The organism is Bradyrhizobium sp. BR 1432 (assembly GCF_051547705.1).
Classification (GTDB): domain Bacteria; phylum Pseudomonadota; class Alphaproteobacteria; order Rhizobiales; family Xanthobacteraceae; genus Bradyrhizobium; species Bradyrhizobium zhanjiangense.
Genome location: NZ_JBPUGF010000003.1, coordinates 6,907,443 through 6,962,628 on the forward strand (window position 1 = coordinate 6,907,443; position 55,186 = coordinate 6,962,628).

Annotated in this window: 53 protein-coding genes and 8 pseudogenes (2 of these 61 only partly in view); 28 read left to right on the plus strand and 33 right to left on the minus strand. The window is 63.5% G+C overall.

Features of this window, described 5'->3' with window-relative positions; genetic code table 11:
• Positions 1-427, plus strand: the end of a protein-coding gene (locus tag ACSKB8_RS33575; protein ID WP_438108744.1) for an adenylate/guanylate cyclase domain-containing protein. Its footprint begins 1,472 nt before the window's first position; the window shows 427 of its 1,899 coding nt (coding positions 1,473-1,899); its start codon lies beyond the left edge, outside the window; it ends in the stop codon at positions 425-427.
• A gap of 116 nt (positions 428-543) precedes the next feature.
• Here the strand turns inward: ACSKB8_RS33575 and ACSKB8_RS33580 are convergent, their stop codons facing one another.
• From ACSKB8_RS33580 to ACSKB8_RS33590, 3 genes are all read right to left on the minus strand, one after another.
• Positions 544-1,329 carry a hypothetical protein gene (locus tag ACSKB8_RS33580; RefSeq protein ID WP_438108746.1) on the minus strand — a complete coding sequence of 262 codons (786 nt, stop codon included), beginning with the start codon at positions 1,327-1,329 and terminating at the stop codon, positions 544-546.
• A 376-nt stretch (positions 1,330-1,705) separates the two neighbouring features.
• Positions 1,706-3,445 carry a vanadium-dependent haloperoxidase gene (locus ACSKB8_RS33585; RefSeq protein WP_438108747.1) on the minus strand — a complete coding sequence of 580 codons (1,740 nt, stop codon included), beginning with the start codon at positions 3,443-3,445 and terminating at the stop codon, positions 1,706-1,708.
• Between the two features lie 331 nt (positions 3,446-3,776).
• Positions 3,777-4,313: a peroxiredoxin-like family protein gene (locus ACSKB8_RS33590; protein WP_128934198.1), complete on the minus strand. Its 537-nt coding sequence runs from the start codon at positions 4,311-4,313 to the stop codon at positions 3,777-3,779.
• A 109-nt stretch (positions 4,314-4,422) separates the two neighbouring features.
• On the opposite strand from ACSKB8_RS33590, the gene ACSKB8_RS33595 reads away from it, so the two are divergent.
• A complete protein-coding gene (locus ACSKB8_RS33595; RefSeq protein ID WP_438108749.1) occupies positions 4,423-5,277 on the plus strand; it encodes an AraC family transcriptional regulator in 855 nt (284 codons plus the stop codon).
• Between the two features lie 68 nt (positions 5,278-5,345).
• Here ACSKB8_RS33595 and ACSKB8_RS33600 read toward each other — a convergent pair.
• From ACSKB8_RS33600 to ACSKB8_RS33610, 3 genes and pseudogenes are all read right to left on the minus strand, one after another.
• Positions 5,346-5,537: pseudogene (locus ACSKB8_RS33600) on the minus strand (GDCCVxC domain-containing (seleno)protein); the annotation flags it as partial.
• Between the two features lie 27 nt (positions 5,538-5,564).
• Positions 5,565-6,404, minus strand: a complete 840-nt coding sequence (locus ACSKB8_RS33605; protein WP_438108751.1) for a nucleoside phosphorylase — start codon at positions 6,402-6,404, stop codon at positions 5,565-5,567.
• Positions 6,405-6,425: 21 nt separating this feature from the next.
• Complete coding sequence (locus tag ACSKB8_RS33610) at positions 6,426-7,094, minus strand: ArsR/SmtB family transcription factor (RefSeq protein WP_370985352.1); 669 nt, start codon at positions 7,092-7,094, stop codon at positions 6,426-6,428.
• Between the two features lie 73 nt (positions 7,095-7,167).
• On the opposite strand from ACSKB8_RS33610, the gene ACSKB8_RS33615 reads away from it, so the two are divergent.
• The 3 genes from ACSKB8_RS33615 to ACSKB8_RS33625 are packed head-to-tail and all read left to right on the plus strand — an operon-like array spanning position 7,168 to position 9,483.
• Complete coding sequence (locus tag ACSKB8_RS33615; RefSeq protein ID WP_438108753.1) at positions 7,168-7,908, plus strand: MBL fold metallo-hydrolase; 741 nt, start codon at positions 7,168-7,170, stop codon at positions 7,906-7,908.
• Between the two features lie 4 nt (positions 7,909-7,912).
• Positions 7,913-9,172: an MFS transporter gene (locus ACSKB8_RS33620; protein WP_438108755.1), complete on the plus strand. Its 1,260-nt coding sequence runs from the start codon at positions 7,913-7,915 to the stop codon at positions 9,170-9,172.
• The gene (locus tag ACSKB8_RS33625) at positions 9,169-9,483 is read left to right on the plus strand and encodes a GFA family protein (RefSeq protein WP_370985355.1); all 315 of its coding nucleotides are present in this window, start codon (positions 9,169-9,171) and stop codon (positions 9,481-9,483) included. Before ACSKB8_RS33620 ends, ACSKB8_RS33625 begins: the two co-directional genes overlap by 4 nt.
• A 152-nt stretch (positions 9,484-9,635) precedes the next feature.
• On the opposite strand, the gene ACSKB8_RS33630 is transcribed toward ACSKB8_RS33625, so the two are convergent.
• Positions 9,636-10,340 (minus strand): GrlR family regulatory protein, encoded by a 705-nt coding sequence (locus tag ACSKB8_RS33630; protein ID WP_438108757.1) that lies wholly within the window; start codon positions 10,338-10,340, stop codon positions 9,636-9,638.
• Between the two features lie 256 nt (positions 10,341-10,596).
• Positions 10,597-10,746 carry a hypothetical protein gene (locus tag ACSKB8_RS33635; RefSeq protein ID WP_007609497.1) on the minus strand — a complete coding sequence of 50 codons (150 nt, stop codon included), beginning with the start codon at positions 10,744-10,746 and terminating at the stop codon, positions 10,597-10,599.
• Positions 10,747-10,849: 103 nt separating this feature from the next.
• Between ACSKB8_RS33635 and ACSKB8_RS33640 the strand changes: the two genes are divergently transcribed.
• On the plus strand, positions 10,850-11,308 hold the full coding sequence (locus tag ACSKB8_RS33640) for a hypothetical protein (protein WP_438108761.1): 459 nt from the start codon (positions 10,850-10,852) through the stop codon (positions 11,306-11,308).
• Between the two features lie 50 nt (positions 11,309-11,358).
• Here ACSKB8_RS33640 and ACSKB8_RS33645 read toward each other — a convergent pair whose 3' ends face one another.
• From ACSKB8_RS33645 to ACSKB8_RS33660, 4 genes and pseudogenes are all read right to left on the minus strand, one after another.
• Complete coding sequence (locus tag ACSKB8_RS33645; RefSeq protein WP_438108763.1) at positions 11,359-12,180, minus strand: tetratricopeptide repeat protein; 822 nt, start codon at positions 12,178-12,180, stop codon at positions 11,359-11,361.
• Positions 12,181-12,212: 32 nt separating this feature from the next.
• Positions 12,213-12,897, minus strand: a pseudogene (locus ACSKB8_RS33650) (substrate-binding domain-containing protein).
• 18 nt (positions 12,898-12,915) lie between these two features.
• Positions 12,916-13,617, minus strand: a complete 702-nt coding sequence (locus ACSKB8_RS33655; RefSeq protein ID WP_128947761.1) for a GrlR family regulatory protein — start codon at positions 13,615-13,617, stop codon at positions 12,916-12,918.
• 195 nt (positions 13,618-13,812) lie between these two features.
• Entirely contained in the window at positions 13,813-14,847 is a 1,035-nt protein-coding gene (locus tag ACSKB8_RS33660) for a glutamine synthetase beta-grasp domain-containing protein (protein ID WP_091892958.1), read from the minus strand.
• 539 nt (positions 14,848-15,386) lie between these two features.
• Between ACSKB8_RS33660 and ACSKB8_RS33665 the strand changes: the two genes are divergently transcribed.
• Positions 15,387-15,590 carry a DUF2735 domain-containing protein gene (locus ACSKB8_RS33665; protein ID WP_438108765.1) on the plus strand — a complete coding sequence of 68 codons (204 nt, stop codon included), beginning with the start codon at positions 15,387-15,389 and terminating at the stop codon, positions 15,588-15,590.
• A gap of 112 nt (positions 15,591-15,702) precedes the next feature.
• On the opposite strand, the gene ACSKB8_RS33670 is transcribed toward ACSKB8_RS33665, so the two are convergent.
• Complete coding sequence (locus tag ACSKB8_RS33670) at positions 15,703-16,014, minus strand: MliC family protein (RefSeq protein ID WP_438108767.1); 312 nt, start codon at positions 16,012-16,014, stop codon at positions 15,703-15,705.
• Between the two features lie 70 nt (positions 16,015-16,084).
• Between ACSKB8_RS33670 and ACSKB8_RS33675 the strand changes: the two are divergent.
• Positions 16,085-16,828: pseudogene (locus ACSKB8_RS33675) on the plus strand (tyrosine-protein phosphatase).
• A gap of 15 nt (positions 16,829-16,843) precedes the next feature.
• Here ACSKB8_RS33675 and ACSKB8_RS33680 read toward each other — a convergent pair.
• Positions 16,844-17,563 carry an SGNH/GDSL hydrolase family protein gene (locus ACSKB8_RS33680; protein WP_438108769.1) on the minus strand — a complete coding sequence of 240 codons (720 nt, stop codon included), beginning with the start codon at positions 17,561-17,563 and terminating at the stop codon, positions 16,844-16,846.
• Positions 17,564-17,682: 119 nt separating this feature from the next.
• Between ACSKB8_RS33680 and ACSKB8_RS33685 the strand changes: the two genes are divergently transcribed.
• From ACSKB8_RS33685 to ACSKB8_RS33695, 3 genes are all read left to right on the plus strand, one after another.
• Complete coding sequence (locus tag ACSKB8_RS33685; RefSeq protein WP_438108771.1) at positions 17,683-18,363, plus strand: SDR family oxidoreductase; 681 nt, start codon at positions 17,683-17,685, stop codon at positions 18,361-18,363.
• Positions 18,364-18,467: 104 nt separating this feature from the next.
• Complete coding sequence (locus ACSKB8_RS33690; RefSeq protein WP_438110791.1) at positions 18,468-19,154, plus strand: DUF2161 domain-containing phosphodiesterase; 687 nt, start codon at positions 18,468-18,470, stop codon at positions 19,152-19,154.
• A 95-nt stretch (positions 19,155-19,249) separates the two neighbouring features.
• Positions 19,250-19,555, plus strand: a complete 306-nt coding sequence (locus ACSKB8_RS33695; RefSeq protein ID WP_015686575.1) for a hypothetical protein — start codon at positions 19,250-19,252, stop codon at positions 19,553-19,555.
• Between the two features lie 62 nt (positions 19,556-19,617).
• Here the strand turns inward: ACSKB8_RS33695 and ACSKB8_RS33700 are convergent.
• Positions 19,618-20,222, minus strand: a pseudogene (locus tag ACSKB8_RS33700) (N-acetyltransferase family protein).
• A gap of 150 nt (positions 20,223-20,372) precedes the next feature.
• A complete protein-coding gene (locus ACSKB8_RS33705) occupies positions 20,373-20,774 on the minus strand; it encodes a PaaI family thioesterase (RefSeq protein WP_438108773.1) in 402 nt (133 codons plus the stop codon).
• Between the two features lie 118 nt (positions 20,775-20,892).
• Between ACSKB8_RS33705 and ACSKB8_RS33710 the strand changes: the two genes are divergently transcribed.
• Positions 20,893-21,681, plus strand: a complete 789-nt coding sequence (locus ACSKB8_RS33710) for a cobalamin-binding protein (RefSeq protein ID WP_438108774.1) — start codon at positions 20,893-20,895, stop codon at positions 21,679-21,681.
• 151 nt (positions 21,682-21,832) lie between these two features.
• Here the strand turns inward: ACSKB8_RS33710 and kynU are convergent, their stop codons facing one another.
• The 5 genes from kynU to ACSKB8_RS33735 form a co-directional block, all read right to left on the minus strand.
• The gene (kynU, locus tag ACSKB8_RS33715) at positions 21,833-23,035 is read right to left on the minus strand and encodes a kynureninase (RefSeq protein ID WP_438108775.1); all 1,203 of its coding nucleotides are present in this window, start codon (positions 23,033-23,035) and stop codon (positions 21,833-21,835) included.
• An 8-nt stretch (positions 23,036-23,043) separates the two neighbouring features.
• Complete coding sequence (kynA, locus tag ACSKB8_RS33720; protein WP_370985370.1) at positions 23,044-23,883, minus strand: tryptophan 2,3-dioxygenase; 840 nt, start codon at positions 23,881-23,883, stop codon at positions 23,044-23,046.
• A 35-nt stretch (positions 23,884-23,918) separates the two neighbouring features.
• Complete coding sequence (locus ACSKB8_RS33725; protein ID WP_438108777.1) at positions 23,919-24,728, minus strand: alpha/beta hydrolase; 810 nt, start codon at positions 24,726-24,728, stop codon at positions 23,919-23,921.
• A 358-nt stretch (positions 24,729-25,086) separates the two neighbouring features.
• Positions 25,087-26,364 (minus strand): ArgE/DapE family deacylase, encoded by a 1,278-nt coding sequence (locus tag ACSKB8_RS33730; protein ID WP_438108779.1) that lies wholly within the window; start codon positions 26,362-26,364, stop codon positions 25,087-25,089.
• Between the two features lie 54 nt (positions 26,365-26,418).
• A complete protein-coding gene (locus tag ACSKB8_RS33735) occupies positions 26,419-27,144 on the minus strand; it encodes a pyridoxamine 5'-phosphate oxidase family protein (RefSeq protein WP_438108781.1) in 726 nt (241 codons plus the stop codon).
• A 73-nt stretch (positions 27,145-27,217) separates the two neighbouring features.
• On the opposite strand from ACSKB8_RS33735, the gene ACSKB8_RS33740 reads away from it, so the two are divergent.
• Complete coding sequence (locus ACSKB8_RS33740; RefSeq protein ID WP_438108783.1) at positions 27,218-28,687, plus strand: PLP-dependent aminotransferase family protein; 1,470 nt, start codon at positions 27,218-27,220, stop codon at positions 28,685-28,687.
• Between the two features lie 67 nt (positions 28,688-28,754).
• Positions 28,755-29,000: a DUF6719 family protein gene (locus tag ACSKB8_RS33745; protein WP_091892928.1), complete on the plus strand. Its 246-nt coding sequence runs from the start codon at positions 28,755-28,757 to the stop codon at positions 28,998-29,000.
• Between the two features lie 4 nt (positions 29,001-29,004).
• Here ACSKB8_RS33745 and ACSKB8_RS33750 read toward each other — a convergent pair whose 3' ends face one another.
• Both ACSKB8_RS33750 and ACSKB8_RS33755 read right to left on the minus strand, forming a co-directional pair.
• Positions 29,005-29,376 carry a hypothetical protein gene (locus ACSKB8_RS33750; RefSeq protein ID WP_438108784.1) on the minus strand — a complete coding sequence of 124 codons (372 nt, stop codon included), beginning with the start codon at positions 29,374-29,376 and terminating at the stop codon, positions 29,005-29,007.
• Between the two features lie 34 nt (positions 29,377-29,410).
• Positions 29,411-29,638 (minus strand): hypothetical protein, encoded by a 228-nt coding sequence (locus tag ACSKB8_RS33755; protein WP_438108786.1) that lies wholly within the window; start codon positions 29,636-29,638, stop codon positions 29,411-29,413.
• Positions 29,639-29,937: 299 nt separating this feature from the next.
• Here ACSKB8_RS33755 and ACSKB8_RS33760 point away from each other — a divergent pair, with 299 nt between their 5' ends.
• A complete protein-coding gene (locus tag ACSKB8_RS33760) occupies positions 29,938-30,147 on the plus strand; it encodes a hypothetical protein (protein ID WP_370985382.1) in 210 nt (69 codons plus the stop codon).
• Here the strand turns inward: ACSKB8_RS33760 and ACSKB8_RS33765 are convergent.
• Positions 30,141-30,689, minus strand: a complete 549-nt coding sequence (locus ACSKB8_RS33765) for a CreA family protein (protein ID WP_370985383.1) — start codon at positions 30,687-30,689, stop codon at positions 30,141-30,143. The genes ACSKB8_RS33760 and ACSKB8_RS33765 overlap by 7 nt on opposite strands.
• A 208-nt stretch (positions 30,690-30,897) precedes the next feature.
• On the opposite strand from ACSKB8_RS33765, the gene ACSKB8_RS33770 reads away from it, so the two are divergent.
• The 4 genes from ACSKB8_RS33770 to ACSKB8_RS33785 all read left to right on the plus strand — a co-directional run bounded on the left by ACSKB8_RS33770 (position 30,898) and on the right by ACSKB8_RS33785 (position 34,912).
• Positions 30,898-32,505 (plus strand): L,D-transpeptidase, encoded by a 1,608-nt coding sequence (locus ACSKB8_RS33770; protein ID WP_438108789.1) that lies wholly within the window; start codon positions 30,898-30,900, stop codon positions 32,503-32,505.
• Positions 32,506-32,595: 90 nt separating this feature from the next.
• Entirely contained in the window at positions 32,596-33,165 is a 570-nt protein-coding gene (locus tag ACSKB8_RS33775; protein WP_438108791.1) for a glutathione peroxidase, read from the plus strand.
• A 165-nt stretch (positions 33,166-33,330) separates the two neighbouring features.
• Positions 33,331-34,353: a polysaccharide deacetylase family protein gene (locus ACSKB8_RS33780; protein ID WP_370985386.1), complete on the plus strand. Its 1,023-nt coding sequence runs from the start codon at positions 33,331-33,333 to the stop codon at positions 34,351-34,353.
• 7 nt (positions 34,354-34,360) lie between these two features.
• Positions 34,361-34,912 (plus strand): dihydrofolate reductase, encoded by a 552-nt coding sequence (locus ACSKB8_RS33785; RefSeq protein ID WP_438108793.1) that lies wholly within the window; start codon positions 34,361-34,363, stop codon positions 34,910-34,912.
• Positions 34,913-34,915: 3 nt separating this feature from the next.
• On the opposite strand, the gene ACSKB8_RS33790 is transcribed toward ACSKB8_RS33785, so the two are convergent.
• Both ACSKB8_RS33790 and ACSKB8_RS33795 read right to left on the minus strand, forming a co-directional pair.
• Positions 34,916-35,368, minus strand: a complete 453-nt coding sequence (locus ACSKB8_RS33790) for a DoxX family protein (RefSeq protein ID WP_438108795.1) — start codon at positions 35,366-35,368, stop codon at positions 34,916-34,918.
• A gap of 301 nt (positions 35,369-35,669) precedes the next feature.
• The gene (locus ACSKB8_RS33795; RefSeq protein ID WP_438108797.1) at positions 35,670-37,982 is read right to left on the minus strand and encodes an NADP-dependent malic enzyme; all 2,313 of its coding nucleotides are present in this window, start codon (positions 37,980-37,982) and stop codon (positions 35,670-35,672) included.
• A gap of 247 nt (positions 37,983-38,229) precedes the next feature.
• On the opposite strand from ACSKB8_RS33795, the gene ACSKB8_RS33800 reads away from it, so the two are divergent.
• On the plus strand, positions 38,230-40,326 hold the full coding sequence (locus tag ACSKB8_RS33800) for a hypothetical protein (protein ID WP_438108799.1): 2,097 nt from the start codon (positions 38,230-38,232) through the stop codon (positions 40,324-40,326).
• 117 nt (positions 40,327-40,443) lie between these two features.
• Here ACSKB8_RS33800 and aspS read toward each other — a convergent pair whose 3' ends face one another.
• Positions 40,444-42,216: an aspartate--tRNA ligase gene (gene aspS, locus ACSKB8_RS33805; protein WP_128941888.1), complete on the minus strand. Its 1,773-nt coding sequence runs from the start codon at positions 42,214-42,216 to the stop codon at positions 40,444-40,446.
• Between the two features lie 188 nt (positions 42,217-42,404).
• On the opposite strand from aspS, the pseudogene ACSKB8_RS33810 reads away from it, so the two are divergent.
• The 7 genes and pseudogenes from ACSKB8_RS33810 (at position 42,405) to rnd (ending at position 49,748) form a co-directional block, all read left to right on the plus strand.
• Positions 42,405-43,883: pseudogene (locus ACSKB8_RS33810) on the plus strand (protein adenylyltransferase SelO).
• A gap of 287 nt (positions 43,884-44,170) precedes the next feature.
• Positions 44,171-44,611: a metallophosphoesterase gene (locus ACSKB8_RS33815; RefSeq protein WP_438108801.1), complete on the plus strand. Its 441-nt coding sequence runs from the start codon at positions 44,171-44,173 to the stop codon at positions 44,609-44,611.
• On the plus strand, positions 44,556-45,020 hold the full coding sequence (locus tag ACSKB8_RS33820; RefSeq protein WP_438108803.1) for a hypothetical protein: 465 nt from the start codon (positions 44,556-44,558) through the stop codon (positions 45,018-45,020). Before ACSKB8_RS33815 ends, ACSKB8_RS33820 begins: the two co-directional genes overlap by 56 nt.
• A gap of 1 nt (position 45,021) precedes the next feature.
• Positions 45,022-45,972: a carbohydrate ABC transporter permease gene (locus tag ACSKB8_RS33825; protein WP_438108804.1), complete on the plus strand. Its 951-nt coding sequence runs from the start codon at positions 45,022-45,024 to the stop codon at positions 45,970-45,972.
• Positions 45,969-46,838: a carbohydrate ABC transporter permease gene (locus ACSKB8_RS33830; RefSeq protein ID WP_438108806.1), complete on the plus strand. Its 870-nt coding sequence runs from the start codon at positions 45,969-45,971 to the stop codon at positions 46,836-46,838. Before ACSKB8_RS33825 ends, ACSKB8_RS33830 begins: the two co-directional genes overlap by 4 nt.
• 11 nt (positions 46,839-46,849) lie before the next feature.
• Positions 46,850-48,186, plus strand: a pseudogene (locus ACSKB8_RS33835) (ABC transporter substrate-binding protein).
• 413 nt (positions 48,187-48,599) lie between these two features.
• A complete protein-coding gene (rnd, locus tag ACSKB8_RS33840; RefSeq protein WP_091892896.1) occupies positions 48,600-49,748 on the plus strand; it encodes a ribonuclease D in 1,149 nt (382 codons plus the stop codon).
• 186 nt (positions 49,749-49,934) lie between these two features.
• On the opposite strand, the pseudogene ACSKB8_RS33845 reads toward rnd, so the two are convergent.
• The 5 genes and pseudogenes from ACSKB8_RS33845 to ACSKB8_RS33865 all read right to left on the minus strand — a co-directional run bounded on the left by ACSKB8_RS33845 (position 49,935) and on the right by ACSKB8_RS33865 (position 53,491).
• Positions 49,935-51,318 (minus strand): annotated as a pseudogene (locus ACSKB8_RS33845) (aspartate aminotransferase family protein).
• Between the two features lie 166 nt (positions 51,319-51,484).
• On the minus strand, positions 51,485-51,652 hold the full coding sequence (locus ACSKB8_RS33850; RefSeq protein ID WP_164940438.1) for a hypothetical protein: 168 nt from the start codon (positions 51,650-51,652) through the stop codon (positions 51,485-51,487).
• 32 nt (positions 51,653-51,684) lie between these two features.
• A complete protein-coding gene (locus tag ACSKB8_RS33855) occupies positions 51,685-52,248 on the minus strand; it encodes a cysteine hydrolase family protein (protein WP_370985399.1) in 564 nt (187 codons plus the stop codon).
• A gap of 25 nt (positions 52,249-52,273) precedes the next feature.
• A complete protein-coding gene (locus tag ACSKB8_RS33860; RefSeq protein WP_091892890.1) occupies positions 52,274-52,894 on the minus strand; it encodes a GNAT family N-acetyltransferase in 621 nt (206 codons plus the stop codon).
• Positions 52,881-53,491: pseudogene (locus tag ACSKB8_RS33865) on the minus strand (hypothetical protein). Before ACSKB8_RS33865 ends, ACSKB8_RS33860 begins: the two are co-directional and overlap by 14 nt.
• A 77-nt stretch (positions 53,492-53,568) precedes the next feature.
• On the opposite strand from ACSKB8_RS33865, the gene ACSKB8_RS33870 reads away from it, so the two are divergent.
• Positions 53,569-54,609, plus strand: a complete 1,041-nt coding sequence (locus tag ACSKB8_RS33870) for a LysR family transcriptional regulator (protein ID WP_091892886.1) — start codon at positions 53,569-53,571, stop codon at positions 54,607-54,609.
• 8 nt (positions 54,610-54,617) lie between these two features.
• Here ACSKB8_RS33870 and ACSKB8_RS33875 read toward each other — a convergent pair whose 3' ends face one another.
• A protein-coding gene (locus tag ACSKB8_RS33875) for an autotransporter outer membrane beta-barrel domain-containing protein (RefSeq protein ID WP_438108809.1) crosses the window boundary here: on the minus strand, positions 54,618-55,186 show its 3' portion. The gene runs 610 nt beyond the window's last position; the window shows 569 of its 1,179 coding nt (coding positions 611-1,179); the start codon falls outside the window, past its right edge; its stop codon occupies positions 54,618-54,620.

The following is a 55,186-nucleotide window of genomic DNA, read 5'->3' on the forward strand; positions in this document are numbered from 1 at the left end:
CGCCCCGGCTCATGGCGCGCTGGGCGCTGCCAAGATACGTGTTGGCCGATCTGCGGAGGCATTTGCCCCACTCCAAATGGCCATCCAGCTCAGCCCCCGCGATCCGCTCCTAAGCACGTGGTACTTCTATGCCTGTCATGCGCACAGCCATCTCGCTCAATATGATGAAGCGATAGACTGGTGCAGCCGCTCCATTACAGTAAATCCCTTTTGGATTGCCTATGCAGATCTCGCCGCCGCCAACGCATGGACGGGACATGAGCCTGAAGCTCTTGCCGCCGTCGGCGAGCTTCGTCGGCTCATGCCCAACTATACCGTTGCCCTTTGGTTGCAGGATGGGTCTGAGTGGTCCGATAACGTCGTTTTCCTTGCCGAATTTCAGCGCATCGCTGAGGGTCTGCGTAAGGCGGGCCTTCCTGAACGGTGAACGAACCAAGGACCGAGCCGATCCTCACGCTCGCGGCGTGCCGGATAAGAGCTCGCCGGACCTCGCTCAGGCATATTAGAAGTGGCCTGGAAGTCTGATCCGGGTCCAGAACCGGACTACCAATTACCCTGAAGTCCAGAATGCCGTTCCGTCCACGGGGGCGGAAGTGCGGCTGCCTTCTCAAGTTCGTTGTTGGGTGCAGGTTCGTTGGACCGCGCGAAAACAAAACGGGACGTGGCGGCACTTTCTGCTTCGTCTCTTCCGTCTTGGCCGATCAGGATCAATCCAGCTCCGCCATTCGCCACGTTCAGTATAGTCGGTTCGCCGCCCCACGTCTTGATTGGCTTCATTCCGATGGTGAGAAATTCGCCCATAGGCTGGTCCAGATACTGAATCCGCAATTGCGGACCGACCTCCGCGTCGGCGAGCTTAAGGCCGATCTGCATGGCGCGCGCGTAAATAGCAGCCAAAGTCACGGTATCCGTCTTGAACCCAAGCTCGGCTACTCGCACAACGACAAGCTTCACTTCGGTTGCCTTAGAAGCAACGGCGAAGGTCGGTCGAGCGAGGATTTCGGCAGCCGTGCCACCGACACCGCACCTCATGGTGTCCAGCACGTTACGCAGCGCAACAGAGTTGGCAAAGGTGCCGACCCTAACTGTCTTCCACGTCGGAACATCGCGCGCCGACTTGAACTGTTGGAGCGCATAGGATGGACGCGGCCTGTGCGCCTTCATCTCATTTTGCAGGACATCGCGAGCTGCACATTGAGCCCACGCATCCTCTGCCAATGAAACGATGCAAGCGGCGCACACTATCGAAGCGAGCAAGTGCCGGCGGTTGCGCTCTGCAGAACGCTGATTGACCGCGCCACAATCGGCTCGACTTTCCAGAATGGACATGTCGAAAATCGATTTGTTGGTACGCTTGACCTAAAATGCCCGCCTCCGAGTCAAGGGGAAGGTCGGAGGGTAACGTGTCTAGAAACATTGCCCGGCCGACTATGAAATGGGTCCGGAGGCGGGGCACCAGCTGAAGTATTCCAATTACAAATGGCAGGCGGCAGTCCGTAAGCCTGATCGCGCCCGCACCATCATACCAACGAGGAATGATGTAGTTGAACGATAGCACCGTCATTCCCTTGGTTCAATTCTGAATCAAGGGCACGCTGGCTAAGGCGAGCAACTTAGGGAGTAATGGATAGGGGCCAGCCCGCTGCGGCAGATGCTACTGCCGCAGCGATCGAGAGCAACATTCAATTAGGCCGGACTCTCGCGACTAAACTATTGCCGAAAGCTTTGCCGCCTCGAGAGCAGGATCAAGGTCGTCGTCACCATCGAGGACAAGGGCTCCGTCGTAGGTGACCCTGTCCTGCTCTATCTCAACGACCTTTTTGCCGAAGCTCAGGTAGCTGAACTTCCAGGGACGCTCATGGTAGTCCCGCCGGAGGTGATACAGGACGCTCGTCGCGATCCGCTGCCCTAGAAGCATGGACGCGCTGTAGTCGGTACGCCAGTGAACGCCCGCCATGTTGCGTCCGATTGCAATGTTGGACGCGACCTTGTCGAGTTCGCCTGCAATCGTTAGCTGGTCAGCATCTGGCACTCCGACAGTTGTCAGGTCTGTTCCTTGGGACGTCGGGATAACCGGCGTAATCCCAACATCCTTGAGCTTCTGTGTTCCTGCAAAATAGGCCTTCAGCGCGGTGACGCATGCGCCGGCGACAGTGGCATGGCCCGCACCGTAGGAGCCGTGCGCCGGTGAGCCGTCGGCGAAACACATCGGCAGCAAGTAGCTGTCGCTGTTGGCGCCGTGGGCGGCGTTCGCTTGCCTGATTCTTGCAACCGCGCCGCCCGAGGCGTTGGACGCCTGCAACACCGCAAGCCCGCTTGAGAGCGCCAATTGCGCCTCGGCGGCCTTCAAACCCGTGGGGTGCAGCGCACGATGGACCAAACCGCCATAGGCTTCCGGGCGCAGGCGCAGGTTTCCGATAAATTTCTGGTACCACACCGCCTTCAACGCACATGTCGCCACCTCGCAGACCAGCGAAAGTATGAACGGCGAGCCAAAGGTGCCGAAGCCCTCCTCATGCGGAAAGACCGGCGCATCCCGGTTGTAGGGATTTCCCGCATCCAGCTTAACGCCAGGGCTACCGAGCAAGATCAGGGCAGCGTTCAGGTAGGCTTCATACAGTGCGTCAAGATGGACGTATCGCGCGATGTCGCCCGCGTTCTGAATGTACCGCGGGGTGGCCGGGAGTTCGATCGATGACGGAAAGGCTTTTCCTCTCTGCACGTCGAGCCAATCGGCCCATGCGATCATGTGAGGGACGCCTCCAGACTGATAGTCGGTGTTTACAACCCGCCCTTCAGTTTGCTTGATCCGCAAAGACCCGTACGGCACGTCAAGCCAGAGAAATTGTGAAACGAGCGGCCCAAGGTGCTCCTGGTTCGTTTGTCCCGCTGGCGTCCATTCGCCGCCTCGAAAAAGCGTTGCCGGCGTGACGGGCCGGGCAGTGTAGTTGGGATGATTACTCGAGTCGGGATGGGCATATAGCTTGAGAGCGCTCAGTTCGCTGGCTGCGGCTTGTGCCAGGGCGTTGCTCGGATAATCCAGAAAATTGACGTCACGGAGCAATGCCATCCAGTAAAGCTCGATCATCTCCGCGGCTGCAGTCTCATGCTTCCCGTCCTGCTCCGGTGGTTTCGGAATGCGGAAATGCCAACCAGCCGAGGTGAGTCGATCGGCGGCCAGACCTGCTTGCGGATTTACGAGCGGACGGAGGCCGGCTGACTCGATGTTCTGAAAATCCGCCGGGCGATGTTCATTCAGAGCTGCTAAAAATGATTTGAATGAGCTCGGGATCACTCGCCCGTCGTCGTCGTGCTTTAGCGACTTGTGAAAGTGCAACTCCGCTGCCTGGACAAGATCATTGGGTGGAGTGTGGACCAGCTTATGTACAGCGGTATTAGCTGGAGCAGGTGATGGTGGATGTGGCTTTGGATAAGAAATTGCCATTTGAATTTCTCCTATAGCCATCCCGCCACAATTGACGAGACCGGGCATCGGTGCCCTTTCGGAGTCGTATCGTGAATACTACACAACCTTTGTGGGATGCCTCACAGGAGCGCTTTTTTCAATTGGGTCGAATACGGCAGCCGGACTCACCAAGTTCAGCTGAGCACTCAGAAAAGAGTAACGGCTAGGCAAAATGGCCGCAGATTGTTCTGCGGCCTAGATTGTCGCGCGCCGCCTCAGTTCTCAGCGATCACCGGCAGCGAGCCTGGAATCTTTCGGAAAGCGGTAGCGCTAACGTTTGAGCCTGCGGGATCGAGACGGGTTCAATGTCTTAAATCGCGCCGTTATATTCTCCTCTGGCTGGATAGTCGTTCTTGATGACGAAATCCAACGCCTGGACCATTTCAGAGAAGTTGGGCCTGACGAACGGCATGGATTGGACGGAGAGATAGTAGATCGTTTGATCCGGTCTGATCAGAAACACGCCGGGTTCAGAAAACAAAGAAGGTTCTTCGATTCCGATCGAGGTCTTTCCCCGAGATGTCGAAATATACAGACCCCAATTGCGAGCATCGCTCAGTCCTAGACCATATCCGACACGCAAATTCTTGGCTTGGATCTTGTCCGCCATCTGGCGAGCTCGCTCCTCCCCATCTGAACTAATAGCGACGGTGGTGACGCCGCGGATGGCAAATTCCGGCGTCAGGCGTTCTAATTCCTTCAGGTAGTTGGCACAGATCGGGCAATGCAAGCCGCGATAGAAGCAGACGAGCGACATGCGCTCTGGGCTCTCGGTTGCCAGGTCGAAGGGACCATGGTCGAGCGTGTTTACGACAAGGGGCGGCGCTTTCTGGCGAGGTATAAGCATTTGGATTCCTTTCACGGACCAAGGGGCAGCACAGGACCGGTTGCTCCCAGATCCAGCTCATGCCACACTGGAGAGCATGAATGGTCCCCGAAACATGATTGAGAGTCCTGTGACGGCCAAGCGCGACAGGCTTTCCGCCTTCTTCGATGCCTTCCAAATGTCGGTTACGGTCGCTGCGAAAGATGCCCGAGACGCGGTCGCAAACCTTGTTGTTGTTGGAGAGGGTGGCTGCGCAAGGAGCGTCGTCTTCTGCCCCCACCGTGATGCGATGCCCGATCGGGGCGGCGATATCCTGGCTGCGGCGACCATCGAGTTCGGGGGCATCACAAACCCGCTCATGAATGCAATGCCCGAGCGGATCGTGATCCCCCTCGGCGAGTCCCCTACCCTACAAGCTCTGACTGCAGCCTTTGTAACCGAGGCCTCGGACATGCGATGCGGCAGGCAAGTCGCTCTCGACCGCTTGTGCGAGGTGATCATCTTGCTTGTGCTTCGGAGAGCAATCGATATCGGCTCAACGCGACCAGGACTTCTTGCCGGCCTATCCCATCCAGCGATCCATAAGGCTCTGGTCGCTATGCACGATCAACCCTCTCGCCCGTGGCACACCGAGGAGCTTGCGAGTATCAGCGGACTCTCGCGGAGCCGCTTCATGACTCTGTTTCCCAAAGTGACCGGCACTACACCGGCTGCCTATCTTAAGGCGTGGCGGCTGACACTTGGCCAGCGTGAGCTCCAGCGCGGCGAGCGCGTCAAGTCGGTCGCGAGGCGCGTGGGTTTTGGCAGCGCAGCGGCGTTCTCGCGCGCATACGCATTGGCATTCGGCCATTCACCGATCTCTTTGCGTAAGCCAGGTCCTGCGTCGCGGGATGTCGCTGGCTGCCAATTAGCTGCTACCGCCGACAGATCGTCAAGCGTCAGGCGAAAAGGTCCGTCAAGCGGTCGTCTATGCGTGAAGGCGTAATCTCGAGAATCTCGGCAGTAACAACTTCCGCCGCGACAAATGAATCGAGAGCGACGCGCCCCTCGTGTCTACGAACAGCGCACCCCGCTCGTTTGAATCGGGGGGCATGGAACGGTCCCGTAGGAACAGAAGACGCAGCAGTCGCCCGACTTGGGCTTTAGCCGTAGGCCGCACCTCCTGCAGTTGTAAAAGAACTGGCAGGCATCCGTCGGCATGGTCTCGATCTCTTGATGGCCACACGCCGGACACGTGAGGGTCGAACTCTAGCTGCATTTGTTGCCTGCGGTTCAAGCGTCGTCCGAGATCCTCGCGTCATTCTGCCAGCCGCGCGCCGCAGCGGCAATGACGGCAAGCGTGGCCTTGGTGCCGTCGGCCTCGCCCTTCTCGAAGTCGCCCTCGGTCTGCGCCATCGAGTTCGTGACGTGGGCGAAGCAGACGATCGAGTTGCCGCTCGTCGTGCCGAAAGCGTAGAGCGCCGCAGCTTCCATCTCCACGGCGAGCGTCCCCAGCTCGCGCGCTCGCGAGATCGCCGCTTCGGTCTCGCGATAGGGGGCATCCGTTGTCCAGGTCGAACCGCGATGCAGTTTCTCCGGCAGCGATCGGCCCGCCCGCTCGACGCGATCCAGAAGCGACATGTCGGGTGCTGCCGCGAAAGTCGAGCCAGGCAGGTAGTGATAACTCGTCCCCTCGTCGCGCAGCGCGCGGTCGATCAGGACGAAATACGGAGTAGGTCCGATGGGATTGATCTGGCCCGCCGAGGTGACGCTGACGAGCAGCCGGCAGCTCGACGCGAAGAGCTGCTCGGCGACCAGGACGGCGAAGGGTGCCCCGACCGCGCAGCCGACGATCCCGACCTCGCCGATGTCGTCGAGATCGAAGGCAAGAAGCTCGGTGTGGTAGCAGGCCCAACCTTCATGGATGCGGCCGGCGCCGGTCCGCTTGAGGTGACGGACGACGTCACCATCCGGATCGAGCACGCAGATTTCGGGCACAGCTACGAGCGGCAACTGCCTCTGCCGGCGCGCCTCCCTCAACAGGGATTCAGGCCGGAATACCGAGGGCGCCTTGTGATCCTTTACGCCAACGATCGGCCACGCGCGTTCCGCGCGATGAGGCTTATCATCCATGATGCACCTGATCGACCTGTTTCAAGCAACGGATTCGACCGGCAGGCCGGCGGCCTTCCACTCCGGGTAACCGTCCTCAAGGCGGCGAATGCGATAGCCGCGCGCCCGCAGCGCCGCCACGGCTTCGAACGAAAGAACGCAATAGGGCCCGCGACAATACGCAATCACTTCACGGCCTTGCGGCAACTCGCCCAAACGTCTTTCCAGTTCGGCCAGAGGAATGTTGAGCGCCCCCGGCAGATGGCCCAGTGCGAACTCATCCTCGGGCCGCACATCGAGCAACGTAACCAGATCGTCCCGCAATCGCGCGACCAGGTCGTCACGCGAGACGGGCTCTAGCGCATCACGGGCCTGGAAGTAATCGGTCACAACACGACCGATCTCGGCGACATTCCGTTCACCGACCCGACCCAGCGCCTTGACCAGCGTCACTACTTCGGCGTCGCCGGCGAGGCGATAGAGAATGTGCTTGCCACGACGCTCCGTTTCGACGAGGCGCGCGCGCCTCAAAATCTGCAGGTGCCGCGACGTGTTGGCGAATGTCAGATGTGCCCGAGCCGACAGCTCCTCGACGGTGCGTATCCCCTGCGCAAGGTGCTCCAGCAGCTCAAGCCGGTGAGCATGGCCGAGCGCCTGCGCCACCTCGGCAAGGTTTTCATAGATCTCCTGTTTCGGTCCTGAGCTTGACACGGCGGTCCTTCAATATACCATTCAGCAGATTGATTGAATGTATCTAGCGTTTCTCTCGAGGGAGTGCAAGTCCATGATTCTCCGCCAGTTCTTGCATAGCGATCCAGTCGGTATCTCCTACCTTTTCGGCTGCGGCGGCAAAGCTGCCGGCGCGGTCGTTGATCCGGTCGGCGATATTCAGCCCTACCTGCAGGCGGCCGACAATACCGGCATGCGGATCCATTTCGTCATAGACACTCATGTCCATGCCGATCACCTGTCAGCGGGACGGGTGCTCGCCGCCGCAGCGGGAGCTGAGTACGTGCTCTCGACGGAGGCTGGTGTATCATTTCCCTACAAGGGTGTGCACGACGGCGACGTTCTTCCCCTCGGCAATGTGTCGGCGACGGTGATGCACACGCCGGGTCACACGCCCGAGCACATCTGCATCCTTGTTACGGACCAAACACGCGCCAACGAACCCTGGTTCGTCTTCACCGGTCACACGCTCATGGTCGGCGATCTCGGCCGCACCGAACTTGCCGTGAGCGCAGAGGAAGGCGCCAGGCAACTGTTCCGAAGCGTGAGCAGACTGAAGGAGCTTCCTGACTACGTCGAGGTGCTGCCGGGCGCCTATGCCGGCTCGGTTTGCGGTCGGCGCCTGAGCGGCAAACCATCCTCCGCGATCGGCTTCGAGAAGCGGCACAATCAGGCGTTCAAAATCGAGGATGAAGCCGAGTTTGTTCGGTTCATGGTCACCGAGATTCCGCCGGCGCCGCCAGAGGCCGCGCGGATCAGGGCAGCAAACTCAGGCATGGCGGCGGCCGCGGCCTGATCTAATGACCGAAGCTGTAACTGGTCCACAGATTGCCTCGTCTGTCCAACTGGGGCTGAAAGAGAACTGGCCGCAGTTCGCCTTGCTCGTCCTGATCAACGCCTTCGTCGGCGGGATGGTCGGGATCGAGCGGACAGTCGTGCCGTTGATCGGCTCCGAGGAATTCAGGATCAGTTCGACGACGTTCGTCGTTTCCTTCATCGTCAGCTTCGGCGTCGTGAAGGCTTGCGCCAATCTGATCTCCGGCCAGCTCGCCGACGCCTGGGGACGCAAAAATGTTCTGATCCTCGGCTGGCTCGTCGGCCTGCCGGTGCCGCTCATGATCATGTGGGCGCCGAGCTGGGGATGGGTCATCGCAGCAAACGCCCTTCTCGGCATCAACCAGGGTCTTGCCTGGTCGATGACGGTAATCATGAAAATCGATCTCGTCGGACCGAAGTCGCGGGGACTCGCCGTTGGCCTGAACGAGTTCGCCGGTTATCTTGCGGTCGGCGTGACGGCCTTCCTCACCGGATATCTCGCCTCGAAATACGGACTGCGGCCGGCACCAATCTACCTCGGCGTTGCCTATGCGGTTCTAGGCACAGTGCTCTCGATCCTGCTGGTGCGCGACACACGCGAGCACGTTCGGCTGGAGACCGCAGCGCATGCGCGTCAAGCGTCCCCGATCAGCTTCAGGGAGATATTCGTCCTCACGTCGTTCGGAGATCGCAATCTATTCGCCGCGTCGCAGGCTGGGCTCGTCAACAATCTGAATGATGGAATGAGCTGGGGCATCTTTCCGCTGTTCTTCGCCTCGTTCGGCCTCCCCGTCGACCGGATCGGCATACTGAAGGCCGTCTATCCGGCCACCTGGGGCATCCTGCAGATCGCCACGGGCCCTCTTTCTGATCGGTGGGGCCGCAAGGGCTTGATCGTGGCCGGCATGTGGGTCCAGGCCGCGGGTCTATTCTTGAGCGCTGCAACAAGCCATTTCGAATGGTGGCTGGTCGGCAGCCTGCTTCTCGGACTTGGTACGGCCATGGTGTACCCGAGCCTGATCGCTGCGGTGTCCGACGCTTCGCATCCAAGCTGGCGCGCACGCTCACTCAGCGTCTACCGCTTCTGGCGCGATCTCGGTTACGCGATCGGGGCGCTATCGGCCGGCATCATCGCCGACCTGTTCGGCATGGCCTGGGCGATCGGAGCGATCGGCGCGCTCACTTTCCTCTCGGGGGCGATAGTATTCGTCGCTATGGAGGTCAGGCCCGGAGCACGAACGTGAGCGAAACCTTTTCAGGACGTTGCCTTTGTGGGGCGGTGCGTTTCGAGGCGCGAGGCCGGCCGAAGGGAATCTTCTGGTGTCACTGCGATAGCTGCCGCCGCCATTCCGGCGCGCCCGTCAGCGTGTTCGTCGGGTTCGAGAACGACTCTGTCACGGTGACCGAAGGCGCCATCACGACGTTCAAATCATCGCCGGGAACGACGCGCGGTTTCTGTGCCCGCTGCGGCTCGACGCTGACCTGCGCTACCGTGCACTTTCCGACGGAGACGCACTATCACGTCGGTGCCTTCGACCGGGCGGCGGAGCTCTAGCCGAGGAAGCATCTTTTCGCCAACGAGCAATTGCCCTGGCTGAAGCTTAGCCACAACGAGCAAGGTAAATGACTGCGACGGTGCGGCCGATCTATCTGGATTTCAACGCGAGCACACCGGTTGATCCAGCCGTGGCGCTGTGAGTAGATGCCCTACGCCCGCCGCATCAGCTTGAGCGAAGCGGCAAGGCGCAAGCTGCGCTTGCCGGCGAGTGCGATGCCTTCGAGCTCGCCGCTATCAGCCGTGCAGGTGCCTGAGAAGCCAATCCCGACCTCGAGGCCGCCAAAGACGGGATTTTCGCCTTTCGCCGGCGTGTGCTCCTGGTTCAGCATCTCGCCCTTCCAGCGGCCGTCCGCGGAGGAATAGGAGCCGAGATAGTAGAAGAACGCATCGCCGCCGAGGATGCGGCCGTCGATCAGCAGCATCACGCCGGAGAGTCCGGCATCCACGCCATCGAGCGCGCGCAGGCTCATCCCATAGAGCCCGTTGGCGATCCCGCCCGAACCGACTGCTCCGCTCGGCGGCAGCGCCTCGTCGTCGAGCGGGGTGAGATTGGCCCAGAAATTGGCGCCCGGCATCGTGTCCGCGCTGCCCTGAAGGCGGATCTGGTTGCCGTACAGGCGGCCGCGCGCCCCGATCGAGGCGACGTCGGCGCCCATCAGCGGCTTGTAATTGGGATCCTGGTTGTGCCGCTCGGTGATGACCTCGGCGATGATCTCGCCGTCGCGCTCGACATAGGTGCCAAGATGCGCAAAGCCCGAATTGCCGCCCAGCATCTTGCCGTCATGCAGGCACATGATGCTGCGGCCGAACGCATCGTTGACGCCGTATTCAACCTTGTACAGTCCGTCCAGCAACGTCTTGAACCCGCAAAATCGAAAAAAACTGTGGCTACCTAGCATCGTCGCCGCATTGAAGCCACCCGGCTTTTCGCGCAGGGCCGCTCGCTAGACGTTCGCCGTCATGATGCCATCATGCCCCTGTTTTGCCCGACGGGTCAACCGAATTTCGATTAATCCGCAATGTGTGCGATTTCAATCCCTTGGCTACTGTGCATGGGGTTGTTTTCGCATGTTTTGTTTTGCCGGGCTCCTGCACGGCATTCGCCGTCCATCAGTGCCGCTTGAAGTACTGCACCTCGCGCTCGTGCTTCTCGGCCGCCGCGCGGCTCTTGAAGGTGCCGAGATTGCGGCGCTTGCCGGTCTTCGGATTCACCTTGCGTGAATAGAGGCGGTATTCGCCCGATGCCAGTTTGCGGATCATGATCGCGCCTCCCGCTTGTTGGGGGTTTAACGACCGGTGCCGAAGCTGGTTCCTGCCTGCCCCCCTTTCGAACCCGCCGGCGCAAGCTTGCGACCAAAGGGGCATGAACCAGACAGAGCCATCGCCCGAAGAGCAGATCGCCGAATTCGTCGCCAGCGCGGCGAAGCAGCCGCTGCTCGATGCCGCCTTCGAACTCTGGCGCTGGCGCTTCCGATTGAATTCGATCGAGGGTCGTCCCACCGCCGAGGAGGTCCGCATCAATCGCACCCTCACGCCGCAGCAGATGGCCGAGCAATACCGCTACGAGCGCGACCATGCCCATGAAGGGCCGATGTTCGGATACCTAAAGCGCGCCCATCCGCATGCCGACGACGATGCGATCCGGCAGGCCATCATCACCGCGGTCAAGTTCGAGGGCGCGGCCGAGGCCTATTTCAAATGGGATGGCAATTTCTGGGCCTGCGTCGTGCGCGCCGTGGCGCAGGCCGCCGCCGAGTATCCCGATTTTCTCGAGACGACCTATCGCGACGCCCGCAACAATCTCGCCTACTACATGAAATGAGTTGAGACGGTGCAGCGTGAGCCCTCACTTCTCCTGAAGGGAGAGGTGAGCTAGAAGCACAGCGTGGTGACGAGCTTGCCCTGCTTGTCCTTGATGGCATAGGGGCAGCGAATGCGCTCCAGCGCCTTCTTGGCGTCATCGTCGCCGAGCGCGGCCGCGCGCTCGTAATAGGCCTTGGCGGCGTCCTTGTCCTTCGGCCCGCCGCGACCTTCCTGGGCGAAAGCGCCCATCCGCTCCAGCGCGCCGGGATGGTTCTGCGCGGCCGCCTTCTCGAACAATGCGCGCGCCGCGGCGTCGTCCCTCTCCCCGCCATTGCCGCTCGCAAGCATCAGGCCGAGCTGGTACTGCGCCTCCGCGTTGGTCTCGGCGGCCTTGCCGAGCAGCGCGCGCGCCTGCGCGGGATCGGCCGGCGCAGCGCCACCCGCGCCGCCGAGCGCGGCGAGATTGCTGACGCCGCGGGGATTGCCTGATTGCGCCGCCTTCTCGAACAGCTTGCGCGCTTGTGCTTCGTCCTTCGCAACGCCGGAGCCGGTGCCGTAGGCGACGCCGAGCTCGACCATCGCAGAGCTCGATCCCTTGTCGGCAGCCTTGCGCCAGGCGGCGATCGCCTCGCTCGTCTGCCGGTTGGCCGCATAGGCGCGGCCGAGCGCGAACATCGCCCTGCGCGCGGAGGATGCGGCCTGCTTGCAGAACTTGATGGCGGTCGCGACGTCGGAGGAAGCGATCTCCGTCACGCCCTTCACATCGGCCGGCTTGTCGGGATCACTGGGATCGGCCGCCACCCGGTCGCACAGGACGAGATCGGCCGATTGCGCCTGCGCCGCCAGGGGCGCGGCAAGCGCCAAGAGAGCTGCGAGGAGATAAGCGCGCATGGCCACTACGTTGCGTCCCCGCCCCGGCAAATTCAAGGCTCGAGTCCCGATTGGCGCAGCACGGGCACGACCTCCGGCGAGGCCAGGTAACGCAGCAGCCTGTCGGCGGCCTCGGCATGTGTCGCATTCGCCATGCGGCCGGCGGAGAACACGGCCGGCATCTGCAAATCATGCGGGATCGGGCCGACGACCTCGATGCCATCGACCTGCTTCAGCTCGCTGATCTGCTGTACGGCGAGATCGGCCTCGCCGTTGACGAGCCGCTCCGCCGTAAAGCCCTGCTGCACGATGGTGGCCTTGGCGTTGATCTCGGCCGCGATGCCCATTCGCTGGATCAACTGGGCAAAGTCAGATTCCGCTGGCGCCGAGCCGCGAATAGGCGACGGACCGCGCCGCAAGCAGCGTTGCGCGCAACGCGGCTTCGTCGGCGATGTCGGGATGCGCCTGCCCTGCCCGCACCGCAATGCCGACATAGGAGCGCGCGAGGTCAGCCGCGCTGTCAGGGACCACGCGGCCCTCACTGATCACCGCGTCGAGCCCCTCGCGGGTGAGGATGACAAGATCGGCGGCCTCGCCGTCGCGGAGCCGTTTTAGCAGCGCCTGGGTCGGCGCGAAGTCGGCGTCGATGCGCACGCCCGTCGCAGCTTCATACGCAGACGACAGGCTGCGCATCGCACCCATCAGGCCGAGCGTCGAGAGCATGCGAATGTTGTCCATATGCAATTCCTGTCACGATCAGGCGCGGTGCATCAGCTTGAGCGCAGCGGTCAGGCGCAGGCTGCGCTTGCCGGCGAGCGCCGTTGCCTCCAGTACCGCCTCTTCCGCGTCATAGCGGCCGGAGAAACCGATGCCGACCTCGTGGCCGCCGAAGATCGGATCGTCCTTGGCCGGCGTGTGCTCCTGATTGAGAATCTGGCCTTTCCAGCGACCCTTCGCGGCGGTGTAGCTGCCGAGATAGTAGAAGGCCGCATCGCCGCCGAGGATGCGACCCTGGTTGAGCAGCATCACGCCGGTGAGGCCGCCATCGAGGCCGTCGAGCATCCGCAGATGAATCGAATAGAGGCCATCGGCAATCCCGGCCTCACCAACGCCGCCGACGATCGGCACCTCGTCTTCGGTGATCGGCGTCATCAGCGACTGGAAGGGTACGCCCGGCAGCTCTTTCAGCTCGCCCTTGAAGCGATAGAGATCGCCGTCGGCCCAGCCCTTCGCGATCAAGGTGGCATCGTCGGTGCCGGCCATGGCGCGGTAGTTCGGATCGGGGTTATGGCGGACGGTCTTGATCACGACGTCGACGCCGCTGTCGGTCTTGTCGTAGGTGCCGATATGGGCGAAGGCCGAATTGCCGCCGAGCATCTTGCCATTGCCGGCATGCATCACGCTCCGGCCGACGGCGTCGCCGAGCTGAAATCTCACCTTGTAGAAGCCTTCAAACACCCGCCGTGTCCCCGGCCCTGCGCGCATCCGGGGGCACTCTCCCGCATTCGAACGCAATCGACAAGCTTCGCGCGGGAAGAGGCCGGCGGGTCACAGGAACAGCTGCCATCAGAATGCAAAATCCGCCGGAGCCTTGCAGCTCCGGCGGATTTGAGACCAACCCGGGTCAGCCCCCAGGCCCGGGCCGGGAGGATCTTAGGCCGCGGCCTTCTTGTCGGTCGGCACGGACGCGATCGTCTTCAGGATCTGCGAGGCGATCTGGTAGGGGTCGCCTTGCGAGTTCGGACGGCGGTCTTCCAGATAGCCCTTGTAGCCGTTGTTGACGAAGGAGTGCGGAACGCGGATCGAGGCGCCGCGGTCGGCCACGCCGTAGCTGAACTTGTTCCAGGGCGCGGTCTCGTGCTTGCCGGTCAGACGCTTGTCATTGTCCGGGCCGTAGACGGCGATGTGGTCCATCAGGTTCTTCTCGAAGGCCGCCATCAGCGCCTCGAAATACTCCTTGCCGCCGACTTCGCGCATATAGGCGGTCGAGAAGTTGGCATGCATGCCCGAGCCGTTCCAGTCGGTGTCGCCGAGCGGCTTGCAGTGGAACTCGATGTCGATGCCGTACTTCTCGGTGAGGCGCAGCATCAGGTAGCGGGCCATCCACATCTGGTCGGCAGCGGTCTTGGAGCCCTTGCCGAAGATCTGGAATTCCCACTGGCCCTTCGCGACTTCCGCGTTGATGCCTTCATGGTTGATGCCGGCAGCGAGGCAGAGGTCGAGATGCTCTTCGACGATCTTGCGGGCGACGTCGCCGACGTTCGAGTAGCCGACGCCGGTGTAGTACGGACCCTGCGGGGCCGGATAGCCGGCAGTCGGGAAGCCGAGCGGGCGGCCGTCCTTGTAGAAGAAGTATTCCTGCTCGAAGCCGAACCATGCGCCGGCGTCGTCGAGGATGGTGGCGCGCTTGTTTGACGGATGCGGGGTCTTGCCATCGGGCATCATGACTTCGCACATCACGAGCACGCCATTGGTGCGCGCGGCGTCCGGGAAGACGGCGACCGGCTTCAGCACGCAATCAGAGCTATGACCTTCGGCCTGCTGGGTGGAGGAGCCATCGAAGCCCCAGAGCGGAAGCTGCTCGAGCGTCGGGAACGACGCGAATTCCTTGATCTGAGTTTTGCCGCGCAAATTCGGAGTTGGCGTATATCCGTCGAGCCAAATGTACTCGAGCTTATACTTGGTCATTGAGCCTCTCTGTAGATGATGCGAAAGGTTGGGGGCCCTGGGGTCCCCGCACGTTTGTACCCGGCCACCATCGGCCGGCCCTTTACAAGCATTTAACGTGCCAAAAGGCCGCACTGCGGGAGGTTTTCCACTGCGGCAGGCGGCTCCTCGGCGCTGACAAACCGCCCCCGGCGTCGTGCGTCATAGCCGCGCACCTTCGCGTGAAGCTGCACCGCAAAAACTCCGCGGAAACCGCCCGATTCTGAAGCAGGCGGCGCGGTGCTGGAGGATGCCGATGAAACGCGCGTCAACGTCCGGCAACTTTCGTAAAGCCCCACAGCCCTGCCCAGCAACCTTTGGAATAGCCCAGGCGTTGGTCACCGACACGGTGCCTTGGGAGATGCAGCAGGCGACCTGCCTATAAATTGGGCGGCAACTGATTTCCTTTTCAGCACTTTCCAATTCGGGGCGCGCGGCCGATATGGGGATTTCAGTAACCACAATCGAACGAGTTGGGCGCACCATGGAGGCCAAGGCGCTTCGACCAAGGAGAAATCGCAATGATGAACAATGGTCTGAGTCACGGATCTGCGAAGATCTACCAATTCCCTGCCGGGGGCCGCGCAGCTCTTGGGGGACGCCGCTATGGCGAGACCAGCCTTCCCGCCGATCATGCTTCGCTTCCCACGAACGTCTCGATCTGCAGCGACAGCTGGTACCACCAGGACGCGGTGGACGAAACCAAGCCGAAATGGGATCGCTGATGCCGGTCGCTGGTTTGATAGCGCCGCGCGCTCGCGAACGCAGGCGGCAGTTCGAAAAGGGTCGAAACCACGGTGTTTCGGCCCTTTTTGATTCTTGCGGGCACAGAGACGTTCAGATCACCGCGCAGGCGGTCACCGGCCGCTTCAGATGTCTGATCGTGGTGGTCCCGGTGCTGCCGATCGTCAGCGTGATCCCGGCTCTCGAATAGCGGGCGCCAGAGACCGTCAGCCGCTTGGCAAGCGTCACCGGCTCGCCGTCGATCTGGAGGAAGGCGCGCTTGTCGCCGTCATAAAACCCGATGATGAACTGCGTACCATCGGCGCAGCGATAGGTCTGGAATGTCTGCGCATCGGCCGGCCGACTATCGAAAATTCCGGCCGACAGCATGGTGATAGCCAAAACAATGGCCTTGTGTCGGCCCATGATCGCCCCCTGTATTGGACTTTAAGGATGCCGCAGCGCATCCGGTGGAACCATAACCCAAGCTGATCTCATGTCCGACTCCCCTGCCCGCCACCTCGCCTTGCAAGGCGCCAGCAATTTTCGCGATCTCGGCGGCTATCCGACCACCGACGGCCGCATCACGCGCTGGCGGCACATCTTCCGCTCCAACCATCTCGGCCAACTCACTGCAGCCGACATCGAGATCGTCCGCGCGCTGGGGGTGCGAAGCGCATTCGATTTCCGTGGACTGGAGGAGCGCGCGGCAGGCGTCTGTGTCGTGGACGAAATCACCGTGCACTCGCTGCCGATCGAGCCGACCGTCGTGGCTGCGCTGCGCGCCGAGCTCGCTCGGGCACGTTGACGGCACCGGTCGCGCTGGAGCTCATGCGCGAATCCTGATCGCAACTACGTGCGCCACAACACGCACAGCTTTCGCGACCTGTTCGGCCATCTGCTGGAAGACCGCGCGCCGCTCGTGATCCACTGCACGGCGGGCAAGGACCGCACCGGCTTTGCCTGCGCGCTGATCCTGCATGCACTCGGCGTATCTGATGACATCATTGCCGAGGACTACCTGCTCACCAATCAGCACTACAAGCGCGATGCGACGGCTGCTACCGACCTGCCGGAGGACGTACGCAATGCCATCGGCAGCGTCGAAGCCTCTTACCTTGCTGCTGCGTTCGAAGCCGTCGGCAGGGAATACGGCGATATCGAAACCTATTTGCGCGACGGGCTCAAGCTCGGCGCGGCCGAACGGACTGCGCTGAAGGAGCGTTATCTGCAAGCGTGATCCGCGGCGGGCGCCTCAAGCCGTCAGCCCCACGGCCTTGATCATCGCGCTCTTGAGGGCCAAGGAGATCTGCTGGGTGCTCCAATCGCTTTGGTGCAGCTTGTCAGGATCACCTGTGTCCAGCAATTGCTCGAACGAAACGTTGTTTTGCACGTGCCAATGCCGCATCAGTGCCCAACGCTGAAACAGATTCACCTCGGCCTCATTGGCAGCATCGCGGATCAGCCGGACCATCTTGTCCGAAAGCTCAGCACGGTCGTCCCAGAGCATCTTCGTCGCATATTGCGGATCAATCACCAGAACCTCGAAGCCGCGAGCGCGCAATTGCGCCAGGCCCTTCCTGATATTCCCGGCAACAACGTCCACGTCGTACTGGTCGTTGTGAAAGACCGCGTTCGTTCCAACCTGCCAGATGACCAGTGCCGGATCATCATGAAAGATATCGGCCTCGAAGCGTCCGAGTTCTTCGTTTGCCTCTTCGCCGCCCTTGCCGCGGTTCAGCACGTCAATCCGAATGTCAGGCCGGTGGACAACATCCTTGAAGTATTGCCGTAGATACATCTCCAACCGATAGGGGTACGGCACAACATCGGCTCGTCCGGCCGTTGATGACGACCCCATGGCCACGATGCGAACGGGACCCTTCCCGTCCAAAGCCTGCCGGAGCCGCATCAGCGGATATTTTAGGTCGACGATGGCAGCGGGAAATTCGATGGTTGGCAAATTGTCGGACATGAACAACCTCCTCACCGATCTAAAGTTGTAACTATAGCCCAGCCTTGAAGCTGCCGCCATTGCAAGTCCAATTCGCTGGACGCAATAGTCGCCGGCAAAGCGAAACCACGGAGAGCACCGTGCAGGGAAAAGTCATTGTCGTGACCGGCGCGCAGGGAGCGCTGGGCAAGGTGGTCGCCGAGACGGCGCTGGCACGCGGCGCGCGCGTGGCCGGCATCGATTACGCGCCATCGCAAGCCCCCGCAACGCCTGAAAACATCGAGATTGGCGGCGTCGACCTGTCCGATGCGGCGCAGGCGAAGACGGCGATCGAAGCTGCGGCAAAGCACTTTGGCAAGCTCGATGCACTGATCAATATCGCGGGCGGCTTCGCCTTCGAGACCGTCGGCGACGGCGACACCGCGACGTGGCAGCGTATGCATGCGCTGAATGTCCTGACCGCACTCAACACATCGCGCGCGGCACTGCCGCATCTCGCCGCCTCCAAGGCCGGCCGCATCGTCAACATCGGCGCCATGGGCGCGCTCCAGGCCGGCTCCGGCATGGGACCCTATGCGGCGTCGAAGGCGGGCGTGCATCGCCTCACCGAGGCGCTTGCCAACGAGTGGAAGGGCAAGGTGACTGTCAACGCCGTGCTGCCGTCGATCATCGACACCAAGGCCAACCGCGCCGACATGCCGAAAGCGGATTTCTCCAAATGGGTGACGCCACAGGAGCTCGCCGAAGTCATCCTGTTTCTCGCCAGCGATGCCGCGAGCGGCGTCACCGGTGCGCTGATCCCGGTGGGTGGGCGGGTATAGGCGTATCGCTCCGAATCTCTGCCAGACAGCCCTGATTCAATCGGAGCCGAGAAGGCTCTAAACTGCCTGCAACTGATTCTCCGATCGGACATCGGAACTTGTCTTTGGAAACCGCGCTCTATCTGCCCGTCAAACGCTTCCTCGAAGAGCTCGGCTTCACCGTGAAGGGCGAGATCGGCGGCTGCGATCTCGTGGGCCTCAGCGCCGGCGATCCACCTGTCGTGGTGATCGGCGAGCTCAAGCTCGCCTTCAATCTCGAGCTGATCCTCCAGGCGGTCGACCGCGCGCCGGCCGGCGACGAAATCTGGATCGCCGCCAGAATGTCGGCCCGCGGCAAAGGGCGTGAGAGCGATGCGCGCTACCGCAATCTCTGCCGCCGGCTCGGCTTCGGCATGCTCGGGGTGACCGATCGCGGCCAGGTCGAGGTGCTGGTGAAGCCGCCGACGGCGGCTCCGCGCCGCGAGCCGAAGATTTGCTCGCGGCTCGTCGCCGAACATCAGCGCCGCCAGGGCGATCCCGTGCTCGGCGGCAACACCCGTTCGCCGATCATGACGGCCTATCGGCAGCAGGCGCTGGCCTGCGCCTCGGCGCTCGCCGAAGGCCCGCGGCGGGTGAGCGAGTTGCGCGAACGCTGTCCCGATGCCGGTAAGATCTTGCTTAACAATGTGTATGGCTGGTTCGAGCGTGCTGAGCGGGGAATTTACGGGCTCACCGAAGCCGGGCACGCGGCGCTGAAACGCTGGCCACAGCAAGGGATTGAAGTCGGTGCAAGTGTCGCATCACCGCCCTGACACCCGACCGGTGCATAGCTGAGATGTCACACCGATTCCATATTGCAATGCAACATTCGCGGCACTAGGTATCCCGGCATCAAAACGAGGCCGTTATGAGCGCAGACTGGAATACCAAATATGGCACGCGGCGCGTGCGTCACGATCCGCCCACTCTGGACGAGGCGATCTTCGCCGCCGTCGGCATCACCGACGACCAGGAGCAGCAGGCCGAGATCGCGGCAGCGCTGATGGGCATGCCGCTCGATGTCGTGCAGGCCGAGGTCAAGAAGCAGGCCCGCACCAACAGCCGCATCACCGCAACCCGCGTGATCGCCGGCGAACAGGGCGCGCAGCGCTCAGTGGTGGTCGAGCGCCGCGTCGTCCGCCGCTTCGGCAACGACAAGCGCACCGGCACCTAAGCGCTCTTTCCTTTGATCTGAATGCAAAAGCGGACCGGCCTTGCCGGTCCGCTTTTTCGTTTTCAGGCGGCGCGATTGCCGTACATGCTGGAGATGATCTTCCAGCAGGTCGAGTTGAAGCTGAGCAGGGCCCGGCCGGCCGTGAACGGCGAGGCCGCGAGGTCAGCAAGCTCCGCCTCGGGCGTCTTGCCGAGATCGATCGTCCCGGTCGATTCGCCGTGGCGGAAAGCCAGATGCGCACCGAACTTCCTGGCGAGCGCCCTCATGGCGTGGTTTTCGGCGCCGGTGGTGACGCGCAGGCGCTTATAGCCCTTCCAGCGCGCTTCCGCGATCAGGCGGCGGAACAGCACGGTTCCGACGCCTGACGGCGTGCGGAGGCCTCCACGCTGAAGGCAACCTCAGGCAGCGAATCGTGCTCCGCCGGATGCAGCTCGGCCGCACCGCGGACCACGCCATCGACGATGTAGGCGACGATCACGGTGCCGTCTTCGGCGCAGCGGGCGGCGTAACGCTCGATGAAGCTGTCGTCGAGAAAACCGTTGAAACGGTCGTGCCGGCTTCCGGCATCAAGCCTCAGCAGGTGATCGCGCAGAAGCGGCAATTCTTCCTGCTGGATCAGGGTCCGCACGTAGCCCGGAGCGGTGCGGACGGTCTCTTCAAGTACCACGTCAAAACTCCTCTTGGTGTCCCTCGAGGAGGCGTTCGAATCCCTAGGCCGCCGTATATTGTGCATCGCAGCAAGCTTTTCAAGACGGAGGCTTGCTCAAGTAAGTGGCACCTGACGTGACTATTTCGTTAACAAAATCAAGGGCCCTAATCATACGAGGACGAGCTGCGTCTGGGTCACGACGGCCACCAGCTTGCCGTCCTCGGTCTCCAGCCGGGTGGTCCAGACCTGGGTCCGTCGGCCCCGGTGGACCGGGGTAGCGGTCGCGATCACCGTGGTTCCTTCCTTGGCCCCACCGATGAAGTTGGTCTTGCTCTCCAGCGTCGTCGTGCCCTTGGCGTCGTCCGGCAGGTTGATCACGGTCGCAGCCGCGCCGACGGAATTGGCCAGCGCCATTAGCGCGCCGCCATGGATGGTGTGATGAAGCGTGCAGAGGTCGGGCCGGACCGTCATCCGCGCCACCACGCGATCCTTCTCGGCCTCGACGAACTCGACGCCTTTGAGCTCGGCGAACGGCATCTTCATCACTTTAAGTTTCTCGAGCGGCGTCATCGGATCTGCTCCCAATTCGTTGTTGTCTCAGCGTGAATTGCTTCGCGCGGCAAAGCAATGACGTCCGAGGTAATGGGCGGGCTGACATCGGCGCAGACATTGTGCATAGGCTCCTCGCATGCGCCACTTCCCGCCCCACCGCATCGTCTGCCTGACCGAGGAGACGGTCGAAACGCTCTATTTGCTCGGCGAGCAGGACCGCATCGTCGGCGTCTCCGGCTACGCAGTGCGCCCGCCCCAGGTGCGACGGGAGAAGCCACGGGTGTCTGCCTTCGTCTCGGCCGACATCCCGAAGATCCTGGCGCTGGAACCGGAGCTGGTGCTGGCCTTTTCCGATCTGCAGGCCGGCATCGTCGCAGATCTCGTCCGCGCCGGTGTCGACGTCCATGTCTTCAACCAGCGCGATCTCGCCGGAATCTTAGCGATGATCCGCACGCTCGGTGCGCTGGTCGGTGCGGCCGGGCGCGCGGAAGACCTCGCCCAAGGTTTCGAGCGGCGCCTCGCCGCGATCGCGGCAACGCCCCGCCCCTCGCCGCGGCCAAGAGTTTACTTTGAGGAGTGGGACGATCCGCTGATCTCCGGCATCGGTTGGGTCTCCGAGCTGATCGAGGCCGCCGGCGGCGTGGATGTGTTCCCGGAGCTGCGGTCGCGGCAGGCGGCGAAGGACCGCATCGTCTCGGCGGAGATGGTGCGCGAGGCAGCGCCGGATGTGATCCTCGCGTCGTGGTGCGGCAAGAAGGTCGTCCCTGCCCGTATCCGCGCGCGCGACGGCTGGGGCGAGATTCCGGCGGTGCGCGATGATCGTATCGTCGAGATCAAGTCGCCAATCATCTTGCAGCCAGGACCGGCGGCGCTGACGGATGGGCTCGATGCGATCGTGCAGGCGCTGTGGGGCGAGCGGTCCTGATCCCTCCGCCGTCATTGCGAGCCAACGGGTCCGCGCAAAGCGCGGCCCGATGACAGGCTCCGCGAAGCAATCCAGACTGCCGCCGCAGAGACAGTCTGGATTGCTTCGTCGCAAGAGCTCCTCGCAATGACGTCTGTGGAGGCGTCCTTCCTCACGTCACCGCGTTCACGACCTGGTACTCCGGCCGGCGCCACACATCGCCCGCGATTACCTCCTCGATGATCTCGGCGGCGCGGACCATCTCATCCTCCCCGACATAAAGCGGCGTGATCCCGAACCGCATGATATCTGGTGCGCGGAAATCACCGATGACGCCGCGGGCAATCAGCGCCTGCATGGCGGCGTAGCCGCCGTCGAAGGCAAAGGAGATTTGCGAGCCGCGCCGCTCATGCGCGCGCGGGGTCACCAGCTTCAGAGCTGGGCAGCGACGCTCGACTTCGGCGATGAGGAGATCACAGAGCGCCAGCGAACGTGCACGGACCTCGGTGATATCGATCCTGTCCCAGATGTCGAGCGAGGCCTCCAGCGCCGCCATTGCTAGCACCGGGGGGGTGCCGACACGCATGCGCTCGACGCCGCCGGCGGCTGCATAGGCAAGCTCGAACGCAAATGGCTTGGCATGGCCCATCCATCCCGACAGAGCGGCGCGGGCATTGCCAGCGTTGCGCGGCGCAACGTAGAGGAAGGCCGGCGCGCCAGGGCCGGCGTTGAGATATTTGTAGGTGCAGCCCGCAGCGAAATCGGCGCCGCAGCCGGAGAGATCGACCGGCAGCGCACCGGCGGAATGGGCGAGATCCCAGACGGTGACGATGCCGAGCGCATGCGCTTTCGCGGTGAGCTTCGCCATGTCGTGGCGGCGACCGGTGCGGTAGTCGACCTCGGTGATGTAGAGCACGGCGATCTCCTCCGACAGCGCGGGCTCGATCTCCTCCGGCGCCACCAGACGCAATCGATGGCCGCGCCCGAGCGTTTCGATCAGGCCTTCGGCCATGTAGAGGTCGGTCGGGAAATTGCCGGTGTCCGACAGGATCACCTTGCGCGACGCGTTCATATCGATCGCAGCCGCGAGTGCCTGGTAAACCTTGAGCGACAGCGTGTCTCCGACCATCACCGAGCCGGCTTCCGCGCCAATCAGTCGCGCAATGCGATCGCCGACATGACGCGGTTGGGCATACCAACCTGCGGTGTTCCAGGCACGGATCAGCTCATTGCCCCATTCGGCCGTGATGACGTGATTGACGCGCTCGGCAACGCCGAGCGGCAGCGCGCCAAGCGAATTGCCGTCGAGATAAATCACGCCCTCGGGCAGATGGAACAAGGCCTTGGTGTCGTCGTAGACGCGTAGCTTGGTCATCGACATCTCTACAGAATCGTACGCACGCGCCAGAGCTCGGGGAACAGCTCGATCTCCAGCATCCGTTTGAGATAGCTGACGCCGCCGGTACCACCGGTGCCGCGCTTGAAGCCGATGACGCGCTCGACCGTCGTTACATGGTTGAAACGCCAGCGGCGGAAATAGTCTTCGAAATCGACCAGCTTCTCGGCGAGCTCGTAGAGCATCCAGTGCGTCTCCGGCGCCTCGTAGACGATACGCCAGGCCTGGAGCACGCCTTCGTTGAAGCTGTGGGTTTCGCGGACGTCGCGGGCCAGCACGGGCGCAGGCATCTTGAGCCCGTTGCGGTCGGCAAGCCGCAGCACCTCGTCATAGAGGCTTGGCGTCGCGAGCTCGGCTTCGAGCAGCTTCGTCGTCTCCGCATCGTGCGCGTGCGGCTTGAGCATGGCGTGGTTGCGGTTGCCGAGCAGGAATTCGATCAGCCGGTATTGACGTGACTGGAAGCCGGAGGACTGCCCGAGTTGCGCGCGGAAGCGCGTATACTCGCTCGGCGTCATCGTCCGCAGCACGTCCCAGGCGCCGTTGAGCTGCTCGAAGATGCGCGACACCCGCGCCAGCATCTTCATCGCCGGTTGCACCTCGTCCCTGGCGATCGCGCGGCGCGCGGCGCTGAGCTCGTGGATGGCAAGGCGCATCCACAGCTCCGTGGTCTGATGCTGGATGATGAACAGCATCTCGTCATGCGCTTCCGAGAGCGGATGCTGCGCCCCAAGGATCGCATCCAGCGCCAGGTAGTTTCCATAGGACATGCGCCGGGCGAAATCCGTCTCGGCGCCTTCGCTTGCAGGATCGTAATCGTTGGACGTCATTGACAGGCCCTCTCGATCGATCGTCCCTCGCCTCGTCAGTCGAGGCCGATCAGGCGCGCGGTGATCTGCGACGACGGATCCTTCAGCCCGTCGATCACGGTAAAATGGTTGAGGCCGGGATCGATCACGAGATGCGTCGGCACGTCGAAACCGGTCCAGACGTTGGCCATCAGGTCGGATTGGCGGATGAATTCAGGGCGCTCATTGCCGCCGACCCAGGCCGTCACGGGCGACTGCCCCCGCGGGAGATGCAGCGCCGCACTCTCGAGCGCCGCCTCCTCCATGGTCATGCGCAGCGTTTCGTTCATCTTTGTCTTCAAGAGCGGCCGCAGATCGTGCAGGCCGCTGATCGAGAGGGTGCCGGCGATGCGATCGTAGACGGCGGGCTCGAGCCGGCTGTCGTCGCACAGCATGCGCGTGACGAGATGGCCGCCGGCGGAATGGCCGGCGAGCCGGATCGGCCCTGCCACCAGCGAGGCCGCCTTGGCGATCGCTGCAGTGATTTCCGCGGTGATGTCGGAGATGCGCGCAGCCGGCGTTAGCGTGTAGCTCGGCAGCGCCACGGTCCAGCCATGATGCCGTGCGCCTTCGGCCAAATCGCTCCAGGCCGACTTGTCGAAGCGCATCCAGTAGCCGCCATGGACGAACACGACGAGGCCCTTGCTGTCGCCGTCGGGCAGGATCAGGTCGAGGCGCTGCCGCTCACCGGCGCCATAGGCGACGTCGGGATGAAAATCCTTCAACCCTGCACGGTAAGCCGCCGCCCGCTCGGCCCACAGCGCCGGCATTTTGTCGGAGCCCGGGATATGGGCCGAATTGGCATAAGCGTCATCCCAATCGCGCATCGTGATTTTCCTCGGCGGACTCAGGCCCTGCGAACCGGACGCCAGTCTGCCACCGGCAAGGCCGGCGTCCTAGTCTTTATTTTAAGCTTAAAGGATGTGTCTGCGCGTATTTGGGACAACGAGATTCTGCCCCCGCCGGAGCGCGGTAGGGTGGGCAAAGCGAAGCGTGCCCACCATTCGTTCGGAATTGAGGATGGATGGTGGGCACGGCGCAAGGGCGCCTTTGCCCACCCTACGGGCCCTCCGCCCGTTATTGCGAGCGCAGCGAAGCAATCCAGAGCCTTTCCGCGGAGGGATTCTGGATTGCTTCGTCGCTTCGCTCCTCGCAATGACGGCGGAGGGAGCAAAGCCCGGCTGCTTACGCCTTCTCCACTCCGCACCACTCGGCGATGAACAGCGCCATCGCCTTGGTCGTCTTCTTCAGCGACTCCAGGTCGACGAACTCGTTGAAGCCGTGCATCTCGCCACCGCTCGCGCCGAAGCACAGGCTCGGGATGCCGTGATTGAGGCCGTAGAAGCGGGTATCGGTGAGCGCGGTGAATACGAGGTCCTCGACCGCGCCACCGTAGACCTTGTTAAAGGCCCTGCTGAACGCGGCCTCGGGCGCGGCCGCGTCGGTGAGTTCATACCCCTCCGACAGGAAGCCCGACCATTCGACCTCCGGCGGGTTGTTGGCGAGGAAGCGGTGGTTGCGCGCGGCGGCCGCGACACAAGCCACAATCTCCTTCTGGTGCTCGGCGATCGACCAGCCGGGCAATACGGCAATCCGGCAGTCGACGTCGCACCAGGCCGGCACGCTGGAGGCCCAGTCGCCGCCCTTGATGATGCCGGGGTTGAAATTGATGGGATGGTTGACCGTCTTGAAATGGCGATCGGCTTTCGCGCGCTCGTTCCACTCGATCTCGAGCTTTTGCAGGGCCTGGATCAAATGATAGGCCGCCATGATCGCATTCGCTCCGGAGCCGGCGAAGGCGACATGGGTCGGATGGCCTTTCACGCGCAGGCGAAACCAGATCACGCCGACCTGCGAGCGCACCATCTTGCCGCCGGTCGGCTCCGGGATGAAGCAGGCATCGGCGCGGTAGCCCCGCTGAAGCGTCGACAGCGCGCCGACGCCGGTGCTCTCCTCTTCAATCACGGACTGGAAATGGATCCGCGCCGTCGGCTTCAAGCCGGCGGCCTTGATCGCATCCAGCGCATAGAGCGCACCGATCGTGCCCGACTTCATGTCGCAGGCGCCACGGCCGAACATCTTGCCGTCCTTGATGACGGGCGAGAAGGGCGGTGTGTCCCACAAATCCAGCGGCCCTGCGGGCACCACATCACAGTGGCCCTGGAGGATCAGCGATTTTCCAACGTTGGTTTGCGGACGGTAGGTGCCCACCACCGAACGCGCTTTCGAAAAATCATGCTCGATCGGACCGAAACCACGCAGGTCCTTGAGGTCGTCGACATTGACGTGCCAATCGTCGACCTCATAGCCGCGTTCGCGCAGGAGGTCGCCGATCATGTCCTGGCATGGTCCCTCCGCTCCGCGGGTCGAGGGGATCGCGACGAAATCACGTGTGGTCGCAAGCTGGGCTTCGAAGCTGGCGTCGACGGCGTCAACAATCCTCTGCTGCGTTTCGGCATTCATCAGGCAACTCCAATCGGGCATTCAGATCATCGATGGAGCGCAAGCTAGCCGATTTCAGCCGTTCGGGTACTCTACAAAATAAGCATCCCGCAATGCATCGTCGAGCAGCCGGCCTTCGGAGTAGCCATTCAAACCCGCGGGCCGGCTGACGCCGTCGAGCAGGCGCGGACACGGCTCGGGCGCGCCGAGCACCGTGCGGACCGGGATGCGCTCGGCATAGATCGGCAGTTCGTAGTCCTCATCGTCATCGGCCACGCCCTTGGCCCGGATCTTGGCCGAGGCTTCCTCGATCTCCATCGCGATGAAGGAGGTCGCCTTGGTCTCCTGCGCGGTGCTCTGACGCAGGCTCGCGGTGCGGCCCGGGAAGAAGCGGTCGACCATCGCGATCACCGCGCGCTCCTTCTCCTCGGCGTCGGTGACGAGATAGGCGGTGCCGAACGCCATCACCGCGCGGTAATCGGCGGAGTGGTTGAAGCCGCAGCGCGCCAGCACGAGACTGTCGAGATGGGCGACCGTCAGACAGACGCGCTCGCCCCTGGTCTGGTTGCGCAGCATGCGGCTAGCGCTGCTCCCATGCCAGTATAGCTTCGTGCCTTCGCGCCAGAAGAAGGTTGGCGTGCAATAGGGCTGACCGTCGATCACATAGGACACGTGGCAAAGCATCGAGGAATCCAGGATGCGGTGAACGGTCGCGTGATCGTAGAAGCCGCGATCGTGACGGCGCTTCACTTGGTTGCGCGCTGATGTCGGATAGGAATTTGAAGTCTCAACCTGGCTCACGGCCGCACCTCGGAGATTGGAACAATCCAGAAGAGTTGTAGCCGCGGATTTGGTCTGCGATAGTGCCAATTCCATGCGAAAAATTCCGACCAATTCTCCCTCGCCGGCCAAGGCCGAGCTGCCGCTCGACCTCACCGGTCCGCACATCACGGCCGGCGCCTCCGCGGCGCACCGGCTCTACCAGGCGCTGTGCGAGATGATCGTCTCCGGCCTCGTCAGGCCCGGCGAGCCATTGCCGCCCTCACGGACGCTGGCGCAGCAGACCGGCTTCCGCCGCAACGCCGTCGTCACGGCCTATGAGCGGCTGATCGCCGACGGCTTTGCCGACGCAACCGTCGGCTCTGGCACCTTCGTCGCAGCGCGCATCCCGGCGCGAGCGGCCGAGGCGAAGAAACCCAAGGCGGTTGTCGAAGCGCCGCGGCAAGGCGCATTCGCGCTCGGCTGCACCCATATCGACGAGCGCGCCGTGCAGCGCTTCCGCGCCTTCGTCGGGCGTCGCATGCGCGCATTCGGACCCGAGCATCTGCATTATGGCGATCCCCGCGGCAGTCGCGAGCTGCGTGCGGCAATCGCTGATCACCTGTTGTCGGCGCGGGGCCTGCGCTGCGACCCCGATCAGATCATGCTCACATCAGGCACGCTGCATGCGCTGCGCATCGTGCTGAGCGCGATCCTGAAGGCGGGCGACCAGGTCTGGTCCGAGGACCCCGGCTATCCGATCGCGCGCCGGACGATCGGACAATGCGGATATCGCACTGTGCCCATTCCGGTCGACGCGCACGGCCTGCAGGTTGCTAGGGGTCGTGCGGCGGCACCGTCTGCGCGCGCGGCCTATGTCACGCCGTCGCACCAGTTTCCGCTAGGCGTCCAGATGTCGATGCCGCGGCGGCTCGAATTGCTGGACTGGGCGAAGCAGGCCGGCGCCTTCGTGCTCGAGGACGATTATGACAGCGAGTTCCGCTATGACGGCGCGCCGCTGATGTCGCTCGCCGGCATCGATCACCTCCAGCGCGTGATCTACCTCGGCACCTTCGCCAAGACCTTGTTTCCGGGCTTGCGCATCGGCTATTGCGCCCTGCCCGAGCGCCTGATCGCGGATGTGACGGCTGCACGGGCCGCGCTCGATCGCTTTCCCGGCACGCTGATGGAAGGCGCGGTGGCCGACATGCTCAATTCCGGCGCCTTCGCCGCGAACCTGAAGCGGGTGCGCAAGCTCTATCGCGAGGCGCGTGATGCGCTGGCCGCGACGCTGGAAGCCAAATCAGACGGCGCGCTCTCCGTGCCGGTGCCGTCGCAAGGACTGCATCTCGTCGCACGGTTCGATCCCTCGGTCGATCCGTTGCGGGCGGCCGAGGCCAAGCGCGCGGCTGGTGCAGAAGGCTGGCTCCTGGCCGACACCTATTCTCGCGCGCGTCCCCTGCCCGGTTTCGTGCTGGGATTTTCGGGGCACGCGGTTCCGCAACTGGTGGCCTCGGCCGAACGGCTCGCGCGGGAATCGCGCTCAGTCCTGCGCGCGAGAAGCAAATCGTCGCGGCGGGCGTGACCAGGCTTCACTATCAGAATCGCCTGCCGCTCCCTAGATTGCGGCATCGATGCCAGGACCTCACACCATGTTGCTGCGCCGCGCCACCTGCCTTTCGCTCCTGATTTCCCTTGCGCTTGCCTCGACGACGCGCGCAGCAACGGTCGGTCGCGAACAGGACATCGTGGACCTCAAGCTCGGCCAACGTGTGCAAGTGGATGACGGAACCTGCCCTGCCGGACAGGTCAAGGAAGTGCGCGGCGCGAAGATGACCGACAAGGGCGTGGCGCGCACGAGCACTTGCGTGCCGCGATACGGTCCGAAATCGAAGTAGCGGGCTAAGAGCCCTGCTTCGCAGGGTCGAACATGCACTGCAAGGTCGGCTTGGCGATCTTGGTGAAGGTCGAGCCGATCTCGCCCTGCTTGGACGTCGGCACCCAGTCGGTCTCGATCGTCGGCACGCCGGTCTCGCTGATGCCGCGCAGCAGCGCCTCGCGCAAATCACGGTCCTCGACGACGGCGGCGGCATGGTCATGCAGGCAGCCGCAGACCTCTTCTGGATGCTCCCAGCGCCCGAGCATGCGCGGCGCACACTGACGCACGAATTCGCTCCGGGGATCCGGCAACCTGGAGGGAGCGCGCACCTGCGCCTGGGCGGCACTGAGCGTCAGAACGGATATCAACGCTGCGGCGCAGAAACGAACAATCATGATGGGCTTTGCCGGCTGCTTTTCTTGTTGGCGATCAGAAGCGCGTGGCGACCACGATCGGCTGAGATGCCGTGATCGTCAGCGGTGAACCGCTGTACTGGAAGGTGCCGACACCGGGCAGACTGCCGTCCGGCGAGCCCGCGAACGAGGAGCCGGCGAGCACGAAGCCGAAGGCAAGGATGAAGCTGAGCGCGCGCATGATCTTGTGTCCCGATTTCGTCGGCCGGCGGTGCGCCGTCGTCGTTGTCAAGCTGATAACCATGGGCGGTTTCGCGCGTGATGCGCCAAAAGCGGAAAATGGTTTCATCTTTCGTGAGAATTGTTTCGTCCTGCCCGAGACGACGAAACATTCGCCGGAAAATCCCAATCATTTCAGGTGAGCCGCGCCACGGCCCAAAGTGGCCTGACAGGTTCCCGCTCGAGCTTGGACCGGCCGCGGACGCGGTCGCCGTCATGCTCCCGCCTTACGCGCTTCACACGCATTTTACGTTTTTCTGCTGAAGAGAAGCCGAAATCGAGACGCTGGGATCACCGGGCGCGTTCACGTGAGGGATGGCCATCATGATGGCGACAGATCGCGCACCGACGCGCGAGGCGGAGCAACGGACGGGCCGCGGAGATCAACGATCCATTCGCGACAGCGCCACATCACTTGGCAATACGTCACCTGGTGAAATGGCGCTGCAAGCGAACCGCGGCCTTGAAGCCGCGCCGCAGACATTCGTCCGGCTGACCGGTTCGCATCTTGCAAAGCCGCGCTGTCGTCAGTGAGTGAAGAACTCGCCGCACTTCTGGACGTTTGAGTCCGCCGGTCCCCATGGCATGATCGGTACCGTCGAGGTCGAGTTCTTCGGTGAGCCCTCGATCAGCTTGTCCGAATAGACCATGTAGACCAGCACGTTGCGCTTGGCGTCACAGCCGCGCACGATCTGCATCTTCTTGAAGAACAGTGAGCGACGCTGGCGGAACATGTCGTCGCCCTGCTCCATCTTGTTCTTGAACTTGATCGGGCCGACCTGGCGACAGGCCAGCGAGATGTCCGAGACCTCCTCGGCAAGGCCGAGCCAGCCCTTGAAGCCGCCCTTCTCCGGCACGGTGAAGTGACAGGCGACGCCCTCCACCTCGGGATCATCGAGACCGTAAGTCGCGAGCTTGTCGTTCGGGCTCATCCACTTGAATACGGTCGAGCGGCGGAAGATCAGATCCGGCTCGTCGGCGGCGGAGGCGGAAGCCACCGGCACGGCCAGAGCCAAGAGGAATAAAGCGAGGCCTTTCAAGCGGATGCCGGAAAGACCGGGGAAACGAGATGACATGAAGTTCTCCGGTAGGAAGTCCCCGCAATGTAGGCATCAGGCGGCCGATCAGGAAGACGAGCGGCCAGTCGCCACGGCCGCCGTTTACCGCTCTGTGAGGCTTTTTTGCTACGCGTTGAACAAAAGTAGCTGACGGCAGAACCGCCTTGGTGGTGAACGCGTATCCTCTTTGCGAGACTAACGTCTGATTTGGATTATGGATTCGAGGATGAACAGCGTGAATGAGTCCGGTTTTGCTGCCAAGCCAACGCGTTTTTGGCAAGTCGCCATTTTGACGGCGGCGGGTGCGATCGGGACGGCAAGCCAGGCTGACGCAGCGTTTTATTATTGGACGGATTATTCCGACGGCTCCTATTACGCCCGACAGGATCGGTATCCCGAAACACCGCGCCAGAAGCCGCAGAAGCGCGGCACGGCGGGCAAGAAGGAGATCGTCGCCGAGAAGGAAGCCGGCACCAAGCCGCAAGGACCGCTCGTCATTATCGTCTCGATCGACCGGCAGAAGGTGACGGTCTACGACAGCAAGGGCGTGTTCGCGGAATCCCCGGTTTCGACAGGCATGAAGGGCCATTCGACGCCGATGGGTGTGTTCAGCGTCATCCAGAAGCACAAATTCCACCATTCCAACATCTATAGCGGCGCCCCGATGCCGTACATGCAGCGGATCACTTGGTCCGGCGTCGCCATGCATGCCGGCGTGCTGCCGGGCTATCCGGCCTCGCACGGCTGCATCCGCATGCCGATGGCGTTCGCGGTGAAGATGTGGAACTGGACCAGGATGGGCGCGCGCGTCATCGTCGCGCCCGGCCAGATGTCGCCGCAAAGCTTCTCGCATCCTCTGCTTGCTGCGGTGCGCGTGCCGCCTCAGCCCGCCGCCAGCCTCGCACCGCAGATCAATGTGGGCGACAAGGCCGACAAGGGCGCAGCGCAAACCAACGTCACTGAAGCCAAGCCGGTCGAGACGAAGACCGCCAGTGCAGACAGCCTGTTCGAGCTGCGCGCCTCGGTCGGCCACACCGTGATGTCGGATGTGACCACCGGTAATGCGCCCGCCCGCGAGGAAGCGGCTGCGCCGACCGACAAGATCGAGACCAAGACCGCCGAGGCATCTGACGCAACCAAGCCGCCGCCCGAAGAAACTGCCAAGCCTGCGAGCACGGACGCGAAGCCCATTGAGGCCGCGGAAGCGCCCAAGGCCTCGACGGCGACCGACGACAAGCTCGACGCTGCCAAGACTGAAGCTGCCGAAACCGCGAAGAAGCCTGACGCCACGACGCCGGCACTCGCCACCTCGCCCGATGTGAAGAAGGACGAGACCGGCGTTACCGATCCCGCGCCGGCAGCGAAGCCGGACGCGCCGAGGCGGGCCGGCCAGATCGCCGTCTTCATCAGCCGCAAGGATTCCAAGCTCTACGTGCGGCAGAACTTTGCGCCGCTGTTCGAGGTGCCCATCACGATCGCCGCGAGCGACCGGCCTCTCGGTACGCATGTCTTCACAGCCGAAGTCGACAAGACCAACTCCAATGCGCTGCATTGGTCGGTGGTGTCGCTGCCGGTCTCCGTCCGCGCAGCTGCGCGCGATGACGACGGACGCGTGTCACGCCGCCGTGGCGCTGTCGTGATCCCAGTTGCCGCAAAGCCGGTGGTCACGCCGGACAGCCCCGCTGATGCCCTCGACCGCATCGCAATCCCCGCCGACACCATGGCGAAGATCAACGAGATGCTGACATCGGGTGGCTCGATCATCGTCTCCGACCAGGGCATCAACCAGGGCGAGACCGGCGAAGGCACCGATTTCATCGTCCGCTTGTACTAGCGCTCCTCACCGCGTCCGATAACGCGGTGTTGAGCGGCCCGGTCGTGCCGGCGGAGTAACATGAGCCCCGGATCATTTCGGGGACGCCGCATGATGAACCGCAGGACCATGCTCGCCGCGGCGCTTGCGGGCGCCATCGCGCCGGCAGCACGCGCCTTCGCGGATGGTGGCATGAGCCGGATCTCGGCCTATGCCTTCTCCTTCCCCGCATTGTCCGGCGGCGACATCCGCCTCGCCGCGTACACCGGCAAACCGCTGCTGGTGGTGAACACCGCCTCGCTCTGTGGCTACACCCCGCAATATGCCGGCCTGCAAGAACTCTGGGGCGAGTTTCGCGAGCGCGGGCTTACCGTGATCGGCGTGCCCTCCAACGATTTCGGTGGCCAGGAGCCCGGCGGCGCCAGCGAAATCTCCGACACGGCGCACCACCAATACGGCGTTACCTTCCCGGTGACGGCCAAGGCCGTGGTGGTCGGCGCGAAGGCGCATCCATTCTACAAATGGGCTGCCGACGCGCGGCCGAGGGAGGTTCCGAAGTGGAACTTCCACAAATATCTGATCAGCCGTGACGGCTACATCGCCGAGGTCTTTCCGTCCGCGGTGGCGCCGACCGATACCCGGGTCAAAACGGCCATTGCCAAGGCGCTGGCCGACAGTTGATGCGAGTTGCGCTCATCCGGTTGGGCACAATTGTGGCAGGGCACCAAACAGCCGTTGCAATGGCGAGGGCCCACCATCTAGGCTAGGATCGTTTGGGGCAGGACGGTTTTTGTCGCAGGCGAAAAGCTGCGGCGGAACAACGGGATCAATCTCGAGGACAACACCATGCGCGTGGCGGCAGGACTGATTTTGGCAAGCGCGATGTCTTTGGCCATGACGGGTGCGGCATGGTCGCAGACCGCGGCAAAACCCGCAGCAAGCACACAAGCCGCACCAGCGGCGGCACCGGCCGCTTCAGCGCCGGCGACTGCGCCGGCGGCCGCTCCCGCAGTGGCTGCCGCACCAGCGGGCTTCGTCAACCCGCCGCCACCGAAACAGGCGCCGCAGCCGGCGCGCGCAGCCTGCAACACGCCGGGCGCGCTCGGCGTCGCCCGCACCGTCGAGATCGACACCACCGGCGGCCCTGGCTTCGGCTTCGAGCATTTCAAGGAGCTCGACTTCCTGCGCGACCACGAAGTGGTACTGACCTTCGACGATGGCCCCTGGCCCAAGAACACGCCCGCGGTGCTGAAGGCGCTCGCCGACGAGTGCACCACCGGCATCTTCTTCTCCATCGGCAAGCACGCGACCTACGAGCCGGAGATCCTGAAGCAGGTCTATGCGGCCGGTCATACGATCGGCGCGCACACCTGGTCGCACGCCAACCTCAACAACAAGAAGCTCACGGAAGCGCAGCGCAAGGATGAGATCGAGAAGGGCTTCAGCGCCGTGAAATGGGCGCTCGGCGGCATCTCGCCGTCGCCGTTCTTCCGCTTCCCGGCGCTTCAGCATCCGCCGGAGATGGTCACCTATCTCGGCAACCGCAACATCGGGATCTTCTCCTGCGACATCGACTCCTTCGACTTCAAGGCCTCCAAGCCTGAGAAGGTGATCGAGACCGTGATGAAGAAGCTCGAGACCAAGGGCAAGGGCATCATCCTGATGCACGACTTTCAGAAGCACACCGCCGAAGCCCTGCCCGAATTGCTCAAGCGCCTGAAGGCCGGCGGCTACAAGGTGGTGGCGATGCGCGCAAAATTCCCGGCGTCGACGCTGCCCGAATACGACCAGGAGCTGCTCAAGGACATCAAGCTGCCGACGGTGAGCCAGCGCCCGGTCAATTCCGTTGTGACGACCGTTTCCGAATAGAAGGCAATTGTCTTTCCGGTTCGAAGGCTACGTCATCGTCTCGGCGGACGGCATGCTCGCCGACGCGGCGCACGTCATGCCGGACAGTCTGAAGTTCGACGGCGACAAGCTGTTCTTCGAGCAGGCGCTCGATCGCGCCGCGCTGATCGTGCACGGCCGCAACTCGCACGAGCACCAGCCGAATTCGCCGAAGCGCAAGCGGCTGATCCTGACCCGCAAGATCAAGGCGTTGACCGTCGACCCTGAAATGCCGAACGCGACATTGTGGAATCCGGATCACGCGCGCTTCGAAGAGGCTTGCGCCTTTGCCGACGTCGCCTCCGGCATGGTCGCCGTCATCGGCGGCCCCGTGGTGTTCGACATGTTCATGGACCGCTACGACACGTTCTGGCTGTCGGAGGCGCCGCACGTGCGACTGCCCGGCGGCGAAGGCTGTTTTGTCGGCGTGCCCAGGCGGACCCCGCACCAGGTGCTCGCCTCGCACGGGATGAAGCCAGGGGCGCCGTACCTGCTCGACGCGGCGCATGAGGTCACTGTGACCCCGTGGCGCAGGACGTAGACGCTACACGTCGCCGTAGGCCGCTTCGGCCGGACGTGTGGTGCGGCCGTAGCCGATGATCATGCACAGCGCGCCGATGATCGACAGGTTCTTCAGCGCGTCGACCACCATCTTGGCGTTGTCGGGCGGCGCCTGGTTCCAGAAGTCATCGAACAGCACGGTCGCGACCGCGACGTAGATGATCAGCAGCATCGCGAAGAATCGTGCGCCGAAATTCAGAGCGATCATCAGTCCGGCGATGATCTCGAGCCCGCCGACGGCGATCGCCAAGAGTTGCGGCGTGGTCATGGCAGTCGCCGTCTCGAGCTGCTTGGCGTAAGGCGCGACGACGTCGGGCACCACGAGTTTGGTGGCGATGAAGTCGGCGGTCGCCTGGATGGCAAAGAGCTTGGTCGCGCCCGTGTAGATGAACAGCACGGCAAACAGAATTCGCCCGAAAGTCACGAACGCTGGCATGATCGGCCTCTTGGCTCAGGCTTTTTGAAATCGGCGTCTTGACGCGAGTGCCGGGCGATTATGAAGAGTCGTGCGACGGTTTACAAACGGGGAAATCGCAAACCGTTTTGAAAAGATTGAAGCGCGGATGCGCCGGAGGTCTGCTCCCTCGCCCCGCTTGCGGGGAGAGGGTTGGGGTGAGGGGGAGCCTCTGCGGGGACGGTGAGAGTTGGACTCGCGGAGAGCTCCCCTCACCCGGATCGCATCTGTCGATGCGATCCGGCCTCTCCCCGCAAGCGGGGAGAGGCGAAGAGATCGCGCCTCAGGTAAACAACGTCGGCTGCTGCCGCGCTGCCCGTTCCTGCGCCTCCACGACTGCAACAGCCGTCATGTTGAGGATGCCGCGCGCGGTCACCGAGGGCGTCAGGATGTGCGCCGGACGCGCCGGGCCGACCAGGATCGGGCCGACGGGGAGCGCGTCCGCCAGCGACTTGATCATCTGATAGGCGACGTTGGCGGTGTCGAGGGTCGGCATGATCAGGATGTTGGCCTCGCCCTCCAGCTTGGAGTGCGGCAGCACCATTTTCCGCGCAGCAGCTGAGAGTGCGGTGTCACCCTGCATCTCGCCGTCGGCCTCGATCTCCGGATGCCTTTCCTTCAGGAGCTGGGTGGCCCGGCGCATCTTGCGCGAGGAGTCCGTGTCGTAGCTGCCGAAATCCGAATGCGAGACGAAGGCGATCTTCGGCTTGATGTTGAAGCGCTGCACATGGACTGCCGCGAGCGACGCGATCTCGGCGAGCTCTTCCGCGCTCGGATTGGGCCGCACCTGCGTGTCCGCGATGAAAAAGGCGCCCTTGCTGGTGATCAGCAGGGCTAACGCAGCATAATCGCTGATACCGGCTGAGAAGCCGATGATCTCGCGGACATGGCGCAGATGGCTCATATACCGCCCCTCGACGCCGCACAGCATGGCATCCGCCTCCCCGCGCACCACGGCAAGCGCCGCGATGACCGTGTTGTTGGTGCGCACCACCGTGCGCGCCGCATCGGGCGTCGCGCCGCGGCGGCCGGCGACCTCGACATAGGTCTGCACATAGGAACGGTAGCGTGGATCGTCCTCGGGATTGACGAGGTCGAAATCCTTGCCCGCCTTGATCGAGAGGCCGAAGCGCTTGATGCGCGCCTCCACCACCGAGGGGCGGCCGACCAGGATCGGCGTCGCCAGCTTCTCCTCCAGCACCACCTGCGTCGCGCGCAGCACGCGCTCGTCCTCGCCTTCGGCGTAAATCACGCGGACCGGCTGGGTCTTGGCCTTGGCGAACATCGGCTTCATGACGAGGCCGGAGCGGAAGGCAAAGCGCTCGAGCAGCGCGCGATACTCGTCGAAATTGGTAATGGGGCGCGTCGCGACGCCGGATTCCATCGCCGCCTTGGCAACGGCCGGCGCGATGCGCAGGATCAGGCGAGGATCGAACGGACTCGGGATCAACGAGCCGGGCCCGAAGCCACCCGCCTCACCGGTGTCGAGGCTGCCTTGGGAGACTGCATCCGACGGTGCCTCGCGCGCGAGCTGCGCGATCGCCTCGACGGCGGCATGCTTCATCTCCTCGTTGATAGCGCTGGCGCCGACATCGAGCGCGCCACGGAAGATGAAGGGGAAGCACAGGACGTTGTTGACCTGGTTCGGATAGTCGGAGCGGCCGGTGCAGATCATGGCGTCGGGGCGCACCTTGCGCGCTTCCTCCGGCATGATCTCCGGTATGGGATTGGCGAGCGCCATGATCAGCGGCTTGTCGGCCATCGCCTTGGCCATCTCAGGCTTGAGCACGCCGGGCGCGGACAGGCCGATGAAGATGTCGGCGTCGCCGATGACGTCGGCGAGCGTGCGCTTGTCGGTCTTCTGCGCATAGACCGCCTTCCAGCGGTCCATGGAGGTGTTGCGGCCCTCGTGCACGAGGCCGTCGATGTCGCAAACCCAGATGTTCTTGCGCTGCGCGCCCATCGACACCAGCAGGTTCAGCGTCGCAAGTGCCGCGGCCCCTGCCCCCGACGCCACGATCTTGACCTCGGACAGTTTCTTGCCGTTGAGCCTGAGGCCGTTGGTGATGGCGGCGGCGACGATGATGGCGGTGCCGTGCTGGTCGTCGTGGAAGACCGGGATCTTCATGCGCTCCTTCAAGCGCGCCTCGATCTCGAAGCACTCCGGTCCACGGATGTCTTCCAGGTTGATGCCGCCAAAGGTCGGCTCGAGCGCCGCCACGGTTTCGACCACGCGGTCGATGGTGTCGGCGGCGATCTCGATGTCGAACACGTCGATGCCGGCGAATTTCTTGAACAGGACCGCCTTACCCTCCATCACCGGCTTGGAGGCCAGCGGGCCGATATTGCCGAGGCCGAGCACGGCGGTGCCGTTCGAGACCACGGCGACCAGATTGGCGCGGGTGGTGAGCGAGGCGGCCTCGGCGGGATTCTTGGCGATCTCGGTGCAGGCGGCCGCGACGCCCGGCGAATAGGCCAGCGCGAGGTCGCGCTGGTTGGCAAGCGGCTTGCTTGCCTGGATCTCCAGCTTTCCGGGCCGCGGCAGACGGTGATAGGCGAGCGCCGCCTGGTGGAGATCATCAGAATAGGACGACATGCGGTGTCTCGCCTCGCGTTACCGGCCTCAAAATGCCTGATCCGGAGCGGCCGCCCGCGCGGACGGGTATTTCCGGGCCATGGAAACGGGATGAAGCACGGCAGGCGCCCGGTGGCAACATCCGATTGCGACCCCATCAACAGGACACGTGGTCAAATACTTGAAAACCATAGCTTTCCCTGGACCGCATAGCGTTTCGCGAATATGCCAGGTTGCACGGTGCAAAACGAGCAACTGGAGCAAGGGAATGAAGCGAATCCTGATCGGCCTGATCGTGGCAGCCGTGCTCGGAGCGGGCGGATGGTTCGGCTTCAACCTCTACGCCAAGCATCGCGCCACCGCCGAGGTCGAGGCCGCGTTCGAAAGGATCCGTTCGAGCGGCGGCAAGGCGAGCCATGGCAAGATCACGTTCGAGCTTGCGACGCGGACGCTGACGATCGAGGACATCGCTGTCGAGCCCGGCCAGCCGCAGTTCGCCAACGTCAGGGTCGCAAAGGTCACGGCGGTCGGTGTACGCCAGCCAGACGAGGTCCATTTCTCGGCCGACAGCGTCGAAGTGTCGGGGGTCGAGGTCGCCTTCACGTCCAACGAGCGGGTGAAGCTGAAAGCGAACTACAAGATCCCACAGATCAGCGCGCGCGACTTTTCCGGTCCGACACGTGCAGCAGGCGCGCCGCTGTCCGGGTCGATCATCGACATGTACCGCTTCCTGCTTGCGCAATACGCGACTGTCTCGACGTCCTCGATCACGGCGCCGACCGTCGCGGTCAACGTCGATGCGGGCAACGGCAATGCCGGCAGCGGAGATTATGTCTATTCGGGTCTGTCGATCCAGAACGTCAACCACGGCAAGATCGAAACGGCGAAGACGGACCGCGTCGCCTACACGATCGACCTGGCTCAGCCGGGCAAGCCCGCAAAGATGAGCGGCGAGCTGTCCGGCCTGGCGATCTACGATTTCGACGCGACCGCTGTGAGGGCCGCGCTCGAGCAGCAAGGGTCGAGCGACGACAGTTTCCACAGGATCTATCGACGCATCTCGGTGAACTCATACGTGGTGACGACAGCACCGGGCGTGCGCGTGCAGATCGACGGCATCAGCTTCGACGACATTGCGATCCGGCCCTCGAAATTCCGCCCGGCCGAAATCATCGCGCTGGTGCCGGCTGACGGCTCGATCCCGACGCCGGCGCAGTCGCGCGACATGATCGAGAAGGTGGCCGACTTCTTCGAGGGATTTCAGATCGGCAAGGCCGAAATCGGCAAGCAAACGGTCGAGACACCGCAAGGGACGGGACGGCTCAATGCCGTCAAATACGATCAAGACAAAATAGCGCTGGAAGGCCTCGACATGCCGATGCCGCAGGGGCAGCTCAAGATCGAGCGCTTCACGCTGAAGTCCTTCAGTGCGGCAAATCTGATGCGCTGGGCGGCAAGCCTCAGAACGCCCGGACAGCCACCCTCGCCCGATCAGATGCTGGGCCTGTTCCGGGTGCTCGAAGGCGCCGAGATCAAGGGCGTGGTCTCGCCCTACAAGAATACGCGGCAGCTCGTCACCATCGACACCATCAGCCTGAACTGGGGCCAGCTGATAGGATCGATCCCGAGCAAGGCCAGCCTGGTCGTGAAAATGGTCACCCCCACCGATCCCGCCAACCCGGCGCAGCGGCCGCTGGTCATGGCGGGCGTCGACAAGCTCGCGATCGACCTCGATCTCGGCGCCGCCTGGACGGAGTCGTCAGGTGCATTTGCGCTCGCGCCCGCCACCATCGATCTTGGCAATCTCGCCCGGGCACAGGCCCGCCTCGCACTCGCCAACGTGCCGCGCACGATGTTCACCGCCGATCCGGTGCAGGCCATGAGCCAGGCCGGCCAGATCGAGACCGGCGCGATCGAGTTCTCCTTGCGCGACGGCGGCGTCGTCGATCTCGTCGTGGCGCAGTTCTCGCGCATGCAGGATGTCAGCCGCGACGCCGCGCGCAGCGCCATCGTCGAGATGATCCGGGCGCAAGGCGAGAAGATCGCGGCGTCCAATGCCGACGTTAGAATGGCCGTCGATGCGCTCGCCGGCTTCGTCGAGACCTCCGGGCAGACGCTGACCGTCAAGCTGACGCCCCGCGCCAAGGTGCCCGCTGATGCAATTGATGCAGCTCTCGCAAAGCGACCCGGAGAGCGCGCTGGCGCAGTTCAGGATCGAGGCGTCGACAGGGTTGTAGGGCTTATCGCTGCGAATGAGATGACAGCTGACCTGGCGAAAATCCCTTCCCGTCATTGCGAGCGAAGCGAAGCACTCCAGGCTGCCTCCGCGGAAAGATTCTGGATTGCTTCGCTTCGCTCGCAATGACGGGTGGAGAGAGCGGATCCAAGATCAGCAGATCGAATCGCGGAGAGTCCCCTCTCACCCGCCTCGCATCTTCGGTGCGACGCGGCCTCTCCCCGCGTGCGGGGAGAGGCGAGCCACTCACTTCTGCGGCAGGTTCACCCGCACGTGCAGCTCGCGGAGCTGCTTGGTGGTGGCTTCCGACGGCGCGCCCATCAGGAGGTCCATGGCCTGCTGGTTCATCGGGAACAGCGAGATCTCGCGCAAATTCGTGGTGCCGCACAGGAGCATCACGATGCGGTCGACACCCGCGGCCATGCCGCCATGCGGCGGCGCGCCGTACTGGAAGGCGCGGTACATGCCGCCGAAGCGGTCGACCACTTCCTGCTCGCCATAGCCGGCAATCTCGAACGCCTTCACCATCGCTTCCGGCACGTGGTTGCGGATGCCGCCCGAGGCGATCTCGTAGCCGTTGCAGGTGATGTCGTACTGGAACGCCTTGATGGTCAGCGGATCCTGGCCCTTCAGCGCTTCCAGGCCGCCCTGCGGCATCGAGAACGGGTTGTGCGAGAAATCGACCTTCTTGTCGTCCTCGTTGTACTCGTACATCGGGAAGTCGACGACCCAGGCGAGCTCGAACCGCTCCTTGTCGGTGAGGTTCAACTCCTCGCCGACCTTGTTGCGGGCCAAACCGGAGAACTTCCAGAACTTGTCGGGATCGCCGGCGACGAAGAAGGCGGCATCGCCCTCCTTCACGCCGAGCTGCGCGCGGATCGCGGCAGTGCGCTCAGGACCGATGTTGTTCGCGAGCGGACCGGCACCCTCGCCGCCCTCACGCCACATGATGTAGCCGAGGCCGGGCTGGCCCTCTCCTTGCGCCCACGAGTTCATGCGGTCGCAAAAGGCACGGCTGCCGCCGCCCGGCGCCGGGATCGCCCAGACCTGGTTCTTGGGATCTTCGAGCATGCGCGCGAACACCTTGAAACCGGAGCCGCGGAAATGCTCGGAGACGTCCTGCATCTCGATGGGATTGCGCAGGTCCGGCTTGTCGCTGCCGTATTTGCGCAGTGCCTCGGCGAAGGGAATCCGGCGCCAGCCCTTCGTCACCGGCTTTCCTCTCGCGAACTCCTCGAACACGCCGGTGATGACAGGCTCCATCGCCGCGAAGACGTCTTCCTGCGTGACAAAGCTCATCTCGACGTCAAGCTGATAGAACTCGCCGGGCAGACGGTCGGCGCGCGGATCCTCGTCGCGGAAGCACGGCGCGATCTGGAAGTAGCGATCAAAGCCGCTCATCATCAAGAGCTGCTTGTACTGCTGCGGTGCCTGCGGCAGCGCGTAGAATTTGCCGGGATGGATGCGCGAGGGCACCAGGAAATCGCGCGCGCCTTCCGGCGAGGACGCGGTCAGGATCGGGGTGTTGAACTCGAAGAAGCCCTGCCCCTCCATGCGCCTGCGCATCGACTTGATAATTTCAATGCGGGTCATGATGTTCTGATGCAGCTTCTCACGGCGCAGATCGAGGAAGCGGTACTTCAGGCGGATGTCCTCGGGATATTCCTGGTCGCCGAACACCGGCAGCGGCAGGTCGCCGGCCGGACCCAAGACTTCGATCTCGCTGATGTAGACCTCGACCTTGCCGGTCGGCAGATCGTCATTGTCGGTGCCTTCTGGGCGGCGGCGGGCCTTGCCGTCCATCCGCACCACGAATTCCGAGCGCAGCTTCTCGGCCAGCGAGAATGCCGGCGAGTCCGGGTCGACCACGCACTGGGTCAGGCCGTAATGGTCGCGCAGGTCGATGAACAGCACGCCGCCATGGTCGCGAACGCGATGGACCCAGCCCGAGAGGCGGACCGTCTCGCCGATGTTGCTCTCACGGAGCGCGCCGCATGTATGTGACCGGTAGCGATGCATGGTCGTCCCAAAATCAATGTCGGAGGAAGCGAATCGGACGGCCTGTAACGGCCGGTCCGAAGTTGCGGCAGGGTTTACCCGACGAGACCCTAGGCGGCAACCAAGGGAACGCGCTGTTTTGGGCCAGAACCGCCCATTTTCAGGGGCCGAGCCTTTGCCATCAGGCGTTCCAGCCCTATCTTGAGGCCATGACGGTCCATTTCCCCTTCCAGAACTCCTATTCGGCGCTGCCGGACAGCTTCTTCGCCCGCGTCGCGCCGACCCCTGTGGCGGCGCCCCGGCTGATCAAGCTGAACCGGCCGCTGGCGGTCCAGCTCGGACTCGATCCGGATGCGCTGGAGACCCCGGAAGGCGCCGAAATCCTGGCCGGCAAGGCGGTTCCCGTCGGCGCCGATCCCATCGCCATGGCCTATGCCGGCCACCAGTTCGGGCATTTCGTGCCCAGCTTGGCGACGGCCGCGCCATCCTGCTCGGCGAGGTCATCGATAAAGACGGCGTCCGCCGCGACATCCAGCTCAAGGGAAGCGGACCCACCCCGTTCTCCCGCCGCGGCGACGGCCGCGCCGCGCTCGGGCCGGTCCTGCGCGAATACATCGTCAGCGAAGCGATGTTCGCGCTGGGCATCCCGACCACGCGCTCGCTCGCCGCCGTCGTCACCGGCGAGCACGTCATCCGCGAGACCGCGCTACCCGGCGCGGTGCTGACGCGCATCGCCTCCAGCCATATCCGCGTCGGCACCTTCCAGTTCTTTGCCGTCCGCCGCGACACCGAGGCGATCCGCCGGCTCGCCGACCACGTGATCACCCGCCATTATCCCGAGCTGCTGCATGTCGAGCGGCCCTATCACGCCCTGCTCGCGAGCGTCGTCGCGCGCCAGGCCGATCTCGTCGCTCGCTGGCTCCTGGTCGGCTTCATCCATGGTGTGATGAACACCGACAACACGTCCATCTCCGGCGAGACCATCGATTACGGCCCCTGCGCCTTCATGGATGCCTATAACCCCGTGCAGGTGTTCTCCTCGATCGATGAGATGGGCCGCTACGCCTATGCCAACCAGCCGCGCATCGGCTTGTGGAATCTGACCCGGCTCGCCGAATGCCTGCTGCCGCTGTTCTCCGACGACCAGGAGAAGGCGGTGGCCGAAGCCCAGGACATTCTCGGCGCGTTCGCCGAGACCTTTAGTGCGGCCTATCAGGCCGGCCTGCGCAAGAAGGTCGGCCTGTTCACCGGAGCGCGACGGCGACGACGCCCTGATCCAGGACCTGCTCGATGCCATGGCCAAGAACCAGGCCGACTTCACCCTCACCTTCCGCAAGCTCGGCGACGCCACAGGCGATGAGTCCGGCAACGCCGAGGTCCGCGCGCAGTTCATGGATCCCTCGGCGTTCGACGACTGGGCCAAGCGCTGGCGCGAGCGCATTGCCCTGGAGCCGCAGACCGCGGCCGAACGGCAAGCCGCCATGCACGCCGTCAACCCGATGTTTATCCCGCGCAACCACCGCGTCGAGGCCGTGATCCAGGCCGCCGTCAACGACGACGACTATGCTCCGTTCGAGGAATTGGTGAAGGTGCTGGCCAAGCCGTACGAGGTCCAGCCGGACTATGCGGCCTACGCCGATCCGCCGCTGCCGGATCAGCGGGTGTTGCAGACGTTTTGTGGGACGTGAGAAATGCCGTTCGACGGGTAGAGCGCAGCGCACCCATCTTCCTCGGCGCCTCAACCATCCCTGCACTCGCGATGCTGATGGATTTGCCTGCGCTCGTCCGACACTGCGCACTGCGATAGGCTCGATGCCGCAACGCGAGACGACCCCGTTGACCACACTCGCCGTTCTGCCCGACAATTTGCCGCGTCGGCAACCACTGTCATCAAACTGAAACAGTCTCACTCTAACCGGCTGGCGGGCCGTCTTGCCGGAGGCGACCGTCCTCCCAGAGACCTGACACGCGCGCCATGCCCTTCAAATTCATCCACCTCACCGACACGCATCTCGCGAATCCCGGGCTGAAGCTCTATGGCCTCGACCCGCGCGCCCGCCTCGATGCCGCGATCGCCGACATCAACAAGCATCAGTCCGACGCGGCTTTCGCGGTCGTGACCGGCGACCTCACCCATTGGGGCGAGCCTGACTCCTACGCCAATTTCGCAGACGCGATGGCCGCGCTGAAGATGCCTTACATCGCCATGGTCGGCAATCACGACAAGCGCGTGGCCTGCCTCGATGGCCTTCGGGCCGCACCGCGCGATCAGAACGGCTTCGTGCAGGGCACGCGCACCACCGAGCACGGCCTGTTCGTCTTCCTCGAACACGCTGGACGAGACCAGCCACGCCGGCGAGATGTGCAACAAGCGCCTCGGCTGGCTCGAAAGCACGCTGGCCGCAGCGCCCGCTGATATGCCCTTCGTCGTATTCATGCATCATCCGCCCTTCCCGGTCGGCGTGCTCGCGATGGACGAGATCGCGCTGAAGCAGCGCGGGGAATTCGCCGAGGTGATCGCGCCCTATCGCAGCCGCATCCGCCACCTCTTCTTCGGCCATGTGCACCGGCCGATCTTCGGCAGCTACGGCAAGATCCCGTTCTCGACGCTGCGCGGCACCAACCACCAGGTCTGGTTCGAGCTCAATGCCAATGCGCCGCATCTGGCGAGCCACGAACCGCCGGCCTATGGCGTGGTGCTGATCGACGATGAGAACCTGGTCGTGCACAGCCACGACTTCCTCGACACCAGTCTGCGCTTCCCCTTCGACCCGCCTGCGGGAATGGACGGCCGCGACTATGCGCTCAAGTTTGCGGCGCGGTGAGATGAGCCTCGCCGAACCCGCGGCTCTCCCGGTCGCGACCTCGGCGGCACCGCGCCTGCACGTCCTGAAGCGCTTCGCCGCCGGCTTCAAGGCATCGCTACCGGCCTATCTGGTGCTGCTGCCCTCGCTGATCTTCCTCGCGCTGTTCACCTATGGCGCGATGGGGCGCGTGTTCATCGATGCGCTCTATCAGCGCACGACGCCGAAAGCGCCCGTCCGCTTCGTCGGCCTCGACAATATCAGCGCGGTGCTTGCCGACCCCGCCTTCACCGGCGCGGTCGTTAACAATCTGATCTATGCTGTCGGCACGGCGATCCCGAGCATCGGCCTCGCGCTCTTGTTCGCGCTGGCGCTCGCGCGCACCAACGCGGTGACCAGCGCACTTCGCGCCGCGCTGTTCCTGCCGGTGCTGATCCCGATGGTGGCAGCATCCGCGCTGTTCCTGTTCATCTTCCTGCCCAATGTCGGCCTGCTCGACTACTACATCGGCCGGCTGCTTCCGGTGCTGCCGAACTGGCTGGGTGACCCCGACATCGCGCTGTCGGCGATCATGGTGATCACGATCTGGAAGAACGCCGGCTACTACATGCTGTTCTTCCTCGCCGGCCTGCAGGCGGTGCCGGAGGACGTCATGGAGGCCGCCCATCTCGATGGCGCCGGTCCGTTCCAGCGCCTGCGCTACATCATCCTGCCGGAGCTTAAGCCCACCTTCCTGTTCGTCACCGTGATCGCGACGCTCAATGCGGTGACGCAAGTCGACCACGTCTTCGTCCTGACCCAGGGTGGCCCGTCCAACTCGACCAATCTCGTACTGTTCTACATCTACCAGCAGGCGGTCGAGCATTACGACGTCGGCAAGGCCTCCGCGGCGACACTGCTGACGCTGGCCGCGCTGATGGGCCTCACCGCGCTTTCGTTCCGCACGCTGGCGAACCGCGAGGGCGGGCCATGAAGCTGATCGATGCGCTTTGGAAGGACGCCCCGCTCGCCACGCGCGGCGAGATCACGCCAAAGCTCGGCTTCGTGCTGACCGTGCTGCTCGCGCTGGTCTGGTTGATTCCGTTCCTCTGGATGGGCGTGGCGACCCTGCGCCCGGCTTCCGACGGCATCAATCTGATGGCCGAGCTGATGCCGAGCCTGAAGCCGACGCTCGACAACATCAGGGATGCCTGGGAGATCGGCGACTTCCCGCGCTACACCCTCAATACCACCATCATCTGCACCGGCATTCTGCTGGTGCAGTTCGTCACGATCACGCTGGCGGGCTTTGCCTTTGCGCGGCTCGCCTTCGCCGGCAAGACGCTGATCTTCTACCTGTTCCTGATGCAGCTGATGCTGGTGCCGGTGCTGCTGATCGTGCCCAATTTGAGCCTGATCGCGCAGCTCGGCCTCTACGACACGCTCACCGGCGTGATGATGCCATTCTTTGCCTCGGCCTTCGGCACCTTCCTGATGCGGCAAGCGTTCGAGGCCATTCCGACCGAGCTGGAGGACGCCGCGCTGATCGACGGCGCGGGTCTGTTTCAGCGCATCCGCCACATCTACGTGCCGCTGTCGCTGCCGAGCTTTTCGGCCTTCGCCATCATCTCCGTGACCAGCCATTGGAATGACTTCCTGTGGCCGCTGATGGTGATCAACTCGCCGGACAAGCGGCCGCTCACGGTCGGGCTCTCCGTCTTCACCAAGACGGCCGAGGGCACCCAGGCCTGGGGCACCATCGCCGCAGGCACGCTCATGGTGATCGCACCGCTGCTCGTCACCTTCCTGATCTTCCAGAAGCGCTTCATCAGCTCTTTCGTCACCTCAGGCATCAAATAGGAGATTTTCCGATGCTGCTATCCCGCAGGCTCATGCTCGGCCTTGCCATTGCAGGCACGATGGCCGGCGCCCTCGCCTTTCCGGCTCTCGCCGGCGAAGGCCCGACCGAGATCGATTTGTTCTTCCCCGTTCCCGTCGACGGCAAGCTCGCCCGCGACATGGGGACCTTGATCAAGGAGTTCAACGAGACCCATCCCGAGGTCAAGGCAACCGCCGTCTACACCGGCTCCTATGACGACACGCTGATCAAGACGCGCGCCGCGATCAAGGCCGGCAAGCCGCCGTCAGCCGTGATCATGTCGGCCAACTTCCTGCTCGACATGCAGATCGAGAACGAGCTCACCAATCTGGATTCTCTCGATCGCCGCCGACGGCACCACCAAGGAAAAGTTCTTAGGCCAGTTCTTCCCGGCGCTGCAGGGCAACGCAGTGATCAACCGCTCGGTCTATGGCGTGCCCTTCCACAATTCGACGCCGCTGCTCTACATCAACGCCGACAAGGCCAAGGAAGCGGGCCTTGATCCGAGCAAGCCGCCGCAGACCTGGGCCGAGCTCACCGACTGGGCCAAGAAGCTCACCAGGCGCGAGGGCGACAAGGTCACCCAATGGGGCATTGCGATCCCCTGCGCCTACGACTATTGCGGCTGGATGATGGAAACGCTCACCATGTCCAATGGCGGGCGCTACTACAACGAGGAGTTCGGCGGCGAGGTCTATTACGACACGCCCTCGATGCTCGGCGCGCTCTCCTGGTGGAACGACCTCATCGCCAAGCACAAGGTGCATCCGCCCGGCGCCACCCCTGGCCCCGCCGTCAGCACCTCCTTCATCTCCGGCAACGCCGCGATGATGATGCTGTCCACGGGCTCGCTCACCTATGTGCGCGACAACGCCAAATTCAACTACAAGGTCGCCTTCATCCCGCGCAACGTCCGCAACGCGGTGCCGATCGGCGGCGCCTCGCTGATCATTCCGGCTGGCCTCGAGGCCGACAAGCAGAAGGCCGCCTGGACCCTGATCAAGTGGATGACCTCGCCCGAGAAGAGCGCCTGGTGGAGCCGCGCCACCGGCTATTTCGCGCCCAACATGGCCGCCTACAAGACACCCGACATGGTCGAACTTCCTGAACAAGAACCCGGATGCCAAAACCGCCGTCGAGCAGCTCGACGTCGCAAAGCCCTGGTTTGCGACCTATAAAACTGTCCCGGTGCGCAAGAACCTCGAGGACGAGGTGATGCTGGTCCTCAACGGCAAGAAGCAACCGAAGGAAGCCCTCGCCGCCGCTCAGAAGGCCGCCGACGAGACGCTCAAGCCCTACAACGCGGAGACGTCGCTGAAACTGCCGTAAGGACTGCTGCCACGTCAAACGAACATCGGCGCTCCGTCTCATGCGGGGCGCCGAATTCGTTTGGACCGCCCCTGCCCGTTAACCTGCCGTCCACCATCCGGCTGCCCGCACCGCCGGTAACCATTGGAATTAACAGACCCTCAACGCACTCCCGACAAATCTACCAATGTTTCTGGAGATTTCGCCGTGGATCTGTTGGTTTTCGAGTTCCTGGGACTGGCTCTCGTCGCCATGTGCGTGCTCGTGGTGGCGCTGCCCTGCGCCCGGAAATCCTCGCAGCGGGTCCGCTATGAATAGGATTTTTGTCGGAAAAATGCGATTTCGACCCAAATGCAAGGCTTGAATTCGCATCGAGCCCCTTGACATCACTGCACTTTCGGCAGAACGGCTGATGATCTCGTCATGGGCCGTTCATGGATTTGATTACCACCACTGCTGACCTCGCGGCTGCCTGCAGCCGGCTGGCCAAGCACCCCGTCATAACCGTCGATACCGAGTTCCTGCGCGAAACCACCTATTACCCGCTGTTGTGCGTGGTGCAGATGGCCAGCGCCGAGGAAGCCGTCGTCATCGACGCCCTGGCCGAGGGCATCGACCTCAAGCCGTTCTTCGAGCTGATGGGCAACGAGGGCGTGCTGAAGGTCTTCCACGCCGCCCGCCAGGACATCGAGATCATCTGGCACCAGGCCGGCATCATCCCGCATCCGGTGTTCGACACCCAGGTCGCGGCCATGGTGCTCGGCTATGGCGACAGCATCGCCTATGACCAGCTGGTCGAGAAGGTCACCGGTCACCGCCCGGACAAGACTCACCGCTTCACCGACTGGTCGCGCCGGCCGCTCACCAAGGAGCAGATGCACTACGCGGTGTCAGACGTCACCCACTTGCGCGACGTGTTCGCAGCGCTTGACGCCGACCTGAAGAAGCGCCGCCGCAGCGAATGGGTCTCCATCGAGATGGAGGTTTTGACCTCGCCCAGGACCTACGACTTCCACCCCGAGCGCGCCTGGGAGCGGCTGAAGACCCGGGTGCGCAAGCCGAAGGACCTCGCGGTACTGATGGAGGTCGCGGCCTGGCGCGAGCAGGAGGCGCAGAGCCGTGACGTGCCGCGCGGCCGCGTGCTGCGCGATGAAGCCATCAGCGACATCGCAACGCATGCGCCGACCACGCTTGAGAAGCTCGCCCATCTGCGCTCGGTGCCGAAGGGGTTTGAGAAATCCAAATGGGGCGCGGACATCGTCGCCGCGGTCGAGCGCGGGCTGGCGCGGGATTTCTCGACGCTGCCGAAGCTGGAGAAGCCGCGCAACAACTCCAATGGCGCCGCCATCGTCGAGCTGTTGAAGGTGCTGCTGCGCATGACCGCGGAGCGCCATGCGGTCGCCAGCAAGGTGATCGCCACCGTCGACCATCTCGAGGAGATTGCAGCCAGTGACGAGGCCGACGTGCCGGCCCTGCGCGGCTGGCGCCGCGAGCTGTTCGGCGATGCCGCGCTGAAGCTGAAGCGCGGCGAGCTGGCGCTGGCGATCGAGAAGGGCCGCGTGGTCGGGGTGCAGCGGGCGTAGGCGGCCCAAGTGCCTCCCCAATGTCGTCCTGGCGAAAGCCAGGACCCATTACCCCTGGGCGAAGATTCGCCATTCGGCACTTCTACGAATCCCGATCGATAGATCACGCGGTATGGGTCCTGGCTTTCGCCAGGACGACACCGGCGTATGTGGCTGGCTGCTTCGGCCACACTGACGAACTCGATCCTACCCCGGCGTCAGCTTCGCCACTTCCCCCTTCATGTCCTCCAGCACACCCGAGATCGCCGCGACCACTTCGTCGATCTGGGCCTTGGTGGCGATCAGCGGCGGGCAGATGGCGATGGCATCGAGCATGTTGCGGGAGATCACGCCGCGCTCCTGCAGCATGCGGCTGGCGATGCCGCCGACGGCGCCGGGCGTAGCGGCTGCCGTCTTGCGCCCCTTGTCGAGCACGAGCTCGAGAGCGGCGATCATGCCGACGCCGCGGACCTCGCCGACCAGCGGATGACTGGCGAGCTCGCGCAGCTTGCCTTGCATATAGCTCCCCAGTTCGGCGGCATGCGCGACCAGACCGCGCTCCTCAATGATCTTCAAATTCTCCAGCGCAATCGCCGAGCCGACGGGATGTCCGCCCGCGGTGAAGCCGTGGCCGAGCACGCCGATCTTGTTGCTCTCGTCCGCGATCGGCTCGAACACGCGATCGTTCAGCATGATCGCCGACAGCGGAAAATAGCTCGAAGTGATCTGCTTGGAGACCACCATCGCGTCCGGTTTGATGCCATAGGTCTCGCAGCCGAACATCTTGCCGGTGCGGCCGAAGCCGCAGATCACCTCGTCGGCGACCAGCAGGATGTCGTACTTTTTCAAGACCTTCTGGATCTTGTCCCAATAGGTCGCCGGCGGAACGATGACACCGCCCGCACCCATTACCGGCTCGCCGAAGAAGGCCGCGATCGTATCCGGGCCCTCCTTCTGGATCAGCGCGTTCGAGCTCCTCGGCCCGGCGCGTCGCGAACGCCTCCTCGCTCTCGCCCGGCGCGCCGTCCTTGTAGAAATGCGGCGAGCCCGTGTGCAGGATGTTCGGCAGCGGCAGGTCGAACGAGCGGTGATTGTTCGGCAGGCCCGTGAGGCTGGCCGAGGCGATGGTGACGCCGTGATAGGCGCGCAGGCGGCTGATCACCTTCTTGCGCTGGGGCTGGCCGAGCGCGTTGGAGCGATAGGCGATCAGCTTCAGGACTGTATCGTTCGCTTCTGAGCCGGAATTGGTGAAGAACACCTTGCTCATCGGCACCGGCGCGAGTGCGACCAGCTTCTCGGCGAGGTCGATCGAGGGCCCGTGCGATTTGGCCGAGAACGTGTGATAGAACGGCAGCGCCTGCATCTGCTTGTGCGCGGCGTCGACCAGACGCTTCTCGTTGAAGCCGAGCCCGACGCTCCACAGGCCTGCCATCGCCTCGAAATAGCGCTTGCCCGCAGCATCGAACACGTAGGGACCCTCGCCGCGCTCGATCACGAGGGGACCGGCCTGCTGATGGGTGCGCGCGTTGGTGTAGGGATGGAGCTGATAGGCCACATCCCGGGCCTCTTGCGAATTCGGCAGCATGGTCATTTGCAGGGATCCCTAAAGTCGTGACGTCGCCGGCACACAGCCAGCGTCATCACTTGATGATCAAGCCACTTGGCTATTGCGATGGGACAAAGCTTGCAACGCCAATTCGTCGGCAGCAAGCGCTCAGCAGCGTTGCACAAAGCCGCATATCGGGATGGGACGGCTCTCAGGCCGCGTCGTCGTCATCCCCATCGTCAGCGGCGGCGGCCTCCCTCACCTCAACGAGCGCCATCGAGAGCAGATAGACCGTCGTGGGCAAACCGACGCGGCGCGCCGTCTCCACGGCACGCGACAAATCGCTTGCCAGCTCCTTGAGCTGTTCTCCCCGTGACAATGTCTCGACCCCCACCCGCCGATCGCGGCCGCCTACACCGCAACGGCGCCGCTGGTTCTGATCAGTTCGGCGCTGGAATGGATCGTAGCAAAATTCCCGATGACATTCACTACTGCTCGCTTGTAGGCAGCGGCATCACCCGTGCCCGGCTGCCGGCAGGCCACGGCGTCAGCGACCACCTCGTAGCGATGGCTGCGGTGAAACCCGTCCACGGCGGTGGCCAGGATGGTCTCGTCCAGGGAAAACCCGGCCAGCACGCAGCGCACATTGTGGATATTGGACATGTAGTCCACAAACCGCGACGAGCTGTAGGCCGACGGCAGCGGATGCTCAAACGTCATTTCTCCCGGACGCGGCTTCGCCTCCGCGATCCAATCGGTCAGCCTGGATGCCGGATTGAACCAGGCCGCCTGCGCGATGCGCTTCAAATGCATCACCGGCCAGAGATTGCTGCGCCACAGCGTCAGCAGTCCCAGGCAGCGCTCGGTGGCGGCATCGCCGTCGAGGATGACGTGGCGGCGCCCAGGGGTCAGATATTCGACCTGGAGGTCCGCGCAGACCAGGATCGGCGGATCATCGTGGATGGAAACCGGCATTATCTTGCGCGCAGTTGCACCTGTTTCAGCGATCGGCGAGCGCGAGATCCCGCAGCGGCGAGGTCACCGCCCGCCCCGCCGAGGCGTCGAGTACGCCCGGCCGGTCCCAATCGCCTTCGGGCCGGATGATCACATAGGGATCGCTGTCCAGCGTGATGGCGTCCGGCCCCGGCTCGATCTCCAGCAGCATCTCCGTGTAGGAGAAATCCGAGAAGGTGATCTTGCGGTTGTGGCCTAGCGGCTTGGCACCGAAATGGGCCCAGAAATCGACCAGCCGGTCCTGCGCCTGGCCGTAGATCTTGCGGAAGCCCTTGCGCTTCACATAATCGACGCTCGCCTGCACCAGCTTGAACGAGACGCGCGAGCGCCGGTACTGGTGGCGCACCGCAAGCCGCTCCACCTTGGCGAAATCGCCGAAGAAACGCACCCGCAGGCAGCCCGCGGGCTCGTTGCCGACGAAGCCGATGAAATGCGCGGCGACCATGTCGTTGCCGTCGAACTCCTCCTCGAACGGACAATCCTGCTCGGCGAGATAGACCGCAGAGCGGATCGCGGTGACCAACATCAGATCGCTGGGATCGCGCGCAAGGCGGATGGTGATGGCGCGGGAGTCGGGCTTGGCGAGAGGAATTCTAGTACCGTGCATCTGCAAAACTCCTTGCTTGGATGATCGCATCCGGCATGCGCATCGGCTGGCGATGCCAGGGGCGCTCGTAGCACCAGAGGTCGGGTTGGAAGCTTGGGACAGGCACAAAGCCGGTCGCCTTCATGATGTCGCGTCCGGCCACGGTTGACGGCTGCGCATAGCAATCGGCGCCGCGAAACCTTAGCTGTCGCAGATGAGCCGCGGCCTTGCCGAGACCCGCGATACCGCGCCCGTCGTCGCGATCGCCCAGATGTAGATGGCCGCAACGTCGTCTTTCGCGGACGCGAGATAGCGCGTCTTGGGCGCGGTGAGGCAGATCTCGTCGAGCAGCAGCGCATCGTGCCCGCGATCGTTGAGGAACAGGAAGGCCATGCCGCCGAGCAGACGGCCCTTCCGGCTGAAAGTCAGGATGCTCTGAGGATCGAAGGTGAAATATCTTGCAAGCTCTGCTGAACCGATCTGCACGCCCGGCACCAGGCGATGCGCCATTTCCGAAAGCGCTGCGATTTCGGAAAATTGCGCGCAACGAACGTCCACGTCCGGGCTCAGCGGCAGCGCGTCGAAATCATGCCTTGCGGCAAACGAGCCTCTTTCCATACCGAGATCGCCCCTCTATCGTTTGCGGCTTTCGTACCCCGCTATGAGGACGAGCTTAGCGGTTGGGGACCAAGAGTATGCAGCAGTTATTGCACCGGGGTGCTGCGATGATGCAGCACCGTGAAGAAGTCCTGGGTGCGTCCTGGGACGATTTGAAGCTGTTTTTAGCATGCGCAAAATATAAAAGTTTTCGCAACGCGGCCGAAGAGCTCGGCCTCACCTCCACCACCTTGATGCGCCGGATCGACCGGCTCGAAGAGAGTATCGGCTGCAAGCTGTTCCTGCGCGACCAGAGCGGGCTCACGCTCAGCGACGAAGGCACCGCGATGATCGCCGACGTCGCGCATATGGAGCGTCACGCCTTCAACGTCTTCCGTCGCGCCTCGCGTTCGTCGAACGACACCGCGGGCACCGTGCGCGTCGCGGTGACGGAGGGGCCCGGCAATTTCTGGATCCTGCCGCGGCTGATCGATTTCCAGAAGACCTATCGAAGGATCACCGTCGATCTGCGCTGCGCGATGGAGCAGGCCGACGTCGCGCGGCTTGAATCCGACATCGCGATCCAGCTCGAGCCACCGACCAATCCGGATCTGATCGTCGCCAAGCTGGGCCGGCTGCACATCTATCCATTCGTCTCCAAGGAGTACGAGGACCTCTACGGCGTGCCGGCAACGCTCGCCGACCTCAAGAACCACCGCATCATCAAGCAGAGCGCGCCGCAGGTCGATGACGGCGCCTACGCCCGCGTGCTCGGGCTGAAGTCGCTGGAAGGCGTCGTCGGGATCAAAACCAACTCCTCGGTCGGCGTGCTCTATGCCGTCGAGCGCGGCGCCGGCATCGGCTTCCTGCCGACGGTGTCGATCGCGCTCGGTGCGCCGCTCGTTGCCGTCGATCTCGGCGTCAGCCACCACGCCGATCTCTGGCTCACCTATCACAAGGAGTTTCGCACCTCCGAGCGGCACAAGATCGTGGTCGACTGGCTGAAAAAGATCTTCGATCCCAAGACCTATCCCTGCTTCCGCGACGAGTTCATCCATCCGAACGCGTTGGTGCCGATGATGACGGCCGCGCGCGAGGGTTTTGGGCTGACGGGCTATGCCGCGGCAACGCCGGCGTAAGTTTCAGCTCACCATTTATATTCGAAGCCGACCGTGCCCTGGTGCGAGGTGAGCTCGTTGCGGAACTTGCCGTCGTAATTGATGTAGAGCCGCGCGACGCTGGTCAGGCTGAGCGAGGCCGAGGCGCCGGCATCCATGCCGTAGCGGCTCTCGCCGATGCCGGGGACGACGATGCTCTGGGTCCCCAGGCTGACCTGGACCGATCCGAGGTCCTGGTGGAAATTGTCGACGAACTTGCCGTAGGCGGACAGGTCGAGGATTTTCTGGTCGATGATGAAGTAGCGGCCGATCTCGGCCCCGATCATGACGCGCGCGCGCGACAGCGCCGTCGCGCCGACGTTGAGCGGATCGAGGCCACCGGCCTCCTGGAACGCCGCGCTGGTGGCGCGCACATATTCGAGCGCGCCCTTGGGCACGATGCGCATCTGGTCCTTGGTCCAGTAATAGCTGATCTCGGTCAGCGCACCATCGACCGCGGCGCGATACCCCGCGCTCGCAAGGCCGAAGCCGGTGTCGCGGCTGGAACGGACCTTGCCGAAACCGTGCACCACCGCAAAGGCCCAGGTCCAGGGCCCCT

Excerpts from the sequence above, each read along its gene's own strand:
- ACSKB8_RS33765 (WP_370985383.1), bottom strand. The coding sequence starts at position 30,689 with ATGTCATCTCGTTTCCCCGGTCTTTCCGGCATCCGCTTGAAAGGCCTC.
- ACSKB8_RS33750 (WP_438108784.1), bottom strand. The coding sequence starts at position 29,376 with ATGATTGTTCGTTTCTGCGCCGCAGCGTTGATATCCGTTCTGACGCTC.
- ACSKB8_RS33795 (WP_438108797.1), bottom strand. The coding sequence starts at position 37,982 with ATGTCGTCCTATTCTGATGATCTCCACCAGGCGGCGCTCGCCTATCAC.
- ACSKB8_RS33825 (WP_438108804.1), top strand. The coding sequence starts at position 45,022 with ATGAGCCTCGCCGAACCCGCGGCTCTCCCGGTCGCGACCTCGGCGGCA.
- ACSKB8_RS33635 (WP_007609497.1), bottom strand. The coding sequence starts at position 10,746 with ATGATCCGCAAACTGGCATCGGGCGAATACCGCCTCTATTCACGCAAG.
- ACSKB8_RS33780 (WP_370985386.1), top strand. The coding sequence starts at position 33,331 with ATGCGCGTGGCGGCAGGACTGATTTTGGCAAGCGCGATGTCTTTGGCC.
- ACSKB8_RS33770 (WP_438108789.1), top strand. The coding sequence starts at position 30,898 with ATGAACAGCGTGAATGAGTCCGGTTTTGCTGCCAAGCCAACGCGTTTT.
- ACSKB8_RS33660 (WP_091892958.1), bottom strand. The coding sequence starts at position 14,847 with ATGACCAAGTATAAGCTCGAGTACATTTGGCTCGACGGATATACGCCA.
- ACSKB8_RS33605 (WP_438108751.1), bottom strand. The coding sequence starts at position 6,404 with ATGGATGATAAGCCTCATCGCGCGGAACGCGCGTGGCCGATCGTTGGC.
- kynA (WP_370985370.1), bottom strand. The coding sequence starts at position 23,883 with ATGACGTCCAACGATTACGATCCTGCAAGCGAAGGCGCCGAGACGGAT.
- ACSKB8_RS33725 (WP_438108777.1), bottom strand. The coding sequence starts at position 24,728 with ATGCGCGATTGGGATGACGCTTATGCCAATTCGGCCCATATCCCGGGC.
- ACSKB8_RS33620 (WP_438108755.1), top strand. The coding sequence starts at position 7,913 with ATGACCGAAGCTGTAACTGGTCCACAGATTGCCTCGTCTGTCCAACTG.
- ACSKB8_RS33590 (WP_128934198.1), bottom strand. The coding sequence starts at position 4,313 with ATGCTTATACCTCGCCAGAAAGCGCCGCCCCTTGTCGTAAACACGCTC.
- ACSKB8_RS33855 (WP_370985399.1), bottom strand. The coding sequence starts at position 52,248 with ATGCCGGTTTCCATCCACGATGATCCGCCGATCCTGGTCTGCGCGGAC.
- ACSKB8_RS33665 (WP_438108765.1), top strand. The coding sequence starts at position 15,387 with ATGATGAACAATGGTCTGAGTCACGGATCTGCGAAGATCTACCAATTC.
- ACSKB8_RS33585 (WP_438108747.1), bottom strand. The coding sequence starts at position 3,445 with ATGGCAATTTCTTATCCAAAGCCACATCCACCATCACCTGCTCCAGCT.
- ACSKB8_RS33820 (WP_438108803.1), top strand. The coding sequence starts at position 44,556 with ATGTGCAACAAGCGCCTCGGCTGGCTCGAAAGCACGCTGGCCGCAGCG.
- ACSKB8_RS33745 (WP_091892928.1), top strand. The coding sequence starts at position 28,755 with ATGTTGCTGCGCCGCGCCACCTGCCTTTCGCTCCTGATTTCCCTTGCG.
- ACSKB8_RS33670 (WP_438108767.1), bottom strand. The coding sequence starts at position 16,014 with ATGGGCCGACACAAGGCCATTGTTTTGGCTATCACCATGCTGTCGGCC.
- aspS (WP_128941888.1), bottom strand. The coding sequence starts at position 42,216 with ATGCATCGCTACCGGTCACATACATGCGGCGCGCTCCGTGAGAGCAAC.
- ACSKB8_RS33710 (WP_438108774.1), top strand. The coding sequence starts at position 20,893 with ATGCGCCACTTCCCGCCCCACCGCATCGTCTGCCTGACCGAGGAGACG.
- ACSKB8_RS33730 (WP_438108779.1), bottom strand. The coding sequence starts at position 26,364 with ATGAATGCCGAAACGCAGCAGAGGATTGTTGACGCCGTCGACGCCAGC.
- ACSKB8_RS33760 (WP_370985382.1), top strand. The coding sequence starts at position 29,938 with ATGATGGCGACAGATCGCGCACCGACGCGCGAGGCGGAGCAACGGACG.
- ACSKB8_RS33705 (WP_438108773.1), bottom strand. The coding sequence starts at position 20,774 with ATGACGCCGCTCGAGAAACTTAAAGTGATGAAGATGCCGTTCGCCGAG.
- ACSKB8_RS33870 (WP_091892886.1), top strand. The coding sequence starts at position 53,569 with ATGCAGCAGTTATTGCACCGGGGTGCTGCGATGATGCAGCACCGTGAA.
- ACSKB8_RS33645 (WP_438108763.1), bottom strand. The coding sequence starts at position 12,180 with ATGCGCGCTTATCTCCTCGCAGCTCTCTTGGCGCTTGCCGCGCCCCTG.
- ACSKB8_RS33740 (WP_438108783.1), top strand. The coding sequence starts at position 27,218 with ATGCGAAAAATTCCGACCAATTCTCCCTCGCCGGCCAAGGCCGAGCTG.
- kynU (WP_438108775.1), bottom strand. The coding sequence starts at position 23,035 with ATGACCAAGCTACGCGTCTACGACGACACCAAGGCCTTGTTCCATCTG.
- ACSKB8_RS33695 (WP_015686575.1), top strand. The coding sequence starts at position 19,250 with ATGAGCGCAGACTGGAATACCAAATATGGCACGCGGCGCGTGCGTCAC.
- ACSKB8_RS33790 (WP_438108795.1), bottom strand. The coding sequence starts at position 35,368 with ATGCCAGCGTTCGTGACTTTCGGGCGAATTCTGTTTGCCGTGCTGTTC.
- rnd (WP_091892896.1), top strand. The coding sequence starts at position 48,600 with ATGGATTTGATTACCACCACTGCTGACCTCGCGGCTGCCTGCAGCCGG.
- ACSKB8_RS33775 (WP_438108791.1), top strand. The coding sequence starts at position 32,596 with ATGATGAACCGCAGGACCATGCTCGCCGCGGCGCTTGCGGGCGCCATC.
- ACSKB8_RS33800 (WP_438108799.1), top strand. The coding sequence starts at position 38,230 with ATGAAGCGAATCCTGATCGGCCTGATCGTGGCAGCCGTGCTCGGAGCG.
- ACSKB8_RS33755 (WP_438108786.1), bottom strand. The coding sequence starts at position 29,638 with ATGGTTATCAGCTTGACAACGACGACGGCGCACCGCCGGCCGACGAAA.
- ACSKB8_RS33640 (WP_438108761.1), top strand. The coding sequence starts at position 10,850 with ATGAACCAGACAGAGCCATCGCCCGAAGAGCAGATCGCCGAATTCGTC.
- ACSKB8_RS33580 (WP_438108746.1), bottom strand. The coding sequence starts at position 1,329 with ATGTCCATTCTGGAAAGTCGAGCCGATTGTGGCGCGGTCAATCAGCGT.
- ACSKB8_RS33860 (WP_091892890.1), bottom strand. The coding sequence starts at position 52,894 with ATGCACGGTACTAGAATTCCTCTCGCCAAGCCCGACTCCCGCGCCATC.
- ACSKB8_RS33615 (WP_438108753.1), top strand. The coding sequence starts at position 7,168 with ATGATTCTCCGCCAGTTCTTGCATAGCGATCCAGTCGGTATCTCCTAC.
- ACSKB8_RS33830 (WP_438108806.1), top strand. The coding sequence starts at position 45,969 with ATGAAGCTGATCGATGCGCTTTGGAAGGACGCCCCGCTCGCCACGCGC.
- ACSKB8_RS33680 (WP_438108769.1), bottom strand. The coding sequence starts at position 17,563 with ATGTCCGACAATTTGCCAACCATCGAATTTCCCGCTGCCATCGTCGAC.
- ACSKB8_RS33815 (WP_438108801.1), top strand. The coding sequence starts at position 44,171 with ATGCCCTTCAAATTCATCCACCTCACCGACACGCATCTCGCGAATCCC.